The 57,671-nt window shown below is 58.9% G+C and carries 50 protein-coding genes (2 of these 50 cut by a window edge); 19 read left to right on the plus strand and 31 right to left on the minus strand.

Annotated elements, in window-relative coordinates; translation table 11 throughout:
- The 4 genes in view from ETAA8_RS33785 to ETAA8_RS33800 are tightly spaced (at most 58 nt apart) and all read right to left on the minus strand, a layout consistent with a single transcriptional unit that may run on beyond the window.
- A protein-coding gene (locus tag ETAA8_RS33785) for a terminase large subunit domain-containing protein (protein ID WP_202921435.1) crosses the window boundary here: on the minus strand, positions 1-1,428 show its 5' portion. Its footprint begins 27 nt before the window's first position; 1,428 of the gene's 1,455 nt are visible here — the first part of the coding sequence; its start codon is at positions 1,426-1,428; its stop codon lies beyond the left edge, outside the window.
- Between the two features lie 58 nt (positions 1,429-1,486).
- Entirely contained in the window at positions 1,487-2,611 is a 1,125-nt protein-coding gene (locus ETAA8_RS33790) for a GNAT family N-acetyltransferase (RefSeq protein ID WP_145099773.1), read from the minus strand.
- Positions 2,612-2,657: 46 nt separating this feature from the next.
- On the minus strand, positions 2,658-3,206 hold the full coding sequence (locus ETAA8_RS33795) for a ParB N-terminal domain-containing protein (protein WP_145099776.1): 549 nt from the start codon (positions 3,204-3,206) through the stop codon (positions 2,658-2,660).
- 10 nt (positions 3,207-3,216) lie between these two features.
- The gene (locus ETAA8_RS33800; protein WP_145099779.1) at positions 3,217-3,528 is read right to left on the minus strand and encodes a hypothetical protein; all 312 of its coding nucleotides are present in this window, start codon (positions 3,526-3,528) and stop codon (positions 3,217-3,219) included.
- A gap of 214 nt (positions 3,529-3,742) precedes the next feature.
- Between ETAA8_RS33800 and ETAA8_RS33805 the strand changes: the two genes are divergently transcribed.
- Entirely contained in the window at positions 3,743-4,024 is a 282-nt protein-coding gene (locus tag ETAA8_RS33805; protein ID WP_238397636.1) for a hypothetical protein, read from the plus strand.
- A gap of 135 nt (positions 4,025-4,159) precedes the next feature.
- On the opposite strand, the gene ETAA8_RS33810 is transcribed toward ETAA8_RS33805, so the two are convergent.
- Together ETAA8_RS33810 and dacB are read right to left on the minus strand one after the other, a co-directional pair.
- Positions 4,160-5,065 carry a tetratricopeptide repeat protein gene (locus ETAA8_RS33810; RefSeq protein WP_202921436.1) on the minus strand — a complete coding sequence of 302 codons (906 nt, stop codon included), beginning with the start codon at positions 5,063-5,065 and terminating at the stop codon, positions 4,160-4,162.
- A 28-nt stretch (positions 5,066-5,093) separates the two neighbouring features.
- Positions 5,094-6,665: a D-alanyl-D-alanine carboxypeptidase/D-alanyl-D-alanine endopeptidase gene (gene dacB, locus ETAA8_RS33815; RefSeq protein WP_202921437.1), complete on the minus strand. Its 1,572-nt coding sequence runs from the start codon at positions 6,663-6,665 to the stop codon at positions 5,094-5,096.
- Positions 6,666-6,961: 296 nt separating this feature from the next.
- Here dacB and ETAA8_RS33820 point away from each other — a divergent pair, with 296 nt between their 5' ends.
- The 6 genes from ETAA8_RS33820 (at position 6,962) to ETAA8_RS33845 (ending at position 11,738) form a co-directional block, all read left to right on the plus strand.
- Positions 6,962-7,420, plus strand: a complete 459-nt coding sequence (locus ETAA8_RS33820) for a hypothetical protein (protein ID WP_145099788.1) — start codon at positions 6,962-6,964, stop codon at positions 7,418-7,420.
- A gap of 72 nt (positions 7,421-7,492) precedes the next feature.
- Positions 7,493-8,269, plus strand: coding sequence for a head decoration protein (locus tag ETAA8_RS33825; protein WP_145099791.1), 777 nt, complete (start codon positions 7,493-7,495; stop codon positions 8,267-8,269).
- Positions 8,270-8,348: 79 nt separating this feature from the next.
- Entirely contained in the window at positions 8,349-9,467 is a 1,119-nt protein-coding gene (locus ETAA8_RS33830; protein ID WP_145099794.1) for a major capsid protein, read from the plus strand.
- Positions 9,468-9,640: 173 nt separating this feature from the next.
- The gene (locus tag ETAA8_RS33835; RefSeq protein ID WP_145099797.1) at positions 9,641-10,072 is read left to right on the plus strand and encodes a phage protein Gp36 family protein; all 432 of its coding nucleotides are present in this window, start codon (positions 9,641-9,643) and stop codon (positions 10,070-10,072) included.
- A gap of 161 nt (positions 10,073-10,233) precedes the next feature.
- Complete coding sequence (locus ETAA8_RS33840) at positions 10,234-11,355, plus strand: phage portal protein family protein (RefSeq protein ID WP_145099800.1); 1,122 nt, start codon at positions 10,234-10,236, stop codon at positions 11,353-11,355.
- Between the two features lie 188 nt (positions 11,356-11,543).
- The gene (locus tag ETAA8_RS33845) at positions 11,544-11,738 is read left to right on the plus strand and encodes a hypothetical protein (protein ID WP_145099803.1); all 195 of its coding nucleotides are present in this window, start codon (positions 11,544-11,546) and stop codon (positions 11,736-11,738) included.
- A 90-nt stretch (positions 11,739-11,828) separates the two neighbouring features.
- Here ETAA8_RS33845 and ETAA8_RS33850 read toward each other — a convergent pair whose 3' ends face one another.
- From ETAA8_RS33850 to ETAA8_RS33865, 4 genes are all read right to left on the minus strand, one after another.
- The gene (locus tag ETAA8_RS33850) at positions 11,829-12,833 is read right to left on the minus strand and encodes a DUF1559 domain-containing protein (protein WP_145099806.1); all 1,005 of its coding nucleotides are present in this window, start codon (positions 12,831-12,833) and stop codon (positions 11,829-11,831) included.
- A gap of 51 nt (positions 12,834-12,884) precedes the next feature.
- On the minus strand, positions 12,885-13,382 hold the full coding sequence (locus ETAA8_RS33855; RefSeq protein WP_145099809.1) for an EF-hand domain-containing protein: 498 nt from the start codon (positions 13,380-13,382) through the stop codon (positions 12,885-12,887).
- 352 nt (positions 13,383-13,734) lie between these two features.
- Complete coding sequence (locus ETAA8_RS33860) at positions 13,735-15,696, minus strand: sodium/solute symporter (RefSeq protein ID WP_145099812.1); 1,962 nt, start codon at positions 15,694-15,696, stop codon at positions 13,735-13,737.
- A gap of 72 nt (positions 15,697-15,768) precedes the next feature.
- Positions 15,769-16,041 carry a DUF485 domain-containing protein gene (locus tag ETAA8_RS33865; RefSeq protein WP_145099815.1) on the minus strand — a complete coding sequence of 91 codons (273 nt, stop codon included), beginning with the start codon at positions 16,039-16,041 and terminating at the stop codon, positions 15,769-15,771.
- 246 nt (positions 16,042-16,287) lie between these two features.
- On the opposite strand from ETAA8_RS33865, the gene ETAA8_RS33870 reads away from it, so the two are divergent.
- From ETAA8_RS33870 to ETAA8_RS33895, 6 genes are all read left to right on the plus strand, one after another.
- A complete protein-coding gene (locus tag ETAA8_RS33870; protein ID WP_145099818.1) occupies positions 16,288-19,884 on the plus strand; it encodes a hypothetical protein in 3,597 nt (1,198 codons plus the stop codon).
- A gap of 49 nt (positions 19,885-19,933) precedes the next feature.
- Positions 19,934-20,617, plus strand: a complete 684-nt coding sequence (locus ETAA8_RS33875; RefSeq protein ID WP_145099821.1) for a hypothetical protein — start codon at positions 19,934-19,936, stop codon at positions 20,615-20,617.
- A 39-nt stretch (positions 20,618-20,656) separates the two neighbouring features.
- Complete coding sequence (locus ETAA8_RS33880) at positions 20,657-21,721, plus strand: prenyltransferase/squalene oxidase repeat-containing protein (RefSeq protein ID WP_145099823.1); 1,065 nt, start codon at positions 20,657-20,659, stop codon at positions 21,719-21,721.
- A gap of 26 nt (positions 21,722-21,747) precedes the next feature.
- Positions 21,748-23,031, plus strand: a complete 1,284-nt coding sequence (locus ETAA8_RS33885) for an NPCBM/NEW2 domain-containing protein (protein WP_202921438.1) — start codon at positions 21,748-21,750, stop codon at positions 23,029-23,031.
- Between the two features lie 195 nt (positions 23,032-23,226).
- Positions 23,227-24,390 carry a YfaP family protein gene (locus ETAA8_RS33890; RefSeq protein WP_145099829.1) on the plus strand — a complete coding sequence of 388 codons (1,164 nt, stop codon included), beginning with the start codon at positions 23,227-23,229 and terminating at the stop codon, positions 24,388-24,390.
- A gap of 95 nt (positions 24,391-24,485) precedes the next feature.
- Positions 24,486-24,911, plus strand: a complete 426-nt coding sequence (locus ETAA8_RS33895) for a CBS domain-containing protein (RefSeq protein ID WP_145099832.1) — start codon at positions 24,486-24,488, stop codon at positions 24,909-24,911.
- Positions 24,912-24,930: 19 nt separating this feature from the next.
- Here the strand turns inward: ETAA8_RS33895 and ETAA8_RS33900 are convergent, their stop codons facing one another.
- From ETAA8_RS33900 to ETAA8_RS33945, 10 genes are all read right to left on the minus strand, one after another.
- A complete protein-coding gene (locus tag ETAA8_RS33900) occupies positions 24,931-25,260 on the minus strand; it encodes a gamma-butyrobetaine hydroxylase-like domain-containing protein (protein ID WP_145099836.1) in 330 nt (109 codons plus the stop codon).
- 122 nt (positions 25,261-25,382) lie between these two features.
- Positions 25,383-27,644 carry a transglutaminase family protein gene (locus ETAA8_RS33905; protein WP_202921439.1) on the minus strand — a complete coding sequence of 754 codons (2,262 nt, stop codon included), beginning with the start codon at positions 27,642-27,644 and terminating at the stop codon, positions 25,383-25,385.
- A gap of 226 nt (positions 27,645-27,870) precedes the next feature.
- A complete protein-coding gene (locus tag ETAA8_RS33910; protein ID WP_145099842.1) occupies positions 27,871-28,398 on the minus strand; it encodes a cold-shock protein in 528 nt (175 codons plus the stop codon).
- Between the two features lie 74 nt (positions 28,399-28,472).
- Positions 28,473-29,231 carry a DUF4190 domain-containing protein gene (locus ETAA8_RS33915; RefSeq protein WP_145099845.1) on the minus strand — a complete coding sequence of 253 codons (759 nt, stop codon included), beginning with the start codon at positions 29,229-29,231 and terminating at the stop codon, positions 28,473-28,475.
- Between the two features lie 20 nt (positions 29,232-29,251).
- Positions 29,252-30,721, minus strand: coding sequence for a hypothetical protein (locus tag ETAA8_RS33920; protein ID WP_202921440.1), 1,470 nt, complete (start codon positions 30,719-30,721; stop codon positions 29,252-29,254).
- A gap of 564 nt (positions 30,722-31,285) precedes the next feature.
- Positions 31,286-31,684: a hypothetical protein gene (locus ETAA8_RS33925; RefSeq protein ID WP_145099848.1), complete on the minus strand. Its 399-nt coding sequence runs from the start codon at positions 31,682-31,684 to the stop codon at positions 31,286-31,288.
- Between the two features lie 322 nt (positions 31,685-32,006).
- Positions 32,007-32,732 carry an RraA family protein gene (locus ETAA8_RS33930; protein WP_145099850.1) on the minus strand — a complete coding sequence of 242 codons (726 nt, stop codon included), beginning with the start codon at positions 32,730-32,732 and terminating at the stop codon, positions 32,007-32,009.
- A gap of 107 nt (positions 32,733-32,839) precedes the next feature.
- On the minus strand, positions 32,840-33,805 hold the full coding sequence (gene cysK / locus ETAA8_RS33935) for a cysteine synthase A (RefSeq protein ID WP_145099853.1): 966 nt from the start codon (positions 33,803-33,805) through the stop codon (positions 32,840-32,842).
- A 466-nt stretch (positions 33,806-34,271) separates the two neighbouring features.
- Positions 34,272-34,451 (minus strand): hypothetical protein, encoded by a 180-nt coding sequence (locus ETAA8_RS33940; RefSeq protein WP_145099857.1) that lies wholly within the window; start codon positions 34,449-34,451, stop codon positions 34,272-34,274.
- A gap of 49 nt (positions 34,452-34,500) precedes the next feature.
- Positions 34,501-34,941 carry a hypothetical protein gene (locus ETAA8_RS33945; RefSeq protein WP_145099860.1) on the minus strand — a complete coding sequence of 147 codons (441 nt, stop codon included), beginning with the start codon at positions 34,939-34,941 and terminating at the stop codon, positions 34,501-34,503.
- A 139-nt stretch (positions 34,942-35,080) separates the two neighbouring features.
- On the opposite strand from ETAA8_RS33945, the gene ETAA8_RS33950 reads away from it, so the two are divergent.
- Both ETAA8_RS33950 and ETAA8_RS33955 read left to right on the plus strand, forming a co-directional pair.
- On the plus strand, positions 35,081-36,460 hold the full coding sequence (locus ETAA8_RS33950) for an alkaline phosphatase family protein (protein WP_238397637.1): 1,380 nt from the start codon (positions 35,081-35,083) through the stop codon (positions 36,458-36,460).
- A 266-nt stretch (positions 36,461-36,726) separates the two neighbouring features.
- Positions 36,727-37,797, plus strand: coding sequence for a prenyltransferase/squalene oxidase repeat-containing protein (locus ETAA8_RS33955; RefSeq protein ID WP_145099867.1), 1,071 nt, complete (start codon positions 36,727-36,729; stop codon positions 37,795-37,797).
- A 23-nt stretch (positions 37,798-37,820) separates the two neighbouring features.
- Here ETAA8_RS33955 and ETAA8_RS33960 read toward each other — a convergent pair whose 3' ends face one another.
- Positions 37,821-40,568, minus strand: a complete 2,748-nt coding sequence (locus ETAA8_RS33960) for a dockerin type I domain-containing protein (protein ID WP_145099870.1) — start codon at positions 40,566-40,568, stop codon at positions 37,821-37,823.
- Between the two features lie 435 nt (positions 40,569-41,003).
- Between ETAA8_RS33960 and ETAA8_RS33965 the strand changes: the two genes are divergently transcribed.
- Both ETAA8_RS33965 and trpE read left to right on the plus strand, forming a co-directional pair.
- Positions 41,004-42,626, plus strand: coding sequence for a prenyltransferase/squalene oxidase repeat-containing protein (locus ETAA8_RS33965; protein ID WP_145099873.1), 1,623 nt, complete (start codon positions 41,004-41,006; stop codon positions 42,624-42,626).
- A gap of 218 nt (positions 42,627-42,844) precedes the next feature.
- The gene (trpE, locus tag ETAA8_RS33970; protein WP_391484801.1) at positions 42,845-44,350 is read left to right on the plus strand and encodes an anthranilate synthase component I; all 1,506 of its coding nucleotides are present in this window, start codon (positions 42,845-42,847) and stop codon (positions 44,348-44,350) included.
- Positions 44,351-44,356: 6 nt separating this feature from the next.
- On the opposite strand, the gene ETAA8_RS33975 is transcribed toward trpE, so the two are convergent.
- From ETAA8_RS33975 to efp, 8 genes are all read right to left on the minus strand, one after another.
- Positions 44,357-44,746, minus strand: a complete 390-nt coding sequence (locus ETAA8_RS33975) for a DMT family protein (RefSeq protein ID WP_145099876.1) — start codon at positions 44,744-44,746, stop codon at positions 44,357-44,359.
- Between the two features lie 13 nt (positions 44,747-44,759).
- Positions 44,760-47,240: a DUF1549 domain-containing protein gene (locus tag ETAA8_RS33980; protein ID WP_202921441.1), complete on the minus strand. Its 2,481-nt coding sequence runs from the start codon at positions 47,238-47,240 to the stop codon at positions 44,760-44,762.
- Positions 47,241-47,424: 184 nt separating this feature from the next.
- Positions 47,425-48,066, minus strand: coding sequence for a Holliday junction branch migration protein RuvA (ruvA, locus tag ETAA8_RS33985; RefSeq protein ID WP_145099879.1), 642 nt, complete (start codon positions 48,064-48,066; stop codon positions 47,425-47,427).
- A 117-nt stretch (positions 48,067-48,183) separates the two neighbouring features.
- The gene (locus ETAA8_RS33990; RefSeq protein WP_145099882.1) at positions 48,184-48,417 is read right to left on the minus strand and encodes a hypothetical protein; all 234 of its coding nucleotides are present in this window, start codon (positions 48,415-48,417) and stop codon (positions 48,184-48,186) included.
- A 695-nt stretch (positions 48,418-49,112) separates the two neighbouring features.
- Complete coding sequence (locus tag ETAA8_RS33995) at positions 49,113-51,893, minus strand: polysaccharide lyase family 8 super-sandwich domain-containing protein (protein WP_145099885.1); 2,781 nt, start codon at positions 51,891-51,893, stop codon at positions 49,113-49,115.
- 21 nt (positions 51,894-51,914) lie between these two features.
- Complete coding sequence (locus ETAA8_RS34000; RefSeq protein WP_145099888.1) at positions 51,915-52,106, minus strand: hypothetical protein; 192 nt, start codon at positions 52,104-52,106, stop codon at positions 51,915-51,917.
- Positions 52,107-52,252: 146 nt separating this feature from the next.
- The gene (gene epmA, locus ETAA8_RS34005) at positions 52,253-53,239 is read right to left on the minus strand and encodes an EF-P lysine aminoacylase EpmA (RefSeq protein ID WP_145099891.1); all 987 of its coding nucleotides are present in this window, start codon (positions 53,237-53,239) and stop codon (positions 52,253-52,255) included.
- 56 nt (positions 53,240-53,295) lie between these two features.
- On the minus strand, positions 53,296-53,865 hold the full coding sequence (gene efp, locus ETAA8_RS34010) for an elongation factor P (RefSeq protein ID WP_145099894.1): 570 nt from the start codon (positions 53,863-53,865) through the stop codon (positions 53,296-53,298).
- 49 nt (positions 53,866-53,914) lie between these two features.
- Between efp and epmB the strand changes: the two genes are divergently transcribed.
- On the plus strand, positions 53,915-54,967 hold the full coding sequence (epmB, locus tag ETAA8_RS34015) for an EF-P beta-lysylation protein EpmB (protein WP_145099897.1): 1,053 nt from the start codon (positions 53,915-53,917) through the stop codon (positions 54,965-54,967).
- Positions 54,968-55,162: 195 nt separating this feature from the next.
- Here the strand turns inward: epmB and ETAA8_RS34020 are convergent, their stop codons facing one another.
- The gene (locus tag ETAA8_RS34020) at positions 55,163-56,320 is read right to left on the minus strand and encodes an NADH:flavin oxidoreductase/NADH oxidase (protein WP_145099900.1); all 1,158 of its coding nucleotides are present in this window, start codon (positions 56,318-56,320) and stop codon (positions 55,163-55,165) included.
- A 116-nt stretch (positions 56,321-56,436) separates the two neighbouring features.
- On the opposite strand from ETAA8_RS34020, the gene ETAA8_RS34025 reads away from it, so the two are divergent.
- Complete coding sequence (locus tag ETAA8_RS34025; RefSeq protein ID WP_145099903.1) at positions 56,437-57,339, plus strand: MBOAT family protein; 903 nt, start codon at positions 56,437-56,439, stop codon at positions 57,337-57,339.
- A 26-nt stretch (positions 57,340-57,365) separates the two neighbouring features.
- Here ETAA8_RS34025 and ETAA8_RS34030 read toward each other — a convergent pair whose 3' ends face one another.
- A protein-coding gene (locus ETAA8_RS34030) for a choice-of-anchor D domain-containing protein (protein ID WP_202921442.1) crosses the window boundary here: on the minus strand, positions 57,366-57,671 show its 3' portion. The gene runs 2,433 nt beyond the window's last position; only the last 306 of its 2,739 coding nucleotides appear in the window; its start codon lies beyond the right edge, outside the window — the gene reads right to left on this strand; the stop codon is at positions 57,366-57,368.

Here is a 57,671-nt window from a genome sequence, read left to right on the forward strand (position 1 = left end):
CACCAGGGTGCTGAATTGCACCGGCCCGGGCTGATGGCGCGCGCTCACAATCGCCGCATACGCCGCAGCGTCAATCTGATCGGCCGGTTCGTAAGGGTCGCCGGTCCAGGCCAACCATTCACTTTCGAGTTGCGGCCGCCAGGTCACTTCATGCTGCGGCAAAAAGATCTCGCCTCGTTCCAGCTTGTCGATTAGCACCGCGGCCCGCGCCACCTTATCGCGCGACTGTGTGGCAATGCACCGCAGCGGCAACTCCTTCCCCAGCACATCGACAGCTGCCTGTCCGAGCTTTTCATTCTCAATCCACAGTTCTCGCGGTCGCCACACGCGGTGAATATCGCGCAGCAACCGGCACAGGCCATCGAAGCCGACCCGCTCCCGCGCCTGATATCGCAGCATTAATACCGGCGCCAGCCCTCCCCGCGGCTGATCCCACACTTGGGCCACCGTCCAACTGGCTTCCCGACCTTGCCGCTCGCGCGCTCGATCCGCGCTCGTTCCCGCTGGATCGACAGTTACGAATCGCCGGCAATCGCTGGCTGCCACCGAACCGACCACTATTCTCTGCGGCGAATGCAAGTTCAACGTTTCGTTCGCCTGGTCAGTTTCCGCTGCCGAAAAGTATCGCAGCCAATCTGCTTTCAACAATCCTTGTGCTTGAATCGTCCAGTCGCCATTCATCAGCCGCTCGCGCGCCAGCGGCGGCAGGTGCAACAAGCTCTGACGATACTCCTGTTCATCGAGCGCCGGGTTATCGCCGATCCGCGCGGGGACATAGGCGATACCCTGCTGCCAGAACGTGGTACTCGCGTCGCTCGGTGCGGGTTGCCTGGCTGCCTGCAGCGCTGCGGGACTGATGAACCGCGACCGAACCCACAGATGGCCGATGTTACCGGGATTGCTCGCCGACCGAACTCGCAGCGGTGCGCTAATTCCTTTCGTGCGCCGCAAGCGACTGAAGAGAAACAAATAATCCTCTTCGGGAAATTCCGTTAACTCGTCGAACGCAATGAACTGGAACTCGCTGCTGCCGTAACGATACTTATCGTGCCGATCGCGCAGATAGCCAAACGTCAGCGTGGCGGGCCCGGCACCGGTGGGAAACGACCACCGCTTCTGCGCACCATTCCAGGTCGCTCCCTTGCCCGCCAGCCATTCATGCGATCGCGGAATTAAACCACCGGCCAGGTTCAGCCGCTGCGTATCGCGCCGCAAGATGAGCGCCGCATAGCCGGGAACGTGCACGTACTCCAAAGCCGCCATCAGTAGCGCTTCGCTTTTGCCTCCGCCGGCCGCGCCGCCATAGAGCGCCTCGAGGCAAGCCAAATTGAGAAACTCCCGCTGCTTGGGCCAAGGCTCGTGGGGAATCCACTGCGATGAGTGGACACTCTCTGCTGCCGCTGCTGGGTCTGCAACGACTTCCGTCACGCGCGCAGGTGCGCCAATTGTGTCTGGTTGTGATACTTGAGTGCGGCCGGCGAACGATTCACGATTGCACCTCATCCAGGGAACTGCCGAAGTACTCGAATGTGGCGACACCGCGGCCAGCCGAGTTCGGAATCGAGCGCGACTGAAATCGCTGCCGAGTCCGATTGCCAAGTGGCCGGTACGAAACCAATCGCCAGGTGTTCGATTGGCGACAGGCACCGATGACTGCCGGATGACTGGCCGTAATGCTCACGCGAAACCCCGTGGTGAGCGCGTCGTCGGCCACACGCTCGGCCAGCCGCAGCCCGATGCCGAGCCCTTGATAGTCTGGGAGCGTGACAATGCGGCTGATCCGTTTGTGCTTACGGTGGCCAAGGATCGCCAGCAGCGCGCAAAACGCAATCGGGCGGCCGTCGAGCCACGCCGCATAACAGGTGGCAGCTCGGGAAAGCCCGCCGACTAGATAATGATGTCGCGCAAAGAGGTGCCAGAGCCGCTGCGGACAGCGGGTAACTTGCAGCTGAAGTCGCGGTCGCCGAAGACGCACCCGCGAAAGCGTCGGGCCCGCTTCGTTCGCACCCAAATCGAGCACCCAATCGGGCTCGAGCCAAGGCGCGATATCGGCATGACAGCTAACGGCGACAAACCGGCAGTTCAAACGCCCGCTACGAATGGCCTTGCTGATGGCCGCACTTGCCACTTTCGCCACAGTGCGATCGACGAGCGAAGTGAATTCGTCGAATACGAGCAACTTTTCCGAGTTGTTGCTTTCAGCAGCAGACAGCAGGGCGCGGGCCAGTTCGCAGCGGAACTTTTCGCCATTGCTCAGGACTGCAAACGGCTTGAGCCAGGCGGGTGGACTTCCCAAGCCCACGGCAGTGAGTGTTTGCGTGATCTGCTGAATCGATGCATTGCCCAGCGAGTCGATCATCGCGCTTCCAGCCGGCCAAGGTTGAGCCTGATAGATTGCGGCGCCATACGCCGCGCGGGCCAGCGTGCTCTTGCCGCTGCCCGAAGGGCCAATGATGCAGCCGATTGACCAGTTCTCAGAAATTGCCGGAATCTCGGCGGCGAATGTCTCGCTCCACTCGGTCTGCTCGGGCAAGTCAAACATGCCCATTACCTGGCGAACGCGAAAACTACTGTGTACCGGCGTTTGCACGGTGACCTGGCAGCGGGACATGAGGGGCTCCTTTTCAAGCAGGAATTGGGTTCAAAACAGCCTCAGTTCACATCGTCAGCACGCGACACGAGAGTCCTTCGGCCGAAAGCCGCTCGAAGAGTTCTCGCTGTTCGGCTTCGTCGGCGCATTGCACCACCAGCTGATAGTTGGCGATCAGTTCATCAACCTCGGCTGGCAACCGTTTCGCCGCAGACGATTCACGCGACAGATCAGTGAGCAGCGCGCAGAGGGCGGGACTATCCGTCTCGATCAGGGCGACAAGTTCTTCGATTCGCTGTTGATCGCGACCAGCAAGCGCGCTGAGCGGATCCCAGCAGGCCAACAACTTGTTAGCTTCGTCTTCTGTCACATCCAGCACGAGCACCGGCACAAGTTGCTCGGGCGTTGTTTCTGCGCGCAAGTGACCATCGATGAGTTGCAACGAGCCATCGTCTTGCTCCCGGGCCAGCAAAGCCCCCGCATAACCAACTTCAGCCAGCAGCGCGCGAAGGGCATCCTGTTGCGGCTGAGGATGCGTGCGCCAGTTACGCGGATTGGGCTGCAAGTCTCTAGCAAGAACGCGGCGAAGAGATTGAATCCGATCTCGAATGAACATTTCGAGCCTCCTAAGAATGCGGGTGAGTAACGTCAGGGGAGTTGCTTTCGCTCAGGCAGCAAGCCAGGCAGGGCCAAAGATAGACCAGGGACCCGCAGCTGCGACAGCGACGAAGATTGGCCGGGTCGTAACCTGGGGGACGATACTCGGCGGCCTCGGCTTCTCTCTGCTGTTGGGCTAATTCGTCCGCAATTTGCTGCAGGCGCAGATCGATCGCGCCCGGCGATACGCCCAGCCGCCGCGCAATCCAACGACTGGAGAAACCTTGCTCGTGCAGCTGCAGTAGCCGCTGCGGATTGAGAGCAATCACCGATGAAATCATGGCAACATCCTAGAAACATCTGCACCACCTGCGAACGAATGCGCCGGCTTCACCGGAGGCAAATACTATACACCTGTACACTTATTGTCAATACTTTATCACGACTTTTTGATGAGACAGACTTGACGGCCTAACAAACACCCCGCATAAATTAAGTGGGAATAATTCACTATTCGCAGCGGATATGCTGCAGTCACTTGCAGGAGGTTTTCAGGTGGGAAAGAAGAAAGCAGCCAAGAAGCCAGATGTGATGGACGACCGCGTGCCACGCAAAGAGCCCTACACCAGCGCCCGGATGACGGGTGTGCTGGAACGGATTCGCGAACAGGCGACCCGCATGTCGGCGCTGGCGCGTTCGCTGGACGATGCCAAGATTGATTCGATCGTCGTCGATGGTCACGCGATGTTGATTCGCGGGCTCAACCAGATCGAAAACTTCCTCGATAATGCCTCGCGCGCCGTACGCGAAGCGAAGAGCTCGCGCGAGACTCTCTAGGTTTCCCGTCGCGCGAACTAGCAGCCGGCCACCAACGGGCCCACAGCAAACAATCGAGAACGACGTGTGTCATGTCCATGTCCGGAGTCAAACGCTCGGCATGGACATGCTCACGCGAGGCAGCGAAGGCGAGGCTTACGTGCTCGCGGCTTCTAGCCGCTGGAGTGCTTCTTCTGCCCAGGGGCTATCGGGGGCAAGTTCGACAAACCGCTGCCAGTGCGTTTCGGCCTGAGAACCATCGCCCGTTTCATCCAGCAGGCGTGCCAGATGGTAGTGGGCGTCGGCATAACCCGGGTGATGCATGATCGCCCCTTCGAGCGCCGCGACCGCCAGTTCTCGCTGACCCAGTTCGGCCAGCACACAGCCCAGATTTGCGCGAGCCTCGACAAAGTCCTCGTCCAGCTCGATCGCCACATAATAGCGCTCGCGCGCGGCGGGCAAATCGCCCTGGCGATAGAGCATCTCGGCCAATTGAAACGACCATTCTGCTGAGGGACCATTGGCAGCGAGCGCGGCGCGCAACATTTCCATCGCGCCGACCAGGTCCCCCTCTTCGTCGAGTTCTAACGACCAGGCCAAGAGCGCCGACGCGGGAGTCGAGTTTGCATTGCCGGCTGCTAAAAACTGCGCTGGCGAAAGGATTGTCTGCGGCGCTTCGTCGTCGGCTCGATCCGACTCGAATTCGAACCGCTTCTGGCCGCTCGGTTCAATCAGGTCGGCATCGCGGCGGAGCAAAATCTTACGCCCATCCAGCACAATTCCCAGTTCGGCAATCGGGCGCGATACATTGGGAGCCGCGCGCTCGAGCCCTGCTAGTTGTTCTTGAATCTGCCGGGGCGATGCGCCGGCGCGATGCAGTTGAGCCAGTTGCCGGGCGACGGCCACTTCGGCAAATTCGAAATACGAAACGCGATGCTGCTGCTCGCTGGCTCGCAACCAACCGCGGCGATGCCAATTGCGCACACGCCAAACATCGACGCTGGCCAATTCGGCGAGCATGGCAGAGGTGTAAAGTCGGCAAGTGATATCGGGCGCACTCATTGCAAACAGGCCTGCTCCAAAAAACGATCTACTTGGCTCGGTGCACCATTTCACAAATGCGACCGAGATCGCTACCGATCCGCTTCGAGTCGACTCCCTCGCGCGAGTGAACGCCATTCACAAAGGCAGCAAACACCACGCGCTGGCCGCTTGCGGTGGTCAAGTAGCCGGCGAGTGCTTTACTGGCGATCAGCCCACGGTCGTTAAGTACGTTCTCCCACACAAGTGTGCCAGTCTTAGCGTGAACCTTGCCACGCACCACACTATCGGGCTTCACCGTTTTCGCCAACGTCCCATCGACACCCATGATCGGCAGCGCTCGTTCCAAGACCGCGAAATCGGCGCGAGTCGACAAGTATTGCAGCAATTGCACGGTGGCGTGAGGGGTGACGTAGTCGGCTCGCGCTCCCCCCGCACCACCGCCGAAAGAGATTGAATCTGCATCGAGTCCGGCGCGCAGCAAAAACTCTCGCTGCAATTGCATACCCTGAGCGAGAGTTCGCTTGCCTTTACTGGCGGCCAGCAGCAGCGGTAGCTCGCTGGCATGCAGATTGTGACTGACTTTCAAGATCAGTTTTGCGTTCTCGGCAAACGGCAACGAAACAAGCTCCGCAACTTGTTGGTGCTCGGCATAGCTGCTGGCTGTGGGAAGCGAGCAGGCGGGGTGCTTGAGCGCCGGCTTGCTGGCGACTGTGACACCCGCCCGTTCGAGCGCTTCGATAAACAGCGAACGAGCCCAGCCCGCCGCTTCGGTCACTTCGTGGATCTTCACCAGCGGTGCCTTATCGGCTGGGACCTTGCCAGTCACCGTAATCAGTCCATCTGCCTGTTCACGCACAAAGGTTTCCAACTTGCCTCCCGCCGCAATCGTTTCCACCCGCGCTTCGACGCGCACCACACTGCACTGTGGTCGCCACGTAATTTCGGCCGGCTTGCCCACTTCGCCCGGCTTAAGAATCAGGTCGATCACGTTATCGTTGATCACGATGGGCGAAACTTGCTTCGGCCCGCTGCCGGAAGCTTCGGCAATCTCGAACAGGCGGTCATCGACAAAGACATCTCCTTCGACGTGCTTTACTCCGGCCGCGGAGACCTGCCGCGCAAGGTCATTCAATCCGTTGAGCGGATCCTGGGGAGTGATGCCGGCATCGCCACTCCAATTCGCGTAGGTGTGATCGGAATCTGTGAAGGCAATTTCGCCTTTGTCGTTCGTCCGACCACCCAGAGTCGGATCGCCGCTGGCACGGAGAATGAGATCCCCTTTTAACTTGCCGTCGGCACCGAGTTCTCCCCGCGCGAAGACGGGCGTGCGAAAGCGGTAATCGGCTCCTAAGCCATCGAGGGCAGCAGCTACCGAATAGAGCTTGGTTGCAGACGCTGGAGCGAAGAGTTTGTGGCGATTGTGTTCGAAAACCACTTCGCCCGATTTCAGCTCAACAAACAGCAGGCCCCAATGCGAATGGCGATACGGAGCTTCGTCCAGAACGGCGGCTAGTTGCTTGTCGAGCGGTTCTTCTGCCCGTAATGGCAGCCCGCCAATGAACAAGAAGCAGCACGCCGCAAGTGAAATGACAGAGCCGGCAATGAAGGGCAAGCGCATGGCGGTCGTTCGTGAAGGAATGCAGAAATAAGTTGCAGCTAAGCCGCCTACCTGGCTGCGCACCATTCTAAGTTCTGCCAACGGCGGGAGCGAGTGGCGAAAAACTTTGCCGTCGCAAACACTGGCGGCGACGGCGGTTACTTCGCCGATGATAAGCAAGTCGTAAAAATAACTTAATCAACTATTGACACATAGTCACCAACTCCTAAAGATTCGTTCATCACTTCGCCAGTCAGTCCGCAGCGGGCTGCTGAGTTAAAGAAGTTGCCAAGCGTCTCTTTTGAGGAGTTTTAGGTATGTCCGAGTCATCTCAGCTCGCGGTCGAGCTGCCGGAAAGTAAGCCAGCCGCTGTGCAGGCAGAAGTTCCGCCGGAGGCTACTGAAGTGGCGCAGGTTGCCGCTGAAGATCCAACGGTCGAACCAGCGCCCCCGCAGCAGTCAGCTGCACTGGCGGCCGTGCAAGCCGCACACGATCTGCCTCCAGGCGTTCGTCAGCGATTCACAACGCTGGTCGAGCAATCAGCCAATCTCAGTCAGGATGGCGAGCCATTATTGCCCGCGCACCAGGTTCTCGAACTGCTGGCCCAAGGCTTACCGCCGGTGTTGCGGCGCGAGTCGACATCAACCGTCAGTCGGCCGGATCATCCTGCCGGCGATGCGTTCTTCCAACTGCAGAGTGACGAGTTCTCCGATCAACAAGCAGAACAGATTGCTCGAACCCAACTGCAACGGGCCGGGCTGCTGCGAAAGTCTTAGGGCCGGTCACGAGCGATTGGAACAGTTTCCCCCAGTCCGTTTTTTCGTTTCATTCTTCAGAGGAGTTTTGCAATGTCCCAGTTCACCACCGGAAATGTGCCCGGTTTCGAAGCCGCGGTTGAATCCGAACAATCTCAAATCACCTGGTCGGGCCGCCACGGCCAAGACCTGGTCGTTACCCAGCGGGTAATGATCGACGCCGAGGTAGAGGATAGTGCCAACACACCCGTGACCACCTTGCGGGCTGGAGTGGTGCTGGCCCGGCGCGATAGCGACGGAAAGGGAGTGCTGTACGATCCAGACGGCAATGATGGCTCGCAGATTGCGATCGGAATCCTGGAGCAGCATCAAGACATGCTGGTGAAGGGTGTGCCCACCGATCGCTTCACGCAGATGATCGTGCATGGCCTGGTGCGCGAGGGCCAGCTGAAAGATCTGGATGCGCGAGCCCGTCAGCAATTGGCCCCGCGCGTGCAATTCGATCGCCAGCCAATTTCTTCCGCACCCATGCTGAGTCCGCGCGGCGTGTATCGCAAGAACACGAGTTACTCACTCACGGCAGCCGATAGCGGACTGCTGTTTCTGGCCAGTGCGGCAGCCACGTTCACCTTGCCGACGAAGGCGAACGGACTGCAGTTTCGCATTGCGCAAACAGCCGACAACGACCTGATCATCAGCGGCAGCGGCGACCTGATCCACAAAGGGAATGCGTCCGCCAGCTCCGTGACCTTCTCCACTTCGAGTCAAAAGATCGGCAGCCAGGTGCTGATCGAATGCCTCTACACCGCTCCCGGCACTCTGAAGTGGTTGGTGACCAACCTTGGCGGCACAACGGCCACGGTGGCCTAAGTCGTTGAGCGTTTGAATTTCACAGTTTGTTTTTTGGTGTTTTGTTTTCTGTCCTTTGCAATCTCTAGGAGTTTCCATCATGGGCCTTTCCGTTTCTCAAGTCCTCGCGCCGAAGACCATCGTCAAAGCCGTCAATCAACTCAATTTACCGGGTACAACCCTGCAACGGCTGTTCGGCTGGCACTTTGGCGGCACGAATAAGGTGCAACAGTCGGGACGCAATTTTGCGTACGACGTGATTCCCAGCACGCGAACTGTCGCCACGGGGCGAAATCCTGGCCAGGCCTCCAGTTCGCAACAGCCGCAGAGTGTTCGCGCGGTCACCGGCACGTTTCCACGAGCTGCCGAGTCGATCTCGCTGCTCGACGAAGATTTGCTCAATCGTCGCGCCATCGGAGGACCGAGCGATGAACTCGATGTCCGGGGCGAGACCTTCGTTACCCGGCAGGAAGCATTCTTGTCGCAGCGTTTTGCCAATCTCATCGAGTTTCAAACCGCGGCCATGCTGCGGGGAAGTTACTCGTATCAGGAAGATGGCGATGATCTGCGTCATGGCTTCGCTGGTGGGCTGGCCGATGTCCCGTTTCAGATTCCGGCCGGCAACCTGGATCAGCTCAACATGTTAGGTGGAGGGAATATTCTCAACGCTGACTGGGCGACCAGCAGCACCGATATTCCCAAGCATTTGCACCAGATCAATGCCGCAATGGTGCAACTGACGGGACTGGGGCTCGCGCACGTCGTACTCACCAGCGTGGGCTGGCAGTACATCGTGAACAACGCGAAGGTTCAGGCCCAAGGTGGCTCGGCTAACGTGGTCTTCGAATCGCTCGAGCGCGTGGGCGCGGGCGAGTTCTCGGCCATCCTGCGGGCAATTCCCTGGGTCACGTTTCACGTGATCGATTACGGCTTGGACGTTTGGAACGGTTCGAGCGAAGTGTTCAGCAAGCTGATCGATGATACGCATGCGGCGTTCTTTCCCGATCCTTCGCGCCGCTGGACGCAGTTTCTCGAAGGTTCGGAAATTGTGACCGAAGGTCCCAACGGACCCAAGCATGAGCGGTACGGCTTCTACCCGTTTGCGTTCCCCACGCACGACCCGAGCGGCTGGCAATTGAGCGCTGTCTACAACGGCATTCCCGCGCTCTACATGCCTGCCGCCGTCGCTTATGGACGCCTCACGGGTGGCTCGTACTAAGGGGGCTAGGAACTGGGAGCTAGGGACTGGGGAGGACAACTTCCTTCCCTGGCTCCTTCTTCCGAATCCTGACTCCCGGCCCCTGTTTTTCCCCAGTCCCCAGTCCCCAGTCCCCAGTCCCCAGTCCCCAGTCCCCAGTCCCCAGTCCCCAGTCCCTAGCCCCTAGCAAAACCATGACTACCTACTGCACTGCTGCCGACCTCGAAGCTGTTTGGGCACCCGATCAAATCCTGGCGAGTGTCGACGATGACGAAAGCGGCACGCTGTCGTCAGCCGAGTCGGCCCACCTTGACCGCGCGATCGAACGGGCCGCCGGGCGCATGAACGCCTGCCTGGAGCTTCGCTACTCGCTGGCCACCTTAAGCGGCAATGCCTGGTGCCGCGATGCGAATGCTGCCATCGCCGTTTATCTGCTCGCCATTCGTCGGGGCGAAGCAGCACCAGCCGCGCTCCAAGAACAACACGACGCCTACTTCGCCGAACTGCTCGAAATCGCAGCGGGACGACGGAATGTGCCGCAAGCTGTTATCACGCTCGACTCCCGACCGAGCGTGATGAATTTCAATGTCGACTTTACCCAAGCCCGCGCCGTGAAAAGGGGCTAGGGACTGGGGGAAATGCGAATGCAAAAGCACAAGCGAGTTTCTTTCCGGCTCCCCTTTTTCCCTACCCCAGAGCTCTGAGGGAGGTAACCAGACGCGCCAAACCTCCCGTCTCCCGTCTCCCCTAGTTCCTAGCTCCCAACCCCCAACGCCCGAGGACCCCCATGACCATCTTCACCAAACTTCGCGATGCTTTGCTTCGCCGCACCGCACCCAAGCGCGCGGCAGCTCCTGTGGCGGCAGTGCCAATCACAACGCGGGTCGACGACCTGCCCCCCTTTACTTTGCAAACAGCTGACCTGATGCGCTACGACCCGCAAGTGCGCATCGCTCTGGGTGCGCGAAATGGACTGCTGATGGCAGCGCAAGTCGATGTCGCGGGACCACAACCCGCCATGAATCGTTGGGTGCAACAGCAGTGGGATCGGCTGTGGACGCAATACGCCCACCAACTGTTGAAAGCCAAGCTGTATGGTTTTATGCCGTTCGAAGTGATGTATCGCGAGTCGCAGTCGGGCGAGTTTCGCGGCCTGATCGAAGTCGCTGCGCTGAAGGACCGTCACCCGCGCGATTGCCGCTTGCTGATGCGGGGCGACGAACCGATTGGTTACGTGATGCGCGAGAAAGAACGCGAGACGGAAGTCTTCGCGCCGCTGGCGTTAAATGCCACGTTCGATTCCGAATGCACCAATCCCTATGGCTGTGCGCTCCTCGCGCGGGCTTATCCCGCCTGGTACGAAAAGTGGATGGAAGGAGGAGCCAAGCGCACCATTCGACTGCGGATGATTAAAGACGCGTATCTGGGGGACATATTTTGGTATCCGCCGGATCGGAAAGTTCAACTTGCCGATGGTCAGGAGATTACCTGGCAAGCGATTGCCCGCGAAGTGGTCGAGGCGCGACAAGCAGGGGGCGCGATGACACTGCCACTGCTGTACGACCAGGATGGTCGCAAGTTGGTGGACTATACGCCGCCACAAGGTGTCAGCGGTTACACGGCCATTTTTCACTGGAAGAAAGATCTCGACTTGGAGATCTGGAAAGCGCTCGAAGTGCCTCCCGAGATTATTCAGGCCTCGACGAGCGGCAGCGGATTCTCAGGCCGCTGGATTCCGTTCGTGGTTGCTCTGAGTGCTGTTCAGACCGAACTGGCGGAACTGATTCGCTGCCTCGATCGCGACATCCTCCGCCCCATCTCGCAACTGAATTTCGGCGAGCAGCCGCAGTACGAGATCAAGCCGCGCCCGCTGACAGAGATCTATGCGGAGCGATTTGGTAGGGGCTAGGAACGAGGTGCGAAAGGCCAGAACTAAACAAAAGAAATCGAGGTTTTCGTAAGCCCTTATGCCTTTTGCGGTTCTAGTTTCCAAGGCCGAGCCACTGGCATTTTTTTCGCTAGCTCGTGACCAGACGTGTCAAACAGATCTGCATACTAATCACCTGTACACTATTATTCACGATTAGGAGTTTGGTCATGTCGCAATTGCCTGCTTTGTATTCTGTGGTGTTGCTGCCGAGTCGCGAAACGGTAGCTCGGGGGCTCAGTTTGCGCGATGCTTCGGCCTGGATTCGCACGTATAACGAAGTGATGCAAGGCCGACCCGCGCAGGCCGTCATTGCCGAAGAAGTGGCAGCGGTTTCGGCAAGGCCGCTGCGGAAAGCTCCGTAAAAGATGATCGCACCGGGATAAGAAATGACAGGCAGGATGCCTGTCCCACGTGAGGTCGAGCGCCGAGGGTGCGCTCGCGGAATGTGGAAATTAAAACTTGTACGTGATCACTTCGCCATCCATTCGATTGCCCAGATAACGATAGTTGTCTTCGTCAATCGTATATTGAATCAAGCGTACCGAGCCATCGCACATGACTGCATTGAAGCCCGACGCGTGCGCGCTGCCGAAACTGTAATTCGACAGGCCTTTTCGATCTTGCAATGGCGGAAAGAAACCCGCATTTGTCGAGCGAGAGTTATCGTTGTTCAAACCGACATACAAGTTTTCGTTATCTGCTTGGTCGGTGCCCGTCGTATAAAAAACGGGATTCAGATACTTTTCTCCAACCATAAGCGTATTCGAGGTGCCATCGAGCACTTGTGACATTCTGACTTTGCTTTTGCGGAAGGAAATTCCGGTCCAGACATTGGGATCATGGGCCGCAACCCCACTCGAGCCACCACCATCCTGATTGATAGAGCCATCGCCGCAGTTGACGCCATAGTCGACCTTCGCACCGGCCGTGATGGGCGATGAATTGACCGGTTGATGCGTGGAGTCGATGACGTAGGGACGTGCCGGCCGCCGCGAGGGACAATGAAAGAACTTCACCGGAGTTTCGACCATGCGCGCCAGGGCATCCAACTTTGCCATTCCGGCTGGTCCCAAGCCAAGGTCGTGCAACGCATTCTGCTCGATAAAGGGGAGGATGTTATAGGCCCAGCCGCCCGGTTGATTCTCGGCAAATCCGCCATCGGGATCTCCCACGTAACTCCAGCCCCAGCCATTCGACGGAAAATAGCCGTGGGTATCGGCATGGTTGTGAAAGGCCAGGCCGATTTGTTTGAGATGGTTGTTGCACTGGGTGCGACGGGCTGACTCGCGCGCGGCCTGGACTGCGGGGAGGAGCAATGCCACGAGGACGCCGATGATGGCAATCACCACGAGCAATTCAACAAGTGTGAAGCCGGCCAACAATCGCACTCGTGCGCAGTGGCGCGGTGTGCGATGGAAATGCCACGATCGAATGCCGCGAGCAGGGAGAGGCGACATGCAGAAGTTCCTGACGAGAGAAGAGGGGAAACTGCGAATGATGAGAAATGGTTACTTGCTGGATAAATCAAATGTCAATCCGCTCTCGACATTGGGGTTGTCGGTGGCCACTTCGGCACCGAGCGTCGTTTGGGCATTGAACTGAGACGGAATTGTTTCCTGGCCAGAGTCGTTGGGAGCGGTTATTTCAACTCGATACAAGCCCAACTGCATCGCCCGCGTGTCGCTTCCAGCGACCTTCATCCAGGCAACGCCTTGGGAGTCGGTTTTGCCGCTCGCTGGTTGAATGGCATGTTTAAGAAACGCTTCCGGGACAAACTGCACGTGTGCATTCGCCACGGGTTGCCCGCCGCGACTGATGGTGCATTGCAGCGGCATCAAGCCAATCTGCTGTCCACCATATTGCTGCAAGCGGGCCTCGATTTCGGCAGCTGTTAGGTTGCCGTTGCCATCCCGATCGATCATCGGCAGCGCTGCCTGCAAGCTGGGACAGGCAGCCAGTTCGCCCCCTTCGATGGACCCGTTTTGATTGGAATCGAATAGTCTCACCGCTTCAGCGCTCGACTCAGCGGGATCGTAAGAGGGTATCGAAACCGCCGTCGGGCCGGCGTTACACCCAGCAAACAGGCCAGCGGTGAAAAGGAAACTAACCCGCCAACGAAGTAAATTTCGCTGCCGCATTCGATTTACCCAGACCCTGCGACGGAACCGCCGCGAGCAATTGTCAAAAGAAGAGGGGGAAGAGGCTGACGAGAAAAGCCAACTGAACCTCGCTTACGAAGCAACGTCAGCAGGAAGCCCTAGGATATTGGTGGGGGTAAAGCTGCGGAAAGATGAAAAGAGTCATAATTTTCATTTTGCGCAAACCCGCTGACGCAACTTGGAACCGCTCGCACTGGAACTATTGTGCCGCAGCTTTGCGGGCCTTCTCGCCCATGTCTTCAAGCTGTGGCGGGGTGAGAAGCGAAACGACAATCAGCACCAAAAAGCCAAGCGGGACGGTCACCAGTGCAGGCTGGCTGAAGGGGACGAGAGCGTTTTCAGCTTTCAGGCCGTAGAGGTCTTTGAAGGCCTCGCCGCTGAGGAGCACCCAGGCCAGCGAACTGAACATGCCGACCAGAATCGAGGCGGTAATGCCCTGCTTAGTGGTGCGCTGCCAGAACAACAGCATGATGAGGGCGGGCAAGTTGGCCGACGCGGCGATGTTGAAGGCCCAACCCACGAGGAACGTAACGTTGAAGTTCTCAAACAGAATGCCGAGGACCATCGCGATCGCGCCGACGACCACTGCTGCCAGTTTGCCGGCCCGCACTTTTTCGTGATCGGTCATCTTCACGCCAAAGAAGTTCTCCAGCAGGTCGTGAGCAACAGCTCCGCTGGCCGCGAGAATCAGCCCGCTGACCGTGCCGAGCACCGTGGTGAAGGCAATTGCCGAGATGATCGCAAACGACAACTCGCCAAAGTGCTTGGCCAGTAGCGGTGCCGCCATGTTGGTGTTCGTGGGATCGAGCACCCCGCTGGTCATTGCCCCCAGGCCCAGATAGAGCGTGAGGATGTAGAAGAAACCGATGCTGCCAATGCCGACCACCGTACTCTTGCGGGCAGCTGATTCGTCTTTCACCGTGTAGTAGCGAATCAAGATGTGCGGCAGCGAGGCGGTACCGCAAAAGAGCGCGAGCATCAGCGAATAGAAGTTTAATTTATCGACCAGATAAGGACTGCGAACGCCTTTGAAGGTGGGACTCGCGCCGGGCAACATCAGGTCGTTGCCGGTTTTCACGGTGGGATAATAAATGGCTGTTTCGAAGCCGTCTCCATCCTTTAACTTGAGCGTCGACCAGGTTTCAATTTCACTTTGCTGAAAAGTGGAGAGGTACTGGAGCGGACCCAACGGGGCGCCTGGTTTCGCACCGGAGGGCAAACTGACAACTCGACCCACGGGAATGAAGTCGGTCTCGGGCTTTCCTTTTTCGCGCATCACTCCGTTTACGAAAAACTTACCGTTGATGGTCTGGGCCGATTGCACTTCGCGAACTTGTTCAGAATTCAGCCCCTTCGATTTGTGCCAGACGCGGACGCGACCATCAGGATTTTCGACAAGAAAGAAGTTCTTTGCGGCGTCGCCGGCCCAGTCCCCCGTGCGTGGCAACAGTTTGAATTCAGCACCAGTTGCTTTTTCGAAATCGTCGAATGACAGGCTGCGGAAGAAGTCCTGCTGGGGCTTGCCCAGATGCTTGACTTCGGTCGTCAACCCGCGCTGCAAAATCATCACTGTCAGCATTGTGCAGAAGACAACGAGCAGGCCACCCTTGATGAACTGCACCCAGGTGGTCGAGACCATGCCCGCCGTGACCACGATCATCACCACCACGACGCCGACCGAAATCACGCCCGCGTAGTGCGGCAGTCCGAGCAGCGGCTTGATGAGCGTGCCAGCGCCGACCATTTGAGGAATGAGATAGAACAGGCTGACGACCAGCGTGCTGATGGCGGCGGCCAGTTTGATTCCCTTGCTGTGAAAGCGGCTATCGAGAGCGTCGGCAAAGGTGAATCGGCCGAGTCGTTTCAAGGGCTCGGCAATCACCAACAGGGCGACAATCCAGCCCGCGAGGAAACCAATCGAGTAGAGAAAGCCGTCATATCCATAGAACGCAATCATGCCGCAAATGCCCAGGAACGAGGCAGCGGAAAGATAATCGCCGGCAAAGGCCACGCCGTTCACCAGCCAGGGAATTTCGCCGTGAGCGGCGTAGTAGCCCTGTGCCGATTTCGCCTTAGAGCCGAGATAAAAACTAATCCCCAGCACGATCGAAACAAAAAAGGCAAAGACCGCGATGGCCGAGAAGGTGGGAGCGTAGTCCATAAAGATCGATTATCGAAAAGAGAGGAGCAGGAAGGCGAGCAGCGGCCAGTTACCCGGTTACCCAGTTGCTGGCTACGAAGTGCTGCGGGGCGTGCGGCAGAGAAGCATGTAGACAATCGAGACGACGAACGCCCCGAGAATCAGCCCAAAGCCGTAAAGAATGGCGACGTTCACACCACCCCAAGCAGGCCGGCCCATGATCTCGGGGGAGGTGGCGGCCAGCACCACAAACCCGACGTAAGCAATGAGGTAAAACGCGAACAGCCACAACCCCATGTGGGCGTTGTAAGACCGGACTGCATCGATGTCGGCGGGGATTTTCGGCTCGGGAGAGGATTTATTCATAGGGGGCCAGAATAGCAACGCCTGCGGCGATTGTCACGCGCCGCAGCGAGCTACTGGGGCGAATTCCGCCGACTGGACTGGGAACCAGCCCGCCAGCGGGCCTAAGATGGGGTGGTGGAATAGAGGTGAAGGAACCAGGAACCAGGAACCAGGAACCAGGGGCAGGAGTCAGAGTCAGGAAGTGGTTCCTCTCACGTGTGTTTCTGTTGATCGTGCCAAATTTAAACGTTGAATGAATAGGTAGCGGTGAAAGCGAATCTTCAAGAGCGAGTCAGTGCCATCCACCAGCAGGCGGTTCAGGTACAAACCTGGACGGCTTGGAGTTGGACCGTAGGCGTGTCGCTAGCCGCGGCCATCACGGCTGAGTTGATCGATTTTCTGTTGCGCTTGCGAAGTTGGCCGCTCCGTATCTTGCTGACTGCGAGCGTCGTGGCAGTTGTTGTGTGGGCAGTTCGCCGCTGGCTGGTGCCGTGGTGGCACAGTTCGTTCAGCAATGTCCAAGTCGCGCGCCGGCTGGAACAACTCCATCCGCGCTTGGGCGAGCGGCTGTCATCGGCCATTGCCTTCTTGCAACAAGCGACCGATGACCCCCGCGAAGGTTCGCTGGAACTCCGCTATGCCGTCGTCGCCGATGCCGAGTCCATCGCTGCCGATCTACCGCTCGAAAGCTCGATTGATCGCCGACCTGCCCGCCGGGCACTCGCCTTCGCGGTCGCGCTGGCGATTGCCGCTCTCGCAATTGGTCTTTGGCAACCAACCAATTTTGGTCGCGCTCTGGCGCGCCTGGTGTGGCCCGTGGGCGGTCCCATGTGGCCGCCACGCAACCAGCTTGAACTGGTCACAGCCCCCACTGCCGTCGCGCTGGGCGAAAGCTTTGAAGTACAGCTGATCGACCGCAATGGCCACCTACCCGACGATGCAACGATCACGTTGCAATTCGATGAGCCCGCGCGACGCACCGAACGGCATCTGCTGCAACAACGGGGCGAGAAACTGGTCTTTCGAATCGAGCAAGTCCTCACCGGTTTTCGCTATCGCGTGACCGGCGGGGACGACGACTCACTGCCGTGGCACGAGTTGCAGGTTGTGCAGCCACCGAAGCTGACCGACTTAGTCTCTGCCACTGAGCCCCCTGCCTACTCGGGGCTGAAGCCCGAGCGCGGTGGCCGGCTGGTCAAAATGCTCGCCGGTTCGCAGTTGATGATCGAAGGGCGACTCGATCGCGCGGCCAGCGCGGTTCGCTTGCAAACGGCGACGAAAGAACCGCTCCCTGAAGTGCAGCTAGCCGCTGACCGACTATCCTTTCACTCACCTGCCAATAGCCCATGGCAGCCGACAAAGTCGCAGCACGTCTGGATCGAACTGGTCGATGAAACGGGCTCCGTCACCGGCCGCGATGGTCCCCTCGAACTTCAAGTCATCCCCGATTCGCCGCCGTCGCTGGCCTGGGATCAGCCCGGCGATCATGGGGCGTTTACCAGTCAGGCACTCATTCCCATCAGTGCCGTGGCGAAAGACGACCTGGCCGTGCAGCGGGTGGAACTGCACTATGCCTCCATCGGCAGTGAGCCACAGCAGCCGCAAGTCGTGGTTTTGTTTGAGCAAGCCAAGCCGCCAGCCAGAAACTTTGGCGAAGGAGATTCTCGCCCAATCACGCATGTTTGGGACGTGTCGCAGGCGGTTAAAGCGGCGGAAGGTGCTTCGTTTTCGTTGCAGCTGGTGGCCTACGACTTTCACGGTCAGCAAACATCGACGCCGCCGCGCCGCATCAGCCTGATTTCAACCCAGGACATGCAGCATCGGCTGGTGCAACGACAAGGTGTGGTGCTCGAACAGTTGGGCGAAATTCTGCGGCTGCAGCGCCAGGCGCGCACGCTGGTCAACGATGTGGCCGCGCGGCAGCAGGACGAAGGCAAATGGCAAACACGCGATCTCGATGCCCTGCAAAGCGCCGATTTGCAACAGCGGCAGGTTCAACGACTGCTGAAGAATCCCGATGATGGCCTGACGAAACAGATCGACCTGATGCTGGCAGAACTGAAAGCCAATCGTCTGCAAGATGAAGGCATCGCCAGCCGGATGGAGTCGCTGCAAAAGCAAGTCGCGCGATTATGCGACGACGTGCTGCCGACCCTCGAAGAGCAATTAGCCGCGGCGCTGAAGACTGCGCGTCTTAAGTCGGAGGCGACTGGCGACTGCGCGGACGATTCCCCGCTGTCACTCGATGGCGTCACCGAGCAACAAAATCTGGCCGTGGCCGCGCTCGAAGCGATGCTCGGAGAATTGGCACAGTGGGATAACTTCAGCCGGATTAGCCGAGAAGTGGCATTGCTGAAGCAGGAACAACAGAAGCTGCGCGAGCAGACCGAGAACGTGCGTGTCACGCTGGCCTTAGCCGAGCGCGATGCCGAGCCGCTGAACCTGGCGAGACAGACGGCGCAGCGGCAACTGGAAGCTGCTCGGCTATATGACAAACTGCAAGGGCGGATGGAGTCGCTCCTCGCCAAGCTGCGCGATAGCGATCCGCTGGCTGCGGGTAGCCTGGCCGATGCACTCGACGCCGCCACGCGGCTGGCAATCGGCGGGCAAATGCGTTCGGCCGCTCGGCAATTGCAGGAGGCCCGCGCGGGGCAAGCCGTGCAATCGCAAGATCAGGTTCTCGCCGGTTTGAGCGAAGTTCTCGATCGCCTTGCTAGCCGGCGCGATCAAGATGCCAAGCGGCAGCTCGCTTCGCTCACTGCTGCTGCCGCTGAACTAAATAACCTCACCCAGCGGAGCGAGAATCTGGCACGCGAAGCAGCTGCCGCGGCACAGGCCAACGATCCGCAGAAGCGGCAACTGCAGCGACTTACCAAAGACGCTCAGCGCTTGGCCGAGGAAGTGGCCGAGTTAGCCCGCAAACTGGAACGACTCAAAGCCAAGAAGCCTGGTGACAGCTTAAAGAAGGCCGGGCAAGCGCTGGGCGGCACTAGTCAATCGGCAGCAGGGGGCAATGGAGGGGAAGCAGAGCAACAAGCTCGCTCGGCGCTCGAGGATCTGCAAAAAGCCAAGCAGGAATTGCAGCAGGACATTCAACAAGCGCAAGAAGATCTGGTTCGCGAGCAGCTAGCGCGGCTGGAAGCGGAACTTGCTGGGTTACTCAAGCGCCAACAGAACCTGGTCACTGAAACGGAGCGGCTCGATGGCTTCAAGCAAGCGAACAACGGCGCGTTAGGCCGCGCGCAGCAAGCTTCGCTCCGCAGCCTGGCCCAAGAACAACGTCAATTGGCCGATGCCGTGCAGCAAAGCAGCGAAGCGTTTTCGTCCGGTGAGACTTTTCAGTTGGCACTTGATGGTGTGCGGCAGCAGATGCAGCGGGCTCATCGCGGGCTCGTGCGCTCGCAAACCGATGACAGCGTCATCGCGCCGCAGCAGCAGGCCGTCGCTCGGTTGAAGCAACTCATCACAGCTGCCCGCTCGCAAGATTCTGCCCCCGAGAACGAAGAGCCAGCCGAACAAGGTCCACAGCAGCAGACCGGCGGCCAGCCCGAAGTTCGCAGCATTGGCGAACTGCAACTCCTCGCCCAATTGCAAACCGAGATCAATCGCCGCACGACGGAACTCGAAACTGCCCGCGTTGCCAGCGGCGATTTTACTGCCGAACAGCAGACGGAACTGCAGGAACTGGCCGCAGAGCAAGGCAAACTCGCGGAGATCATTCTCAAACTGGTCGAGCAACCGACAGCTGATGCCGCCGAAGACAACAATTCTCCCGCGCCACAACCGCCCGCAGACACACCACCTCCACCGCAGAAGAAATCCGGTAATCCGCTCGACGAGGAACTTTTAAAGGATCTGAAGTAATGGCAGATCGTAGAATGCAGATTGCAAAACGAGGGGAGCCAGGTGAACGATGAATAGGAAACAACAACTTGCCTCGTGGCTGCTATTCGCCATTCTTGCTCCCGTCCTTTTTGCGCAGCAGAAATCGCTCGACGAGCAATTGCTGGACGATCTCAAGCCGCCAGCGGCAAAAGTGAAAGCGCCGGCTGAGAAGAAGGCTGTCGACGAGAAGCCGGCCAGCAAGCTCGATGATGCATTGCGGCGGGAGTTGGAAGGAGAGGATATCGGCCAGGAGAAGAAGGAAGAGCATCCGATGGTAAAGCTGGGGCGCGAGATGCGGCAGGTGCAGCAGCGGATTGGGGCTCGTGATACGGCCGAGGGAACCCAGCAGATGCAGCGGGCCATTTCCGCCCAGCTGGCGGGGCTGATCGAACAGGCCAAGAATAAGCCGCAGGGAAATAAGTCCGAAGATGGCAAGCCGGGCAGTGGTTCGAGCCAATCGGGCACCGAGAGTGGCTCGGTCAGTTCGCCCCCCGGGCAACAGAGCACGCAACGGCTGGAGCAGGCCGATCAGACTCAGCAAGCACAAATGAACGAGGTGAAGGACGCCTTGCGGCGGATTTGGGGTCACTTGCCTGAAAAAGAGCGAGACGAGATGATCGGTGCTTTGGGCGAGCAGTTTTTGCCCAAGTACGAACGGCTGATCGAAGCTTTTTATAAAAGACTGGCGGAAAGTCCGCCCCCTGGGCAATAATGGCGGCTGCTTCGAATGGGTGGTTACAAGGACGCTCGCATGAATGATTCTCGCCGCCAATTTCTCGCCGCCGCCAGCAGCTTGCTCGGTGCCGGTTTTGCGAGCCAGTTCTCTGCGCCGCAGTTGCTGGCTCAACAGCCCCCCTTCGATATCGAACGTCTCGCTGCCCAACTCATCAAGCCTTCCACCCAGCAAGCCATTGACCGCGCACTGGCCTGGCTCGGTCGCCGGCAGAATGACGATGGCTCGTTCGGCGGTTCGGGTTACAGCCGCAACGTCGCGGTGGTCAGCCTGGCCGGCATGGCATTTCTGGCCGCGGGGAACACGCCAGGTCGCGGTGAATATGGCGGCAATCTGAATCGCTGCATCAGTTATGTCCTGAGTGCGGCCGACGAGAGTGGCTTCATTTCCATTCCCGCGACCGCCTCGCATGGGCCGATGTACGACCACGGCTTTGCGACGCTCTTCCTGGCCGAAGTCTACGGCATGACACCTGACTCTGACGTGCGCGAGAAGCTACATCGCGCCGTGCGCTTGATCGTCACCACGCAAAACAACGAAGGGGGCTGGCGCTATCAGCCCAAGCCGCTCGAAGCGGATATCTCGGTCACCATCTGCCAGGTGATGGCACTGCGTGCCGCGCGGAATGCCGGCCTGTTTGTGCCCAACGAGACCATCGACCGCTGCATCGACTATGTGAAGCGAAGCCAGAATGCAGATGGCGGTTTCATGTACATGCTCTCGGGCGGGCCGAGCAAGTTCCCGCGCTCGGCGGCAGGCATTGTCGCGCTCTATAGCGCGGGCATCTACGAAGGGGACGAGATTCGCAAAGGGCTCGAGTATATCTCGCAGCAGATTCCGCGGCCCGAGGACTTCAGTCGCGATACGCACGCCATGTATGGCCACTACTACGCGACCCAGGCCATGTGGCAAGCAGGGGGCGAACATTGGCAGAAGTGGTATCCGGCCATTCACGATGTCTTGCTGAAAGCGCAACAGGCCGATGGATCGTGGATGGATCTGATCTGTGCCGAATACGGCACGGCCATGGCATGCATCATTTTGCAGATGCCAAATAACTATCTGCCGATCTTCCAGCGCTGATGGTTGCCCCGCGATTGCAATTCTCGATGTTGGCGGCACTTTTACTGACTGCCCGCGTTCTGTTCGCGCAGCCGGTGGTCGTTCCCTTGGCAGTTCCCATTGAGGGGGCCCCCTTTGCTGCCACGCTGGCGGGGCTCGACTCGCAGCAGAACTTGAAGTGGAAAGTCGGTAACAAACTGCGGGTCATGCCTGCGGCCGAACTGATCCGCTGGGGGAGTTGGCGCGATGTCGAAACGGGTCCGCAAATTCTGCTGGCAACCGGCGGAGTACTGCGGGCCGACGTGCTGAAGCTAGAGGCCAACCAGTTGATCATTGGCGATGCGGCCGATCTCGGCGGCCTGCTATGGGACGAGTCATCACTGCCCATAGAAGCCGTCGCCGGTATTCTCTGGCAGCCGCCGGCCGATACTCTCACCCGCGATCGATTGCGGGCGAAGCTGCTGCAACTCCCGCCGGGTGACGATCAACTGCTGCTTATCGGCGGCGAAACGCTGAGTGGCACGCTCTTGGAAGTTCCGCTGGCGGGTCGCTTTGTCGATAACACCCGTCCCATCGCACTGCTGGGCGAAGTCTTTCAACTGCAAACTCCGCGCGCCGAGAAGCCACTGATCGTGGCTGCCAACAAAGTGCTCGCCATTCGCCTGGGCGCAGCAACCGTTTCGCAGCCGGGCGCCAGGCAAGCCTTCGCCCGCATCGGTTTTCGCGATGGCTCGTTGGTGGTTGCCAAGTCGATTGTGACGCGCGGCGAGAGCACTCACGTTCAGTTGCCGGGCGGGGGACAGCTCGTGGCCAACAATGCCTTTGGTGATGGCACTGCCGATTGGTTCTGGCAACAGGTTTCGCTGCTGCAACCGCTGAGTGAGCGCGTCGAATACGTTTCCGATCTGCAGCCGCTCGGTTACAAGCACTTGCCGTTTCTTTCAGGCCAATGGCAATATGGCACCGACCAGAACGTGCTCGGCGGGCAATTGCGCACGCGCGACCAGGTCTTCGCCAAAGGGCTTGGCATGTTTCCCGCTTCGCGATTGGCCTACGCGCTTGAGGGGAAATATCGGCGACTGCAAGGCTCGCTAGCCATTGATGCCCACGCCCGACTGAAGGGGAGCGTGGTGTTGCGCGTTCTGCTCGAAAACGACCAAGGAGTCTGGAGCGCGGGCTATGAAAGTCCGGTCATTCGGGGCGAGGAAGCACCGGTGGAGTTTTCGCTCGACGTGCGACAGGCACAGCGAATGGCCCTGCTGGTCGATTTCGCCGAGCGGGGGGATGAATGTGATTACGCCAACTGGCTCGATTTGCGGCTGATCAAATGAGCCGGCCTGCCGAGAAACGGGCAAATTCTTTGCAAAATCGGCCATTCCTGTGAATCTGGCGAAGAATGCTCCCGTTTGGCAGCGAACTTGCAAACCTGAACAAACGATGGCTTTTTCCTTCAGATTCGTATTAGAATAATTAGTGCCCGCTCGGCAAACCGTCTCATCTGGCCGCAGCAGGTAGGAGTTCGCTGTATGGACTCGGCACAAACAGCAACCACAGCTATCCCACTCACCGCGCCGAACTTGCGCGCGAGTGTCGCGGCTCGTCGTGCTGCCCGCGCCGCGTTGCCCGCTGTGCTACCGCCACCGTTGCCATCGACCAACGGAATGGAGCCCCTTCCCAAAGTGGATGGAGAAGTTCCGCGTCGGTTCGAACCGTCAGAGTCCGTAGAATCTTCCACCGATTGGCTCCATCGCAACACTAGCTTTGCGGTCAGCATGGTCGTTCACTTACTCCTCTTGATCGGCCTCGCACTCTGGGGTTTGAACGATACACCCAAGCGCGGCCACGTCGAGTTGTCCGCTGCTCCCACCGATGCCGAGCCCGAACCATTCGTGCAAATGCTTGCTCCCGCGGAGCCGGTTGCCGATCTCGACGAGATCCTCTCGCAGATGTCGGGCGATATGACCGACCTGCCCGACGCCGATAAGCTGGCGCTCGAAAACTTTTCGACCACTGCCGATGCTCCCGGCTCGTTCGACTTCAGTCGCGATGTAATTCCCAACGGCCAACTGATGCAAGAGTTAGGTGGCGGCGTAGGGAATGGCGAAGCGGGCGGCGGAACCGGTGGTTTGGGTGCCGGCCTGGAGATCGGCAACATGCTGCAGTTTGTCGAGCGGTTACAACGTGCCGGTGCGAAGTCAGGCGACGTGCAAATCTCGCTGATCTGGGACAACTACAACGATCTCGATTTGCATGTGATTACACCCCGCAACGAAAACATTTTTTTCGGGCATCGGCGGTCGCGTTGCAAAGGCGAACTTGATGTCGATATGAACGCCGGTGCCGGCACCACGCGCGAACCGGTCGAAAACGTCTACTGGGGAAAGGGGAAAGCTCCACTCGGCAAGTTCCGAGTCGGGGTGCATCACTTCCGCAATCATGGCGATGCCGACCCCACGCCGTTCGAATTACGAATCGTCGTCGATGGCAAAACGGAAATCGTCACCGGTGAAATCTCGGCGGGTAGCCCACGCTTAATCATGTACGAGTTCGAACGAAAAGCCAGCGACCGAATATTGAACCAGGGACCGGCGAGCCAGGCTTCTCCTTCGCCCAACGATGAATCTCCACTCCTCAGCAGACGCCGATTCTCGCCAGCCAATGCGCTGGAAAACATCCTGAAAAACGATTGACACTGCGGCGGCAGTCACTAAGTTGACAGGCACTTATCGTTGGCGCTCTAGCGCAGGGAATCTAGTCATTTACTGCAGATTTCGAGGGCCGAATCATGCTCGTTCGTGAAATTCTGGCGCACAAGGGTCATGCTGTTCACACCTGTCACGCCGACGACACTCTAGCCGACGTCGTCGCTTGCCTGATGCACCATAACTGTGGCTCGCTGGTCGTAATGGACGGCGACGAGATGGTGGGAATCGTGACCGAGCGCGACGTTTTGCGCAGCTGTGCCGAAGCCCGCGGCCCGCTCGATTTCGTCCAGGTCAGCGAACGGATGACCACTGAACCCATCACTGCCCGCCTCGACGACGAAGCTGCCGGACTGATGGGCGTGATGACTGAGCGCCGCATTCGCCATCTCCCCGTGCTCGAACACGGCAAGCTCTGCGGCATGGTCTCCATCGGCGACGTAGTGAAAGCTCATCACCACGAACTGTGCCAGGAGAACCACTACCTCAAGAGTTACATCTTGAGCTAGGGCTCCGGTGGACGGCAGCTTAGCTGGCCACTTGCTCGCCCAGTTCGCGAAGCAGTTCCAGCGTGAAGATGCCGGTATCGTGACCGTCGCTGAAGGCGATGTTGTAGGCGTAATTGCCCAGCGGCTGCATTTTGACAATGCGCAGCGGCTGCAGTTCCTCGTTCGTCAAAATTTTTAACGAACGGAGGTCGGCTGGCTTCGCGGGCTGAGAGTGTTTCTCGCGACAGGTGGCACACGGGCATGCTTCGCGCAACTGCTTGATCGGATACTGCCGACGCATGCCGTCGCTCCAATCGATCTGCAAGCGATCGGGGGAGGGGAGGCTGAGGCCAGCTGGTTGAGGAGACATAGCAGAAAGCAACGAAGGAAAGAACAGTCAAACCCAATGCAGCAGAACATAACCGCCAGAGTCCGATTCGGCCAGTGTCGCAACGGGCAAGCAAGCGCGACGGACACTTACCCGCTGAGCTACTACGGCACAATTCGCTCGGGCTTGTTCTCGCGAAAGAACTGCTGCATTTTCTCGATCTGCTCAAGGTCGATCCCTTCGGGCTTGTGCTCGAAGAACCAATCGAGATCGGCGATGGCCCCCTGCTTGCGCCCACTCTCGAAGCGAAGCATGGCCCGTAGGCCGCGCTCGCGCGCAGAGACAGGATCGAGCGTGATAATTGCTTGCAGATAGCGGAGCATCGCCTCGCGATCTTTTTTCTGCTGGGCGACACTGAGCAAGTTCTGCAACATCCGCAGCAGGATTTGCCGCTCGCTCACGGTGCGCAAATGCTCGGGCTGGATCGGTTCGCCCGTGTTGTCCTGCACCAGCTGGCCAGCTTCTTCTTGCGATAGCGCCTTGCCGCCATCGAACACATCGATCAATTGCGCGTCTCCTTTGGCCGGTTCGTGACGCACGACGAAATGCCCCGGCAGGCCGACGCCGACAACGTTCACATCGAGCCGACGGGCCAGTTCCAGATAGACGAGCGACAGCGTGATCGGCAGCCCTTCGCGATCGTCGAGCACCCGATTCAGGTAGCTGTTGGCTGCGTTGTAGTAGTCGCTGCGACTGCCGTGAAATCCCAGTTCGTCGAACAGCAACTTGTTCATCGCCGCGAGCTTGGCAGCATCGCTGATGGGCTTGTCCTTGTGCTCTTTGGCGAGTGAAGACTTGACTTCGCTGGCCAATCGATCGAGTTGGCGGACGTAAGCTTCGACTTCGATATCTTCTTCATCGAGCGTGGCAATCAGGAGCGCTGCCCGCAGCAGATCGACTTGCTTCACCTCGGGGGCAGCGATTTTTGCCAGTCGCTGGCACACGCTCGCGGCACGCACATCACCGGCCAACCGGCGCAGTTCCGTTGCTCGCTCGTCCAGTTCGCGGGCCCGTTGGCGCAACAGCTCGCTGCTGAGCGTGGCTTCGGTTTCAAGCTTGGCAAGTTGCTCGGGGCGAATGTCCTTCAGGTCCGGCAGGGATTCGATGGTCGTCGTCAGTGAATCGACCAAGTTGTTGTCGGTCTTGGCCGCGGAGACTTCTTTGCCAACTTCGAAACGGCGAAACTGCGCCACCGTTTGCCGAAACTTGGCGAGGCCGACCTGGCCTTTGGTGAACGCGCTATCGGTCGACTCCACCACCAGTTCGTCGTTGACGTAGCAGAGAAACTTATCTTTCTCGATCCGTACCTTGAGCCGATTCCACTCCCCCGCGCGATAAGCGGCGACCGGCTTTTCGAGCAGCACTCGCCAACTGAAGACATCGGAGCCTTCGAAGCGGCTGAGTCGCAGCTTGCCGTTGCTGGGATAAAAGCCGTAATGCTTATCGCCGCCATCGGCTTGAAACACCAGGCCAGCAGCGCCGGCTTCGTCTTCCATCAGCACGCTCACTGCCAATTCGTACGGCAACTCGGGGACCGCCGCATTCGACAAGCAGAGCGAGCGGCCACCAAAACCTTGCCCGAGGCCGGAGACGAGCAAGCGGCCACCCCGTTGTTGCCAGGTACTGCCGAACAGCGTGGTCCACTCTTTGGCATCGAGCGTGCCGATCGTCAGCCAGCGCTCAATGGGAACCGGATTGGGTTTTTCGAGCAGCGGGCGCAGGTCGTTCACACTCACCGCAAAACCGAGGTTGTCGGTGACGGCCGACTTCATCGTCATCACGCCCTGCACGCGACCGAGCATGTCGAGCACCGGGCCGCCGCTGTTGCCGGGCTCGACAGGAACCGCGAGTTGAATCAGCTTGCGATCTTCGACATCGCGCGTGCCGGAGACGACGCCCGCCACCACGCTGTGCTTGAGTCCGTGGGGATTGCCGAGCACGACAATCGCTTCGCCTTGCGCAAGCTTGTCGGCATCGCCCAGCGGCAGTGCGGGAAGATCTTTTTCGGCGACACGCAGAATCGCCAGGTCGCGATTGCGGTCGGTCGCGTGAATGGCTGTCACCCGCAAGTTCTTACCATCGGCCGTTTGCACGCTGATCGGTCGCGCTTCGCCAATCACGTGCAAGTTCGTGGCAATCAGCCCGCCGGCATCGACGACAAAGCCGGTGCCGAGACCTTGCTGGCCACCGTCGCGTCCGGAAATCGAAACGACGACGATCGATTGCCGCGCGCTCTTAGCGATTTCTTCAACGGTCTTTTTGTTGTTCCCTTTGTCTTCACCCAGCGCGAACGTACCCAAGAGCAGGCACGCGATGACAAGTGGGGTCTGCTGGACGGACCATGAGCGGCGCAGTGGTGCGGGCATGAGCATTCACTTCTCAAGTTGCAAGAGAGCCTGGGTCGCCAGCCGTAGGACGCGTTCGCCCCCCTGCTGCTGGGCTGGCAACAGTTTACTCCGCGCGGGAGCCGCCTGCTTGCGTTCCTCAAGCCAAGGTCGCTGCCGCGGATGGGATCTTCGAGCAGCTTCGTCAATTTCTTGACGAGCCGCGGTTCGACTTCACTTTAACCGGCGGGACTCACACGGAGCGGGCTTACTCGGTGGGTGGAGTTGCGGGCAATGTATCCGCAGCCGAGACGTCATCCGTGGGCAATTCGCCCGGCAACGGTTCAATCGGGCGAATCTCGGGCAAGGGCTTGGGCATTTCCTGCCCGACTTCGATCTTCCGCTTCCAAGTCGCTTTGCGCCCCTTCGACTTGGGATGATGTTTGGCGCGCATGGTATCGGGCAGCGGGGGCAATTCGCCGCCGGGGATCTTGTCGATCAAGACGACGATCGTGGCCCTAGGACCGCGCGAAGGGGTCTTACGCGCTTCGCGATCTTCGATCGAGACTCGTTCGAGTTCGTACTTTACCGGCTGTTCGGGCTGGATAAAGTCGAACCGCCCGTCTTGCACAGCCACTGCAGGAAAGAAGATATCGGGCCCGCGATCCGGCCGAATGAAGCCGAAACCCTTTTCAAATACCACGTGATGGATAATGCCGTAATTCATCGAGCCCAAATGTCTGCCAAACGAGGTGTGTAGCCAAACATCCAGAATATCGCGACGGCGCGTCTTCATCCAGGGCCAAAAACGGCCATTTGCCGCAGAGTGAAGTGATCCTTTCGCTCGCTGCGCGCAGGACGGGAGCTAAACTACTCGATCTTGTTGGCCTTCAGGTGGTAATAGACGGTCCCCACACCCAAACTCTGGTCGGGCACCTCCGAGGCAGTGAACTCGCCTGCCAGCTTCAAGCGGCGTAGTGCGTACTTCACTTTGTAGCGCGGATCGGTCACTTTCACTTCGATCATGTGCGTCGGCTTGGTCTGCTTATCGCCGAAGCAGCATTCTCCCAGGTCCGGCACCAGGATGAAATGATCGACCTTACCCATCTGGGCGATGAACTTGTGCGTGTAGCCTTTGACGAAGACTTTCTTGCCGTTCAATTCCAGCGCACTGGCCGGAAAAGCGCGTTCAGGCTCGTTGATGTAATCGGGCTGAAGTTTGCTAAAGCTGAGGCGGATGTGATCTTCGGGAAGTTCGGTGAAGTAGATGTAAGTGTGCATCGCCGCGCCGGAGACGAAGATCAATCCGCTGAGCACCGCGCCAAAGAGTGCCACGCCGCGCCCCGTGTATTCCAGCGGATAGCGGCGAATCGCCTGCAAGGCGATCAAGCCCATCACTAAGCCGGCCAAGGCAACCACCAGCATGGGTTCGAACAAGTAGCCCAAGAGCGATACGACTGCCAAGACAACCGACACCACAGCGCTGCGACTGAGCGCGCGGTAGGGCATCATCTCGGCTTCGTCGCCATAGAGAGGCGAAAGCGCTGGGGAATTCGGCTTGGCTGAATTTGCTGCATTCGCAGCTGTCTGTTCAGTCGATACGTTCGAAATCACGGCACTCGTACTCATGATCGGTCCCAAACCAACTACTAACCCAAACCGCGCAGCACCCACCATTGCACCACGAACATGACCAGACCGATACCCCACGGTACGCTGATCAACAGCCAACGGTTCGGCGAGGCGAGCGGAATTGCCCGAATTGCTGCGGCCGGCGGTGCACCCTTGTTCACCACGGCGGCTGTTTCTGCCGATTGCACGGCCTTGGCCACTTCCTGCGCGTTGATTTCCTGGTCGTCGGCCGGGGGAACCGGCACTTCGTAAGACGCGGTGGCCGTTTCGCCATTGGTTTTCGCATCGAGCGCGGGGATCATGGCCGCTTTCTTCGGATCGGGAACCGCGGGGGCGGGATCGCCGGGGAAGAACGTATTGGCCCGCTTCACCGAAGCGGGATCGATCTTCTCGCATTCTTTGAGCAGATCCTTCGCCTTGGCCAGCGGACACTTGCGCAGGTAATTAATCACCGGCACGCGGACCCAGGTGCTCTTCTCGTCGGCATTCTTGAACAGCTCGAACAGCTGGTCGACGGCTGACCAATCTTCCCAGCCCGCGAGGTCGGGAATCACCAGGTCGGCCAGTTCGGGCCGATCGAGCATGTACTTAAGCCCGACGAGCAAGCGCTCTTTCTTAATCACGCCACCTTCGGTGCCATGAAAGCGAAGGGCCATGATGGCGGAATAGGTATCGGCATAGTCCGACTTTTTGTTCTTCAGATACAGGTCTTCGACCAGTTCCATGCCAGTCTCGCCCTTGAGCGTGAGGTAGCAGGCGATGAGCGCGTCGAGCCCCGAACGGGATTTGCGATCGGTCGACTTCATCGCCGCTTCGAGCATGGGGAGATCGTCTTTGGTGCCGCAGACGCCGAGCATCACCAGGTACAACCGGCGACGACTTGCGGGGATATCGGCATTTTGAATCCACGAGACAAGCTGCTCGTGATTCATGTGGGGCTTAAGATCCTTGATGGTCGTGTAGGGTGCCTTGGCGAATTCGTCGTAGGCATCGCGAGCCAGCATGTCGTCTTTGTCTTCCAAGTAATTTTGGAAGAACATGTATCGCTCGTTGCCGTCTTTGGGCAACTTGGTGATCTTGCCGATGTAATCTTGTGCGCGGGGCGAGAGGAGCAGCGGGGTCGACCACATGGTCTTGGGCGGATCGATGCCCATGACCAGGAAGACGCTGCCGGGTTTGCCATCGCCGAAGTAGATCGTGTCGATCTTGTCGCCCACGCGGGCAGACTTTTCGCCTTTCACGATTTCCGTGATTTCGAACTTGGCTTTCGCCAGCTCTTCGCTCGAGTTGTCACTCGGCGGCGGTAGGTGAACCAGCTTGGCGATGGCGACAACGTCCATCGAGGCCATTTCTTCCGAGAATGTTTGCGCGGTGGCGCTACAGAACGGGCAAGCGACCGCTGCTGACGAAGTCAGAGGGAGTAGCCAGCTGGCGAGCAAACCAAACGCGACCAGCGGGCCGAAGGGGCGTGCCTTCAGGTCATTCATAGCGACATTCCTCACCGCGAAAACAGGGCATCCCCGCATGCCGCAGCTCGCGGCCCGAGAATTCATCCACTCTACCTGATTCTAGGCGAAACCCAAGATCGAAGCTACTGAAAGCGGGCCAACCGCCAGCTAGCAATTGCCGGATTTTGCGGGTTATGCACCGGGCGAAAATGGTTGAAGCGACTAAAGAGGTTCGCGCATGGGCTCATTTTCCGAATCGGGTCTTGCGGGTGCAGGAGTTTCGAAGGGAGCGATTTCGGTTAGCGGTATTTGAGAGTTGACTGGATCAGGCTCGGGCGGTCGGGAACTGTTGCGAAGGGCTCGGAACGAGCACAGGGTTGGCATAAATAACAGAAAAACCAAAACGGCCGAGATTGCGAACGTGGAGACCGGCCCCAGAGACCTTCGTTGTGGAGTCGCGTTCTCGCTCGGTTCCGCGGGCGACTCATAGGGATTTAGATCCATTCGCCTACCCAGCATCGCTACTTCGTCGGCAAAACCCGTTTGCCTAGCGAGGTGCCAACAACACGCCCGGCGAAGGTGACGAATTCCTGAGGATCCATCTCAATCAAACACCACACTTAGTCTGGGATAGTTGAATGGGCCAGCAAACATGGGCTCAACTCGTCGATGCCATTCCAGTCGCTTCTCCAGTAACTCCGCAGTTGTTCCCGCACCCTTCACGGTTACCACGAGGAATGGAAACTCAGGCATTTCGGGATCGACGAGGACTTCAATCGAAGGTTCGTTGCCGAACATCTCGCGCGCGACGCGCAGCGATTCGGCAATGGCCTCTTCGCTCACCAAATCGAGCTGCGACTCGTTCCCGGCATGTTTCTTCAACTGCTCGCGCAGCTGCACAAGTTCCAGCTCGAGCGCGGCGGTCTTGGCCTTTTGCACGGCCAGTTCGTGCGCGAACTCTGCGGGCCAATTGGAAGTGTTGGGAGATTGCGCACTGCTCATGAGATTGGTCCTGGCAGATTGTTTCGGCCAATTCCAGCTTATCTAGGGTACTGAGCGGGATCAAATCCGCGAGTTTGCACGACGGGTGGTGCACCAGCTCCGTTCACTCTTTCCAATGTTGGTCGCGAGGTTCGACGCCGTCGCCTCATCCGCTCTTCAGGTGATGGAACTATCCATTGGAGCAGCATCGCAAGCATCAACATTCCAATCAACACTTCGACGATCGTAAACGTCGGCCATCTCCAAATAATCCATGCACGCTTTGCGCATGGAATTGAACTCGGTGATTCATACGGATTGAAATCCATAGGCCGCTCGGCGTTTACTTCTTCCGCGAAACTCGCTTGCCCAGCGCGGCGGCAACAGCTTGGAATTCTTTACGGAGCTTGTCGTATTCGCCCATATTCTTCGGGCCGGGGGCTTTGGTGTAGTTCATCACAATGTCTTCGGCAGCGAGGAATTCGGTCGCGACATCGGCAATCTCGCCCGCGATCTCCAGCGGAATGCTGGTCACGCCGTTGGCGTCACCGTGCAGCAGATCCCCTTGATTCACCATCAATCCGCCGACTCGCACCGGCAAACCCAGGTGCAGCATGTGGCAGTAACCGTGCGAGCAAATCGACGAGCCGGTGAAGACGGAGTACTTGAGCGCCTTCACTTGCTCCAGGTCGCGTCCCGCGCCATTGGTGATGAGGCCGGCCGAACCGAAGGCCTGATAGGTCGAGCACATCACTTCGCCGAACACGGCGGCTGCCGGTGGATCGTCGAGATCTTGAAACACGACCATCGCTGGCCCGGGCAACGCGGCGAACTGTTCCAGCTGCTTTTGCAAACTGCCGTAGGCATCGCCACCCTTGGGTGGAGCATCGCTGCGAAATGCGGCGGTGCAGGCGTAGCCGATGACCGGCGGAAACTCCGGAAAATTGCACTTCACGCGGCCATCCATGTAACCCAGATTGCGCGGAATCACATCGAACAGCTCAATCACGTTGCAGATGGTCGGGGTATCAAATTTCGTCAGCTTCTGCAGGGCTTCAACAGATAACATGGTGGGCTCGCGGGGTGGGGATGTTTAGATTTCGAAGTCTTGAGTTCCGAGACAGAAGTAAAGGTACCATGCCTTTACTTTTGCATTCTGCGTTCTTACTTCTGGGTTTATTCTGGGTACAACTGCGTCGACAAGTATCGCTCGCCCAGGTCGGGGAGGACAACGACGATTAGCTTGCCGGTGTTTTCGGGGCGCTTGGCCACTTGAATCGCAGCCCAGGCGGCAGCACCGCAACTGATGCCGCAGAAGATGCCTTCTTGTGTCGACATCTTGCGCGCGGTCTCGGCGGCGTCTTCGTCTTTCACCTGCACGACTTCGTCGATAATGTTCACGTTCAGCACGCCGGGAATGAAGCCCGCGCCGATCCCTTGAATCGTGTGGCGGCCGGGCTGCAGTGGCTTCCCTTCGCGCTTTTGGGTGATCACCGGGCTGTTGGCCGGCTCGACCGCGATCGCCTTAAAGCTGGGCTTGCGCGACTTGAGCACTTCCGAGACGCCAGTAATGGTGCCGCCGGTCCCCACGCCCGAAACGAGAATGTCGACCTGGCCGTCGGTATCGCGCCAGATCTCTTCGGCGGTCGTCTTGCGGTGAACTTCGGGATTGGCCGGATTGTTGAACTGCTGTGGCACGAAGTACTTGTTGGGATCACTCTTGGCGATCTCCTCCGCACGACGCACGGCGCCGGGCATTCCTTCGGCCGCCGGAGTGAGAATGATTTCGGCCCCCAGCGCCTTCAGCAGGCGGCGACGTTCGACCGTCATGCTTTCGGGCATCGTAACCGCCAGCTTGTAGCCCCGGGCTGCGCAGACATAAGCGAGTCCAATGCCCGTGTTACCGCTGGTCGGTTCGATGATGACGGTGTGCGGCTTGATTTTGCCGTCGCGTTCGGCCGCTTCGATCATGGCCCGGGCAATCCGGTCTTTCACGCTCCAGAGCGGGTTCATGTTCTCGATCTTGCCGACCACGGTCGCCACGCAACCCTCGGTCACGCGCCGCAGCTGCACAAGGGGCGTGTTGCCGATGCACTGGGTGATATCGGTCTTAATGCCTGCGGGAAGAGTTGCCGATGCCATCCTCGTGCCTCCGTAAATTCATCGCTCGTGCCGCCCATGCGGCGCGCGTGAAGCCTGCTGCCTGAACACATCCGAAGCGGGCGAGTATAGCAAAGCTGGCGAAATAGGGTCAACGCGACGGGTTTGGAGGTGGTGTCCGGTTTTGGATGACTATTCTGGTCATCACCGAAAATGATGAAACGAAAAATCCTCTTGCGGCCAAGCTGCCGGTCTCACTTTCCTGTCGATCTGCTCAATGGGCCAAAATAGTGTGGGAAGCACAATGTCACTGTCGAGACGATAGTGGCACCTGAATCCCATCAGCCCGCTTCCAGGTGCGGGCATAGTGAGCCTGCCATCGGGAACGACCAGTGCCAAATAGCTGCCCACGTACAGCACTGGCAGCAGCAACAAGATGGCTGCGAAAATCGGCGCGGCGGTAGAGCGCGGTTTGTCCATCACAGGTATCTACCGAGTTCCACCAACGCTAGAAGGTCGCGCCACGATCCCAAGGACGAAACAGCGTCAACCACAGGGCAATGCCGGTCAGCAGAATCAGCAGCGACAAAAGTGAACATCGCCCGTTGCTAACGAAGAGTCGCTGCCAAACGTAAATTGCCGCCAGGGGAGCAAACACTTCGAGGTAATTGGGTCCGAGTCCGAACATACGCCCGATTCTACCCGCGCGAAACAGCCCTGCGAGCACTAATTCCGCCTTACATCCTGGTCGCGAAATAGGCCGCTTGCCCGGCGATGAGCGCGGTCCAGGCGAAGTACATCCAGCTGGCAAAGCGATAGCGATACCAGGGGCCGATGGCGAGCGGCAGCAACGCGGTGAGTACCCAGCAAATGGGAATAGCGGTGACCAACCAGGGATGCCGTTGATATTGGAAATAGCCCAAACTGCGGCGGAGATTAATCGGCCCGGGCAAACGCTGTGCGACCAGCCCGCCATCCTGCGGAATCAACTCCAGGTAAGGATAGATCGAGTACACGAGGGAACCGCGGGCGAAGCCGAGATAACCGCGCACCCGCGGCCCGTGACGAAGCGTCCGATGAAAGTAGCCAACCTCGGCGACCAGGCTCACGCACCACAAAATCAGCAACAAACAACTGACGATGGCCGGCACATACTTCAGCGGGTAGAGCAATCTCATCGTCCCATTCTAGCTGGACTGGCTCCGCCTGGTACTCAAGACACGGCGCGCTGCAAGTGAGTTAACCAGCGTGGCGAGTTGGGTGGGGGGCGACTATCATCCGACGTGTTGTTGCTGATTTGAAAATGTTGAGGTGCCTGTGCCCCCACCCCTGGTCTTGATTCTGGCTGTCGGTCTGACGAAGAAGCTGCTGGGGGGCGCGCGCCGGTTGAATGAGCTGGCGGCGAAAGGTTGGACGCGCGAACTGCGAGAGATTGTGCCGGCGGTGACGTGCTCCGCTCAGGCGACGATTCTCACAGGAGTGCAGCCCGAACAGCATGGCGTGGTGGGAAATGGCTGGCTCTATCGCGAAACACAAGAGGTGCGGTTTTGGCAGCAGTCGAATAGCCTCATCCAAGCAGAGCCCTTGTACGCCACCGCGCGCAAGGCAGCCGAGGCGCGGGGCGAGAAGTTTCGCGCCGCGAAGTTGTTCTGGCAGTTCAATCAGGGATCGGACTGCGAACTGAGTGTCACGCCGAAACCGTATTACGGCGCGGATGGGAGTAAAGCGTTTGGTATCACCGGCACCCCGGACGGGCTCTCGGCGAGATTGGAAAAGAAGCTCGGAGCGTTCCCGTTTCCCGCCTTCTGGGGACCGATGGCGGGTTTGCCGAGTAGTGCCTGGATTGCCCAGGCGGCAGCTGAAGTCCTGACGAGCGAGCGACCCGATTTATCGCTCGTCTATTTGCCACATCTCGATTACGACCCGCAGCGGTTCGGCCCTTCAGGAAGCGATATGCCGCGGCTGGTGCGCGAACTGGACGATGCTTGTGAGCCGCTGCTCGACGCGGCGAAACGGGCCGGGGCCCGCGTGTGGGTCGTCAGTGAGTACGGCCTGGTCGATGTGCAGCAGCCCTTGCTCATCAACCGCAAATTGCGCGAGGCCGGTTTGCTTGCCGTTCGACCTGGGCCCTTCGGCGAAATTCTCGAAACGTTTCTCAGCCGGGCGTTTGCCGTGGTCGATCATCAAGTCGCACACATTTACGTCAAACATGCCGCCGACCTGACACGCACGCGCGAACTTGTCGCCGCGCTGCCCGGTGTGGCCAAGGTATATGCCGGCGAAGAGCGGGCAGCGATTGGGCTGAATCATCCTCGCGCCGGTGAACTTGTCGCGATGGCCAATTCAGATAGTTGGTTCGCGTATCCGTTCTGGCTCGACGAGCGCCACGAGCCCGATTATGCCCGCACGATCGATATCCACCGCAAGCCGGGCTACGACCCGTGCGAAATGTTGTTCGATCCGAAGCTCATCTGGCCCAAGGGGCGCGCTGCGTTTCGTCTGGCCCAGAAGAAACTCGGCTTTCGTGCGCTGTTCGATATCGTCCCCGTCGATCCGGGACTCATTCGCGGCAGTCATGGCTTGCCCACGGCCGACCATCGCCCCATTCTCATTGGCGATGGACCGGATCCTGGCCAGGACTTGGCACTGACGGCAGTGAGGGACCTGGTGCTGCGGGAGCTAGGAGCTAGGGGCTAGGGGCTAGGGGCTAGGGGCTAGGGGCTAGGGGCTAGGGGCTAGGGAAATACGGAGTAAATACAGAACGAGTTCGCGCCTGATGAATGTTCTTCTCTCCCGAACCCCCAATTCCCAATTCCCAGCCTCTGGTCCCTTCCCACCTTCACTCTTCCGCCCGCGCTGGCTTTCAGTGATAATGCGACTGCCGCTCGGCGAGGGCTCGTCTTATGGGAACGCCGCTCCTGTCCGCTCTTGCCCGCTGCGGTTGTCATGCAAGGTGCCAGACCATGCAAGTCGCTAGTCGTCGTCGATTTCTTGCTACCGGGTCTGCTTCAGCGCTCGCGCTTGTCGCCGCTCGGGCCGCGCAGGCTCAAGCACCCGCCACCGAACGAGCCAGCGAAACGCTCACGCCCGAAACGCAGCGAGCGGTCGATCGCGCGCTCACCTGGCTGGCCAAACGGCAAGTCGGTTCCGGCACGCACAAGGGTGCGTTCGGGCAGTCTGGCTATCAAGGTGGCGTCGCGGTTTGCAGTCTCGGCGGACTGGCGATGATGTGCAGCGGCAGTGCTCCTGGGCAGGGGCCGTTTGGCAAGAATATTGATCGCTGTGCCGAGTTCCTCTGCACGTGCGTTTCCGACGTGGGCTACATCTCGCAGCCCAACCATGGCCAGGACAATATGTACGGCCACGGCTTCGGCACGCTCTTTCTGTCCGAATACTACGGCATGTCCGATCGCCCCGACCTCGATGCCACCGTCGGCGAAAAGCTGCGCAAGGCGGTCAAGCTAACCTGCGAATGCCAAAACGATGCGGGGGGCTGGCGCTACGAGCCGCGCAAGAGCGACGCCGATCTGTCGATCACCATCTGCAACATCATGGGGCTACGAGCGGCCCGCGATGCTGGCATTCACGTCCCCGATCCGGTGCGCAATAAGTGCATCGAGTATGTCAAGAAAAGCCAGAACAGCGACGGCGGCTTCCGCTATCAAATCAGTCATGGCGGCGGCAGCACTTTCCCGCTAACGGCAGCTGGCGTGGTCTCGCTCTATAGCGCGGGCATCTACGATGGCGACCAGGTCGAGAAGGCGCTCAAGTACTTGTTGAGGTACATGCCCGGCAGCAGCGCGAGCGCGAGTGGCTATTTCTTCTACGGCCATTACTACGCCGTGCAAGCGATGTGGCATGCCGGCGGCGACTACTGGACCAAGTGGTATCCAGCCATTCGCGACCTGCTTCTCAAGCGTCAATCGGGCGACGGCAGCTGGGCCGATAGTGAAGTCTGCCCCGAATTCGGCACCGCTATGGCCTGCATCATCCTGCAGATGCCGAATAACTTTTTACCAATCTTCACGCCATAGAGGCGAGGCCGGACCTGCGGGCATTATTCCGCTTCAGCCAGTAGCTCGGCGAGGGCGATGTCAGCTGCTTCGCTGTGCGAGACTTCGATGTCTTCGCCACTGCTGTTCGAGGCTACATAGGAATTCAGGAGCAGGAGTTCTGCTGCTGGATCGAGTGGCAGGAAAACCTGGTTCGCGCTGGTTTCTTCACCAGCGGAGCCGCTGTTTGTCGACGAGTTGCTGAGCAGCCCTGGGGCCACATCGAACGAACTAGTATCTTCGCCTGCGGACGGGACAAACTCTGGCGCGACGACCGAGCCAACCGGATTCGCGTTTAAGTAATTGATGATGGGGAGCGCGTCGAAAGCGGTGACGCGGCCATCGGCAAAGACGTCGAGATAAGGTGGCGGCCCGCTGGGGCCCGGTGCTGGCAAGAGCTTGGTAATGGGATCGGCAATCCGCGGGGAATTCAGTTCGTTGATGATTTCCAGGGCATCGAAGGCGGTGATGACATTGTTGCCGGTGCTGTTGTTAACGTTTAACGCATTGGTGGGATTTTGCCAGGGAAACGCGTTGTTAAGGGTGGCGCCCAGCAGCAGGTCGTAGGTGCCCGTGGCGCCGGATTTGGCCGTCACTTCGACGTAATAGTCACCGGCCGTCGCGACGACGAAGTTGGTCACGAACGAATCATCGTCGACCTTGGTCGTGCCGTTCTGGCCGATCGAGTTATTGCCCAGTAGCGTGTTATCGCTTTCGTACAGCAGCGTGGTGCCATCGGCGGCGAAAATCTTGATGACCGTATCGATGGCTAGCGGGACAGTCTCTCCATACACCTCGGTAGCAAACGTTTGCGCGGTGATTTTGTCGTTGGCCGCCAAGGTCAGTTTGTACAGATCCTTCTGGCCGCCGACGCCAATCGTGGCTCCCTGGACCACACCGACCTTGAAGCTCGCGCTGCCGCTGGTTGTTGTCAAAGGGACTACCTGAGCGGTGGCAGTCGTGGCGTGAGCTGTGCCTACTTCAGGAACCGTGGCAATGGTCGAGGTATTAAGCCAATGCCCCATTTGCAACTTGGCGAGTGCCAAAGGAGAGAACTTGAACGTGGGAGTTCCGTTAAACGTCGACATGCTAAACCCCAACGCGGGGTCGCCAGACATGAAGTCCTGATACTGAACGCCCCCAGTGTTGGCATAATTTGCACTGGTGATTTGCGAATAGCCGTAAGCATCGCTGCTGCTCAAGCCCAGGCCGCGGCCGGCTTCTTGAGCGATATAGAACGTGAGGATGTTCTCCAAAAAGCGGAGCTGATTGGCGCGGGTCAAGGTGCTGAGATTCAGGCCGTCGAGGCTTTGCTTGATTAAGTCCGGAAAAACGTGCCCGATGCTGGCTTCGTTAATGTTCAACCAGTCGAATTCGCCTTGACCCAAGGGGCTCGTCAGGGCACCCGGCACGCTGGCTGAGATCTTGCCGACCTTGATCGTCTCGAAGCGAGTATCGCCGGGTGCGACGCTGGTGAAATTGATCGTCACGCCCGGAAAGGCGTTCTGCAGCCGCGTCAAAATGTTGGCCTTGAGCGTGGCCAACTCGCCGCCAGTCGTAGACGAGAGCTGGGGGATGCCGCGCGCGGTAGCCACTTCGCGCATCCGCTCGTTGAAGTCATCGCTCGGACTCGAATCTTTACCGAAGTCGACGAACACCGTCACCGGCGGCAGCGTCACCAGGCTCCGATAATTGACGGGGAACGTGTTGGTGCCGCCGTACGTTTGGCCGGCCATGGTGACGATTTCTTGCTCGGTGAACTTCGTCAGGTTTTCGCCATAGCCGACGTTCAGGCCTTCCATAATCGCGTTGGCGATGTAGGCCTGATAAACCGTGTGCGGAAGGTTGGCCTCGTTTGTGGTGCCCACCTCGTTCACAAAGAGATTCGTTTTGGCGTTGCCCGCGGCGTTATCGAAGATGCGACCGCCGATGTTGCGAGTCGTGATGGGGGCGAGACTGGTGCCGAATATGGTTTCGGACAGTTTTGCCAGATCGACCACCGGCACGTGATATTTCGCGCCGATCTGCTTGATCCGAGTGTTGATGGTGTTGATGACGGCTGTCACCAGACCGCGCTTGGAAGCATCAGGAAATTCTGCGCGGGCGTGAGGAGTGACGCCGGGATCGGGAATAGTCGTGAGGATGGTTTTGGTCGCTACCGAAGTGAGCGTCGACAGAGCACCTTCGATGTTCGAGGTAATCGCCTGAATGACGTACTGATCGATTTCGCTGGCGTTCTGATATTCACCGAGATAAATCTTGGCGTACGCGTCCTTGAAGTCGTCGTTGCTGAGGGTGGTTCGCGAATTGGGCTGCAGATCGATATTGCCGACCATCAGCACCGCGTGACTGAGATCGCCCTCGGCATACTGATCGATGATGCCGATATCCTGCGATTGCAGCAGAAGTTCGAGGGTCGTGGAAACACTCGAGGCCCAATTGAACGCAGTTCCTTGGCCACGATGCTCGAATGGGTTCTCGGTAGTAGGAAGGAAGGGTCCGGGAGAGCCTACATCGACCCCCTTTTTCAAGCGGAGCAAGTCGACCCAGTTCTGTGCGAAATTCACAGTCCCATTAGGATCGTAATTCTGCCCAGCGTACTGGTCATCACTCCAAGAGTCTCCTGCCACTCCCAGCCCCAAGATGGCCATGAGTTGACGCAATTCGAGGTCTTCAAACAGCAGCCGACGGGCCTTCTGTCGAGTGGACTTGAGGGCTTTGGGCGAGCGTTCTGAGTGGATGAATTCAGGCATGGTGCAAAGAACTTGAACAGAAGAGATGGTTGCCTGGACGAGCAAAGCGAAGGGCTGCGACCAACGTCCAGCTTATCTGTCGCCTGAAAAAGATGCGAGCAACTGGTAACGAAACTTCATGAAAAGGGTGGCATTTGAGGTCGCTGCAACCGGAATTTTCCGCACCGGCCCGGGGAATAATTCGCAGGGTGAGTACCGAATGGGTTTTGGAACGTTATGGGTATGGCAAGAAAAGCGACAAACCTGTCGATTTTTCTTCCTTGCGTTTGCCGGAAAAGCGGATAGCTTAGTAGCTGATGCTGCATGGTTTACGCACTTCGGGTCGCCGTAAAGTGTGACCAGGCAAGCGGTAAGTCCCCCTGAATACATTCACAAACCGAACTTTCTCCCTGCTTTTTTCCTTGAATTTCGGTTCGGTGGACGGAGTTAAGAAGAATGAGCACGACATCGCCCAGCTCTCCCGCTCCTGGCAATGCTCCGCGCGCTCGCGCTTTGGCCTCGGCACCAGTCTCCCAAGCGATGCCAGCTCAACCGGCCCCTGCCCAGCCCGCTGCTGAAGAAGAGGCCGCCGAAGAGGAAGTTGCCAGTAGTGGCCTAGGGTCTGGCTTTTTCAACAAGATGACCAGCTCGTTGGTGAGCTTTGTGGTTCACTTTGTGGTGCTCGTGATCATGGCACTCATGGTCGTCCCACCACCGCCAGATAACAGCAAATCGATCGCGGTGAACTCGGCCCCGACCCCCAAAGAAGAAAAGGTCGAGGAGTTTGAAGAAGAGAAGGTTGAACTCAATCTGGACCAGACTGTATCTACCGAACAGACGAACATCGTGGCGCAAGTTGCCACCGAAATGACCGAAGCGGTCGAAACTCCTTCGCCAGCGATGGACGTCGACGCGGCCCCAATCTCGGTCGAATTGAGCGACTTCGGCGAGCAAACCGCTCCTAAGAACGACTTGATGGCCACGATTGGTTCCTTCACCGGCACCGGCGTCGCTGGTCGTGGTGAAGCAGCCCGTGGTGCCATGGTGGCCAAAGCCGGCGGCAACGACGCCAGCGAAGCAGCCGTCGCTGCTGCTCTGGAATGGCTGGCTAATCATCAAATGCCGGATGGCGGCTGGAACTACGATCACCGCGTTGGACCCTGCAATGCTCGTTGCAATCACGCTGGCACCCTGACCGATTGCCGCACCGGTGCGACCGCTCAAGCGCTGTTGCCATTTCTCGGTGCCGGTCAAACCCACAAAACGGGTAAGTACAAGAAGAACGTCGAAGCTGGCCTGTACTTCCTTACCCAGCAGATGAAGGTCAAGACCCAGATGGGTCTGCAGTGCGGCGACCTCGCTCAAGGTGGCGGCAGCATGTATTCGCACGGTATGGCCGCGATCGTGCTGTGCGAAGCCTACGCGATGACGCACGACAAGGGGCTGATGATGCCGGCCCAGTTGTCGCTCAATCACATCGTCTACGCTCAAGACCCCGTTGGTGGCGGTTGGCGGTATGGTGTCCGCACCCCGGGCGATACCTCGGTCGTAGGTTGGCAGTTGATGGCTCTCAAGAGCGGTCACATGGCTTACCTGCAAGTGCCGCCGGGAACGATCGTCGGCGCGAACAAGTTCCTCGACTCGGTGATGAGCGACTACGCTTACTACGGCTACACCGATCCAGGTCGCGGGCAAGCCACCACGGCCATCGGCATGCTTTGCCGCATGTACCTGGGCTGGAAGAAAGATCACCCGGGCATCGAAAAGGGGATCGAATACCTCAGCAAAACCGGCCCTTCTCCGGGCAACATGTACTACAACTACTACGCCACCCAGTGCATGCGTCACTACGAAGGGGAACATTGGGACAAGTGGAACGTCAAGATGCGCGACTCGCTCGTGAAGTCGCAAGAGAAGGACGGCCACATGAAGGGTAGCTGGGCCATGAAGGGCGATCACGGCACCGAACGTGGCGGCCGACTCTACTGCACGTCGATGGCCACCATGATTCTCGAAGTCTACTACCGCCACATGCCCATCTACGGCAAGAACGCTGCCGAAGACGAATTCCCACTCTAGTCTTCCCTATCTCTACTCCCTCGCCTCGGTACTCCAGGGAGAGGGGCTGCAGCTCAATCAACTAAGTCACCTCTACAATCCAAAACCTCTAAGCCCCGCCCACCACGCGGGGCTTGCTCGTTTCTTGCCCGACCTCCGCGCGAACACTCCACCCGCCACCGCGTCTTCCCTTCCTAACCCCAATCCCGCCGAAATGATCGTCTGCTAAGATATTTTCCATGCACAACTCGCCTCATCTGCCCGAAATGCCTACGGCCGAAAAGTTGGCTGCCGGCAAGAAACTGGTTCCCGTTTATCGCCGGCTGTTAAGCGATTCCCTCACACCCGTGAGCGCGTTTCATTTGCTCGACGACGGCGGCTATGCCTCGTTGTTCGAAAGTGTGATCGGCGGCGAAAAGGTCGGCCGCTATACCTTCCTGGCGATGGCTCCCTTCTTGTCGCTGACTGCTCGTGGCCAGCAAGTGAAGATCACGAGCGAGCAGGGGGAAGAGACGCTCACGCTCGAAGATCCACTGCTGGAACTGCGTCGCCGCCTGGCTGAGTTTCCCGCTGCACACTTGCCAGAGTTGCCGCCATTCACTGGCGGGGCGATTGGCTACTGCGCGTACGACGTGGTGCGCTACGTCGAGAAGACGCTTAAGCATCCGCCGCAAGACGATCGGCACCTGCCCGACCTCTGTTTTGGCCTGGTCGACCGGATGGTCGTGTTCGACAACGTCAACAAGACGCTCTATGTCATTGCGATGGCCCGCGTCGATAAGTTTGCCGGCAACTTTGCCGCCGCTTATGAGGACGCCCAGTCGCGTGTCGATGAATGGGTTGCCAAGCTATCGCAGCCCGCGCCATTGCCCCCCGCCGATATTCACCCGCTCAAAAAGCTGAGCTTGCAATTTCGTTCGAACACCACGCAGCAGGGCTTTGAAGATGCCGTGCGAAAGTGTGTCGAGTACATTCGCGCGGGCGATATCTTTCAAGTCGTGCTTAGCCAGCGATTGCAGCTGGAATTGAACTGCGAGCCGTTCGAAGTCTATCGCACGTTGCGGGTCGTGAACCCCAGCCCGTTCATGTTTTTCCTGCGTACACCGGAGACGACTCTCGTCGGTAGTTCGCCCGAGATCATGTGCCGCGTCTACGACGGCCGCGTGACGGTTCGCCCCTTGGCAGGTACTCGTCCGCGTGGCGAAACTGATGAAGCCGATAAACGGCTGGCCGAAGAATTGATGGCCGATCCCAAAGAGCGGGCCGAGCATGTGATGCTCGTCGACCTGGGGCGCAACGACGTGGGCCGCGTCGCGCAGTTCGGCAGCGTGAAGTTGTCGGACGTCATGGTCATCGAGCGGTACAGCCACGTGATGCACATTACCTCGAATGTGACCGGCGAATTGCGCCCAGAACTCGATGCCTTCGATGCGCTCAAGGCGTGTCTGCCGGCAGGAACTGTTTCCGGCGCGCCAAAGGTGCGAGCGATGGAAATCATCGACGAACTCGAACCGCATCGCCGCGGGCCTTATGCCGGCGCGGTGGGGTACATCGACTATGCCGGCAACATGGATACCTGCATCGCGCTCCGCACGCTCGTCGTGCAAGGGAACCAGGCTTACGTCCAAGCAGGGGCGGGCATCGTGGCCGATAGTAATCCCACCAGCGAGTATCAAGAGACGCTCAACAAAGCCCGCGGCCTGCTCTTTGCAATTGAATCGACCCAGCAGCGAGCAGCCGATTAGAGGTCTTCACTTCACTTGCGAGAAGCCGGTGCTGAAGACGAAGTATGCCGCCGCCACCATGCAACCGGCAGCGGCCAGATAGTTCCACTTGAGCGGTTCGCCGAGCATCCAAAACGAGACCGGCACGAACACGCCCAGCGTGATGATTTCCTGCAGAATCTTCAGCTGGCCGAAGTTCATCCCCGCCGCATGGCCGTAGCGATTGCCGGGAACTTGCAGGATGTATTCGAACAGGGCGATGCCCCAGCTGATGAGGATGATCACCACCAGCGTCTTGCTCTTGAGGAAGTCCCACTTCAGGTGCAGGTACCAAGCGCTGAGCATGAAGAAATTCGAAGCAACCAGCAGCGCGATCGACCAGGTGAGCGACCAGGTCTGCGTTTTTCCAGCGTCCATGCGGCGAACGATCCTAATGAATGAACAAGAACTGTTTGCTGTTGATAATCGCCCAGAGCAAATCCTGGTAGACCTCTTCGGCGTTATCGTGCTCGGTGAGGAACTCCTCCGCTTGCGTGCGTTCCGCAGCTGAGGGGAGGCGATTGAGCGTGGCGAGATAAATCTCTTCGACAATTTCAGCCGGCGACTTCTTCGCCTTAATCAGCTTGGCAATTCGTCCCTGCTTGTCCGAAATCTTGCTCGCCAGCGTATCGCCATTGAGCGTATGTAAGGCTTGCGCCAGGCTGGGGTCGAGGGGCCGTTCGCATTCGCACACGCTGACCCGCTTTGGCTTGCCGAAGGTGGCCAGGAAGTAATCGGCGTATTCGGCATCGGGAAGTTCAATGGCCCGCGTGCCGAGCGGCAGGTTCTTGTACTTCGTTTGCACCAGCGTCACGCGGTCGAGGGCATCCACCAGCGGCTCAGCCGTAAGACGCTTCACTGCAAAGTGGCTGTAGAAAACGGTATCGGCGGCATTGCTCTTGGTGGGCTGCGAGTCGAGTTGATACAGCCGCGAGTTCATGATCTCGCGCATGAGATGCTTTAGGTTGAAGTTACTCTCGACGAACTTCTTCGAGAGAGCTTCCATCAGCGCGGGATTGCTGGGTGGGTTCGTCGAGCGGAGATCATCGACGGGCTCAACCAGCCCGCGGCCGAGCAGATAGGCGACGTAGCGATTCACCACGTTATTGGCGAAGTAGGCGTTGTCTTTGCTTGTTAGCCAATCGGCCAGCGGCATGCGGCGATCGAGCGGATGTTCCATCTCGGCCGCTTCGAGGGCCTTGGGCTTCATCAGGGCGTTGGTGCGAGGATGCTTCACATCACCCGTATCGCGCACGACGACGACTTGCTCACCGCCAAAGAGGCCGAATTCTTCGCTGGTCTTCGTGCCTACGCGCGAGAAGAAGGCTGCGAGCCCGTAGTAATCTTCCTGGCTGTATTTCTCGAACGGATGGTGATGGCACTTGGCACATTCCATTCGCACGCCGAGAAACAACTGCGCCGTCGATTCGGCGAGGGCTGAGGAATCGCGATGAATGCGGAAGTAGTTGGCTGGCCCCACGCTATAGAGCGAACCGCGGGCCGTGATCAATTCGCGGACGAAACCATCGAACGGTTTGTTCGTGCGGAACGATTCGCGAATCCAGTTGTGCATCGACCACATCCCCTGCTCACCGAGACTGGCACTCGTGTTGCGCAGCAGGTCGGACCACTTGAGCGACCAATAGGCCGCGTAAGCATCGTTGTAGATGTCTTGGGCCGGATCGCCCGTTAGTCCCAGCAGTCGGTCGACGAGCTTCTTTCGCTTGTCCGGATCCTGCGAATCGATGAAGGCCCGCGTTTCTTCCGGCGAGGGAAGCGTGCCGATGGAGTCCAGCGATGCGCGGCGAAGGAACGTGGCATCGTCGCACAGCGGCGACGGTTCGATGCCTAACTCACGGAACTTGGTGACGGCAAGCTTGTCGATGTCGTTGTTGTCTTTCCAGTCGGCCAGTTCGACCGTCTCGGCATACGGAATGACAAAGAGGGTGGTATCGGCCTGCCCTTCGAAGCGGACCATCACGCCACCCTGGCCCTTGCCAATCGTGGTCACAAGTCCGTCGCGGGTGACACTGGCAACGCCATCGTCGAGCGAATCGAACTTGGCCCAATGCGTCACGTCGTGCCGCTGGCCGTCGGCATATTCGGCTTCCACGCGCAACTGCTGCGACATGCCAACCTGGCCGAGTCGTTCTTTGGGGAAGACGTGCAACTTGGTGACGGCATTTTCGGTCTTAGCGGGCTTGGCAGCACCACCTTGAATCCAGGCGACGAGCATTTGGTAATCGACAGAGTCCTTCTCCAGCCGGCGGCCACCGCCGTGGGGCGTTTGCATCGTCGGCTTGAGAAGCATCAGGCTTTGTTCGGGGTCGACGAGGCTGACGCGGCGACCAATCGAGTCGCGAACCATGGCTTCGCGGTCTTTGTCGGGCTCGAAGCCAAAGACCGACAGCTTGAAGCCACCCTGACCGTGCTGGGCCGCATGGCAGGCCGCCATGGCGCAGCCGTTCTTGGCAAGGATGGGGCGAATCTGTTCGAGGTATTGCACGTCGGGCTGCTCGACGATGCCAGCCACCGTTACCGGGACCTCAATCGTGCGCGAGCCCTGAGAAACCTTGATCTTCGCCTTGCCATCTTTCATAGCTCGCAATTGCCCAGCAGCGGACACGGTGACGACTGCCGGATCGGACGATTCGTACTTGGCCAGCGACGAGATGTCGTTGCTCTTGCGCGTGACCTGTGCGCCGCTGCTACTATCCGCTTCGACGACGACCAGCTGGGCGCGGGCGAAGTTCCCCTGCAACTTCACTTCCGCCGGGTGGGCGATCAGAGCAGCATCGGCCGCGAACGAACGTGCGGGCTGAAGTGCCACCAGCAGCAGGAGCATGGCGATAGGCAGGCGCGATACGGGCATGAGAGGCACCCTCAGTCAGCAGTTGCGGGAGCAATACGAAGGAACGTAGTGCGGGGCGGGAGCCGCGGCGACGAAAAGTCGAGCGCCGGAGCCAGCTCTGATTATGGTCGATTGTCCGCCGCAATACCAGAGAAAGCTGGGGCTAGACCAAAGCCTGCCAGCAAACGGAAAGGCCCGGGCGGACTTACTCCCCGGCCGTTTTCTTCGTATGGGTCTGCTCATAGACGGCCAGCAGCACGGCTTCGACGTCGGCGAACTTGCGTTTGGTCTTCAGGAGACCATCGAGGCTCTTGCGGGCGTCTTGTTCGGAGTGACCCAGCGCACGAAGGGCTTCGAAGGCCTCTTCGACGACGTCGCGCTTGACTTCGGCTTCGTACTTTACGTCCTTGGCAATGAGCAGGGCGAACTTCGACATTTTGCGGCGGAGCTTGGCGATGACGCGTTCGCCCGTGGCGGCACCGATGCCCGGCAGTGAAGAGAGCCCCTTCGCGTCCTGTTCTTCGATCATTTCGGCAATATCTTGCACGGGGCGGACCATGGCGCGGAGGGCTTTCTTCGCGCCGAGGCCGTCGACCGAGCAGAACATTTCGAAGAACTCGCGTTCAACTTCGCTCATGAAGCCGACCAGCCGCGGCGTAACACGGCCGCGCGAGGGGTCGCCATCGATGTAATAGATCGTCTGCAGCGAAACGTTCTGACCCACCAGTTGGCTGAGCGAGCGGCGCGTCGACTCGGCAATAAACACCTGATACTCGAAGTGATCGAGTTCCAGCAGCACGGAGTCTTCTTGAACCTTCAGCAGCTTGCCGGTGATGCGGGTGATCAAAGGGGAGTCTCAGCGCGGTTGAGAGAGAAACGAACGGCCCGCCGCGCGCAACAGGCACGGCGGAACCTGCCGTTAATCTACCAACACAACGGCCTGCAAGTGCAGCCCAGTTTCACGCTACTCCTCCAGCGGTGCTCTGTCGTAGCCATATCTTCTCTGTACGCCGCCGCATGTCACGTCAATGCGAATCTGCTTGGCGGAACTGGTTGACCGCAATTTGTCGTACAGCGCGTCATTTAGCCGCTCGTAAGCCACGAACTGTCGATGGTAGATGTTCTTGTCCAGAACCCAGCCCAAAGCCAGAGCGACAGCCAAAACGACCAGAAACATTTCTCGCATGGAAAATTTCATTCGCTCATCCTATCGAGCCACAAATAGGTCACCAACTCCTTTGGAATTCGTCCAACTTTACAACCGGCGCGACTGGTCAATGCCATCGTGCAAAGTCGGGCGGCACAAATCACCCAAACATACTTGACAGTTGTTCACTAACTCGCAATAATTTAACCGGCTGTTTGGCAACCTGGTGGAAGAGCGTGCGCGGAGGGTGCAGTTCGCGCTGGTGCGAGGAACTGTGTTGTTGGCATTTTTGGAAATTCACCGGCGGTAGGAGTGCTGCAGGGGGTTTATCAACAAACAGGATGATTTCGGAATTGCAACTTGGGCGCAATTCGTTGCCGCTAAACAGTTTGCAGTGATGCACGCAAAAGGGGGGTGTTGATAAACCTCGGCGATAACGCTGACACTGGAGCCAACTGCGAAGCCCAAGCGTGGCCAAGATCAAGCGAGTTGCGAGCGATGACAGGACGATTGCAATGTAGCTGAATTCGCCAGAATTCAGTCTTCACAAACGTCTGAATTCTGGCGAATTCAGCTACTTCAGAAGACTTCGCAATCCGCTTGCGAGAGACAAAAGCGTGCGTGAACGGCAAAGGGGGTGTTCAACAATCGGGCTGATTGCTGGGAACAAAATGGCGCAACTCTCGTGTTTCCGTGAGATTGGCTACTAACAATGAAGCGAATTGTTGAACGTTTAGGCCGAGAATTTACGTCGCAGCGGGGAGTTCGTCACTACGATCTCCTTCGTTCTTGCGCAGGTCGAGCAGCATGTCTTGTTGAGCAACGGCGGCATAGAACCAATCGGCACCGGAGCCACCAAAGAGCAGATCGCGACTTGTCCCGTCCTTGGTAATCTCGCTCCGCTCGGTCGCCAGTTGCGACGGCAGCGTGGTCATGTTGGCAACCCAGGAGGTGAGCGCCGCCGAGAGGCTAGTCAATGTCGCTTGCACGTCCGTGCCCCATGGTTGGCTAGCCACGGCGGTGGGAGTGAACGCGGGGATGAGCGAATCGGGATACAAGCTGAGCAGGCCGCCAATCAACAGATCGTTGCCGGCATCGCCGTACAAGTAATCGGCACCATTGCCGCCGAGGATCACATCGTGCCCCCCGTTGCCGCGGATTTGATCGGCTCCGTTGCCACCCACGATTAGATCGCTGGCCGACCCACCATACAGGTAATCGTTCCCATCGCCACCATACATTTCGAGCGGAACTTTCAAGGTGTTCGCCGAGATCGTGTCGTTGCCAGCCTGGCCGAAGACGATGACGCGTTCGACATTGCTGAATGGACCTGCCTTCGTGCCCGAATTAATCTGCACCGAGATTCGTCCGGTGCTGTCTTGCGAAAACATGATTCGATCGGCACCGGAGCCGCCAGCCACCGTCAGGATGCGTGTTTCGGCGTCGTAGACGACCGGCGTTGCAGCAGCGGGAGGCGTGGTGGGCGGCGTTGTCGGCGGGGTCGTGGGAGGAGTGACCGGCGCGCCGAGGGTGTAACTGCGCGTGATACTCGAGCCCTGATAGGGGGACGCCGGAAGCGCGAAGCTGATGCGCGACGTTTGCGTAGCCGCGTTCCAAGTGACGCCGGTGCCCGTGAGCTGGCGATTCACATTAATGACAATCGCGGCTGTTCCCTGGCGAGGATCGGCACCCGTGATCGTGAACTGATCGCCGTCCTGCTTGATGATCAGAGCGCAGGGCTGCGTGACGGTGAGCTTGGTATCGGCATCGAGCCAGATCGAACCAGCTGCAAAGAAGGCGACTTGCGTTTGACCGAGCCCACGATGCCGCACAGCCTGGACAGTGGCTGTGTTGGCCAGAATGTCGAAGGGAAGATTGTTGGCGTAGGTATCGAGTTGATCGGCCGAAACGTCGGGAACGACGGCATAGGCATAGGTCGAGTTCTGGACCTTCTTGCCGTGATCGACCCAGGCACTGAACACCGGCAGACTGATGCTCCCCGAGGTCTGCGTTTGTGCCTGAACGGTGAGCTTGCTGGTGGCATCGAGCGACACATAACCGAGGCCGTCGTGCTCGATCCACGACTTGCCGGTGAGAGTGTCGGTGGTGCCAAGGCCCCAGGTGCGGCGACCGCCCGCGGCATCGGAGACGGTCACGTCCCCATCGAGCAGGACTTGGTTGAGGGTGGTGAAGACCGACGAGTTCGCTGCTGCATCATCAATATCGGCCCCTAGCGCGACGATTTCATCGTCGAAGAAAAACCACGATTTGCGCGCGGTCAGCGTAACGCCGGCGCGTTTGTAGTCCATCATTGCCACGCCATACTTCTCGTCCGAAGTGCTGCCGACAAGGCTGCTGGAGCCCGCGGTGCGCGAGCCGCCGCTGAACATGTTTTCGTAAGGAATGACGCCGTTTTGCTGAATGGTCGTGCCGGGGATTCGCTGCCAATTCCAGGTCGGAATGATCTCCTGCTCGCCCCGCGCGCCGAACTCATCACCATCCTGCAAGAACATGGTGAAGCCATCGCCCAGGAAGAACCCCTTGGTGTTTTCGTTGTTGGCCGTTTCGGGCCGCAGGGTGCGATTCGACAACAGCTTGACCGTGGCGGTAATGTCTTGCCGGCTGTGGAGCATGGCATCGCCGCGATAGAGCGAGCGATTGCCGGAAAGGTAGTTGGTTTCGTCGATGCCATTCAAATAGCGATCGATGGCGTCTTCGAGTTCCGGCAGTCGGCGGCCTTGCGATTGCATGTCGACGGCCGCTTCGTGAATTTCGATCGGCCAATAGGTGATGCTGCCGGGTCGCGTGATCGAACGTCCGCCCGAGGCGATGTCCATGGTGTCGCCGCGGGTCAGAAACTCCATGTGGTCGAGCAGCAGGCGCAGTTCGAGGTCGACAGCAGCAGGGCTGAAGTTGTACATCGAGTTGGAAGTCCAACGCATCAGCTTGGCGGTGTCGTTCAGATAGTTCACGCCGTAGCTGCCGCTATAGAAATTCAACTTGCAGCCACTGCCGTGATGCATCACGGAAAGGTCGCGGGCGATTCCTTCGCCCGAGTAGCTGAACATTTCGTTCGTGACGCTCGTCACGACCGTGTTGATGCGACTGGGATTGTTCTGCAGCACCGCTTGAATCAGGGCAGGCCCGGCCTGCGAAAGCATATTCGCGCCTTGGTTTTTGCCGGGATTCCAGGCCGAGCCAAAGTACTTGGTAAGGACCGAATTGCGGGTGGCCAGGGGAATCATGTCGTCGGCCAGCAGCAGCGGTTCGGCCAGGCCAGTGGGAACGCCAATTTGTCCCCACCACCAATTGGGCGCACTGACGCGCGGCATCGAATTGGCCGTATAGGTCCAAGAGGTGATGATCTGGTTCCGCAGCGAGGCATCGTTGTAGTAGCCGTTGCTTGGGTCGGGCCACTTGTTCGCAACGGTCAAGACTTCCAGTCGTCGCCCGTGTTCTTGAATGGCTGCTGCTCCTGCATCGCCGCCGTTGTAGTTCAAATCGGTGAAGGTACCGTTGGTCCGCATCTTCGCCAGGAGTGCCGGAACCTAGGAGACCACTTGCGGCGCTTGCTCCAGAATCTCGGCGATCATGTTGTCGCGCATGATGCCGACCGTCGGCGTGGCGCGAATCTCGAGGGTCTCGAACAAGAGACGCCGCCCCTGCTTCAAGCTGCGTGTGGCGGCTCCGACGAGACTTGGCGACGGACACGACAAAGGCGAACAAACAGACCGGCTCATGCAGCACACTCAAGAGGTAAATCAACTAGCGCGGGCCTGCCTGGTGCGAGACCCAAACCACCTGGGTTAGTGGCGATGGCACCAGACTAATTGGCCTGGGGAAGCTGTGCTAGCAAATGGCAATTGTCGCGGGTCTTAGTCAGCGGCTAAGCCCGCTCAATCGGAAAGGCCAGCACTTGCTGAATGCTCGTCGCATTCGCTGCGATCAGCAGCAGCCGATCGACCCCGAGTGCACATCCCGAGCACGCGGGGAGGCCGTGCTGCATGGCCGCAACCAGTCGGCTCTGCTCCGGAAGTTGATACTTGCCCGCTCCTGCCCGCCGAGCGTTGTTCTGCCGATTGCGTTCAATCAGCACGGCGGGGTCGAGCAGTTCGTGATAGCCGTTGGCCAGTTCGACGCCCCGAATGTACAGCTCGAACCGTTCGGCCACGGCGGGGTTTCCCTGGTCGTCGGCGGGGCGGACTTGCGCTAGCGCCGATTGATTGGCTGGGTAGTCGTACAAAATCGTCGGCCGCTCCTGACCAAGTTTTGGCTCGACACATTCGGTCAGGAGCCGATCGAGCAGGACTGCGCGGTCTTGCTCATTGGCTGCAACCTCTTTGCCGTTGGCCTGAAGTGCCGCACCCAACTGCGGCACATCAGCGGTAAATGGGTCGACCTGTGCGTGCCGCTGAAAGGCTTCGCGAAACGTGATCTGCTCCGCATCGTCGCAACCAATGGCCGCACTGGCCAAATTGCTGAGCAATCTTCGACCGTCCTCGTAATCATCTCCCACGCGATACCACTCCAGCATCGTGAACTCGGGATTGTGCAGCGGGCCCGCTTCGCCGCCGCGATAGGCGCGCGTGATTTGATAGATGGCCGTAGCTCCCGCCACAAGCAAGCGCTTCATGCCAAACTCCGGCGAGGTCTGCAGATAGAACGGCTCGCCCTGATCAGGCTCGCGGGCGTCTTGGAACAACGTCACGCGGAGTGGATCGAGATGCTCGTCGATCACCGAATCGCGCGAGAGGGTTGGCGTTTCGACTTCAACGAAGCCGTGAGAATCGAAGAAGCGCCGCAGGCGGCGGAGCAGTTCTGCTCGTTGATGGAGCATGTCGAGCGAGCAGGAGGGGAGAAAATCGCTCGACATCGTTTGACCCGACGCCCCTGACTTGAGCCGGGGGCGAGCATGAGAAAAACTAGACGCTAGTTCGAGACGCGTTCGATGTACTCGCCAGTACGGGTATCGATCCGCAGCACGTTACCGATGTTGATGAACAGCGGCGCGGCGATTTCGGCACCCGTCTCCAGCTTGACGGGTTTGGTGACGTTGGTCGCGGTATCGCCACGGGCACCTGGATCGCAGTATTCGACCTTTAGTTCGACGTGAGCAGGCGGGGTAAGGCTGACCGGCTTTTCGTTGAACAGCATCATCTGGCAGGCCATGCCGTCCTTCAGATACTTCCAGGCGTCGTCGACCTTATCCTTGTCGAGCTCATATTGTTCGAACGATTCGGCATGCATGAAGACCCAGGTGTCTCCCTGGCGGTAGAGGTACTGCACTTCGACCTCTTCGACGTCGGCCGCTTCCAGCGTGTCGCCACCCTTGAAGACGCGTTGCAGCGTAGTGCCGCGGATGAGGTTCTTCAGTTTGCATTCGTACAGCGCGTTCCCCTTGCCTGGCTTGCGGAAGTTCATTTCCGCCATCAGGTAAGGCTCGCCGTCGATCTGAACCTTGATGCCTTTTTTGAAATCGCTGGTTTTGTACGTCGCCACGTTCGTGACCCTGCTACGCTAACTAGAAGACTGGGATTATGGTGTGAGAATGAGAATTGTAGCGGTTGACGAAACAGTTGCCTGCGCCACTTCCCCCCGCCCAATGCGTGGGCTGAAGGTGTCCTCTGCCGACTGGCATGCCGAACTTAAATCGGCCGTCCGCGACCCCGCGCAACTACTTACCGCCCTTGATCTTCCAGATTCTCTGCTGCCGGCTGCCCGCGCGGCCGCCAAAGCCTTTCCGCTGTTCGCTCCAGGGGGTTACATCGGGCGAATGACACCTGGGCGATTGGACGACCCACTGTTGCGGCAGGTGTTGCCCCTGGGCGAAGAGCTGGACGAAGTCCCGGGCTTTGCTGCCGATGCCGTGGGGGATGCTGCCGCCACGAAATCGGCTGGGCTGATTCAGAAGTACCAAAGCCGGGCACTCCTCATTACTACCGGGGCCTGCGCGGTCCACTGTCGCTATTGTTTTCGCCGACACTTCCCGTATTCAACTGCGCCGAAGTCAGTCGATGACTGGGAGCCCGCTCTCGACCTGATTCGCGCCGACGACTCTCTCGACGAAGTCCTGCTCTCCGGCGGCGATCCGCTCACGCTGGTCGATACCACGCTGGCTGAACTGGCCGAACGTCTCGCCGCCATTCCTCACTTGAAGCGACTTCGCATTCACACGCGCTTGCCAATCATCATTCCCGCTAGGGTGACCAGCGAGCTCCTAGCCTGGCTCTGCGGCACGCGGCTAACTCCACTCGTGGTCATTCACGCCAATCATGCCCAGGAAATTGACGACAACGTGGCCAACTCACTTGCCCGCCTCGTCGATGCGGGCGTGCCGCTGCTCAATCAGTCGGTGCTGCTCCGCGGAGTGAATGATTCCACAACGGCGCTCGTCGATCTTTCCCGCCGGCTGACCGACCTGCGCGTGATGCCCTACTACCTGCATCAACTCGACCGCGTGGCCGGCGCTGCCCACTTCGAAGTTCCCATCAGCCGCGGCCTGCAACTGATCGCCGAAATGCGCACTCAGCTTCCCGGCTATGCCGTCCCCCGCTACGTGCAAGAGATCGCCGGCGAAGCGCACAAGCGGGTTTTGGCGTAGCTGGCTTCTCCCATGTTAAGCCCGACGCGTCAGCGAGGGAGACACTCGCTCACTCGTTAACTCCGAACTGACGTAAGCAACACGATTGAAAAGCACATGCCTCGCTGAATTCATTTATTCAGCCAGTGAACCCATGATGATGTAGCTCCCTCGCTGACGCGTCGGGCTATGTAGGTCGGGGCAACTTCGTGCGAACTACTTCGCTCTCCTCTTCACGGCATAGCCATAGGGAATAGGCCAGGCCGGTTCGCCTCCCAGTTCGTGCTGGGCTTTGAGTGCCCAGTAGGGGTCGCGAAGCAATTCGCGGCCAATGAAGACGAGGTCAGCTGAACCGCCAGTGATGATCTCGTTGGCGTATTGCGGTTCGGTGATCATGCCGACCGCGCCGGTGAGAATGCCGGTCTGCTCTTTGATCTGGCGGGCGAAAGGGACTTGATAGCCGCGGCCGACGGGAATCTTGGCAGTAGGAACGAGCGCGCCAGAAGAGACGTCGATCAGGTCGACCCCCAGCTCTTTCAATTCGCGCGAAAGGACGACCGATTGCTCGATGTCCCAGCCGCCGTCGACCCAGTCGGTGGCGGAGATGCGGACGAACAGCGGCAGTCCTTGGGGAATGATCTTACGCATTCGCTCGGCAACTTGCAGTGTCAAGCGCAGCCGGTTTTCGAGCGAGCCGCCGTATTCATCGGTGCGCTGATTGCTAAGGGGCGAGAGGAATTCGTGCAGCAAGTAGCCATGTGCGGCGTGCAGTTCAATCACTTGAAAACCCGCGGTGAGCGCACGCTGAGTGGCCGCGGCGAAGGCCTCGATGGTGGCATCGATTCCCTGTCGATCGAGCGCAAGCGGAGCAGGATCGCCCTCATGGAACGGAATCGCACTGGGGGCAATTACGGGCCAGCCCCCTTCGGCAGCGGTCTTGATTGGGGCACCACCTAGCCATGGCTGCTGGCAACTGGCTTTGCGACCGGCATGAGCCAGTTGAATCGCCGGCACCGCTCCTTGAGAGGCAACGAACCGCGCGATCCGCGCGAGGGGCTCGATATGTTGATCGCCCCAAATCCCCATATCGCCGGGCGAGATGCGCCCCTCGGCAGTTACCGCCGTCGCTTCGACAAAGACCAGCGACACACCTCCCGCAGCCCGACTGCCGAGATGGACCAGGTGCCAATCGTCGGCCAGACCATCCTGCGAACTGTACTGGCACATGGGAGACATCACGATTCGATTCCGCAGCGTCACGTCCCGAATTTTAAGGGGTGTGAGCAAATCGGTGGCGGGAATTTCGCGGTCGTGGTCGCTGTTGGCTGGGCAACCAGACTGACTGCTAGGCGCAGGGGATTGAGATGGCGCCATAGCGGAAGCTCCATTCAGACGGGCGAATAACCGGGTTGTGACACATTGTAGGGCAGCTGCTGGCAAAGCTACTACCGGTTATCTCGGCACCAAATTTGCGGTTGGAGGTTTGACCAATGTCTACACTCACCAATACCGCCGAGAAGCCCGTCTCCTTACACAGGTTTGCCTGGCTACCTGTTGTACTGCTGCCGCTTGCTGTTTTTGCGCTCGCCGGACAGTGGCCGGTGTGGTTTACTGCGTGGGTGTTAGCAGCCGCTGTTTATGCAGGCTTCAAGTGGCTGACATTTGCCGAATCCGAGGCAGCTCGTAATGCCAGTTTCGCCGATGCGCTCAACTATTTGTTCTTGTGGCCCGGCATGGACGCGGACGCATTCTTGGGCAACGAGCCCGCTGTGAAACCCACTCGGCGAGAGGTTGTGCTTGCGCTATTGAAGACCGCAGCAGGACTGACTCTTCTCTTCGGTGTTGCCCGCTTCACCACTTCACTGCCGCTGCTCGTCACCGGCTGGGTGGGAATTGTGGGAATCGCGCTGACCCTGCTCTTCGGCGTCGCTCATTTGCTTTCGATCGCCTGGCGCCTGCTGGGCGTAAATGCGCAACCCATTATGAATCGCCCCCTCTGGGCCACGTCGCTGAGCGACTTTTGGGGCCAGCGCTGGAATCTCGCGTTTCACGATGTGGGTCGCGAGTTCGTCTTTCGGCCTCTGCTGCGCCGCGTTGGCGTCATCTGGTCGACGCTGGCCGTGTTTCTCTTCTCGGGAGTCGTACACGATCTGGTAATGTCGGTCCCCTTGCGCCAAGGAATCGGGCTGCCGACGATCTATTTCCTGCTGCAAGGATGTGCGGTTCTTTTCGAACGCAGCCGAGTGGGTAAACGCCTCGGCCTGAGTCGCGGCCTGATCGGTCGGGCCTTCACTGCGGCAATCGTCTTGCTACCCATCGGCCTGCTTTTTCACTTTGCCTTTTTGCAGCAAGTGATTCTGCCCACGTTGGAGTTCATCGGCGCGATCGGGTAATGACCATTCGCCAAGCGAAGGCGAACCTAATTCAGCAGCGCGTCGAGTCGATCGTCGAGTAGCCAATTGGTGGGCAGGGTTTCGAACGACGGGCTCTCAACATTCAAAGATGAAGACGAGTTAGAACTGCTTGATGTTAGCTTGCTAGATGAAGGGCTGTTGCTGACACGAAGCAGATCGAGCGCGCTCTCAAGTAGCTGCAGTTCCGGACGGGCATCAGCTGTGGCGGCGAACACTTCATCGACCGAATTGGGGGTCAGCTGCGATTGACCGGCCATCACCGTTGCTCCGGAACCAAAAAATGAAGTGGGTGCCCAGAAGAAATTGTTCGC

Source organism: Anatilimnocola aggregata, from assembly GCF_007747655.1.
In the GTDB taxonomy this organism is placed as follows: domain Bacteria; phylum Planctomycetota; class Planctomycetia; order Pirellulales; family Pirellulaceae; genus Anatilimnocola; species Anatilimnocola aggregata.

Bases quoted from the DNA above. Each gene is read 5' to 3' on its own strand.
- ETAA8_RS33890 (WP_145099829.1), top strand. From the start codon at position 23,227: ATGGACTCGGCACAAACAGCAACCACAGCTATCCCACTCACCGCGCCG.
- ETAA8_RS33860 (WP_145099812.1), bottom strand. From the start codon at position 15,696: ATGGACTACGCTCCCACCTTCTCGGCCATCGCGGTCTTTGCCTTTTTT.
- ETAA8_RS33990 (WP_145099882.1), bottom strand. From the start codon at position 48,417: ATGAAATTTTCCATGCGAGAAATGTTTCTGGTCGTTTTGGCTGTCGCT.
- ETAA8_RS33975 (WP_145099876.1), bottom strand. From the start codon at position 44,746: ATGGACGCTGGAAAAACGCAGACCTGGTCGCTCACCTGGTCGATCGCG.
- ETAA8_RS33940 (WP_145099857.1), bottom strand. From the start codon at position 34,451: ATGTTCGGACTCGGACCCAATTACCTCGAAGTGTTTGCTCCCCTGGCG.
- ETAA8_RS33865 (WP_145099815.1), bottom strand. From the start codon at position 16,041: ATGAATAAATCCTCTCCCGAGCCGAAAATCCCCGCCGACATCGATGCA.
- ETAA8_RS33825 (WP_145099791.1), top strand. From the start codon at position 7,493: ATGTCCCAGTTCACCACCGGAAATGTGCCCGGTTTCGAAGCCGCGGTT.
- epmB (WP_145099897.1), top strand. From the start codon at position 53,915: ATGAGAATTGTAGCGGTTGACGAAACAGTTGCCTGCGCCACTTCCCCC.
- ETAA8_RS33905 (WP_202921439.1), bottom strand. From the start codon at position 27,644: ATGCCCGCACCACTGCGCCGCTCATGGTCCGTCCAGCAGACCCCACTT.
- ETAA8_RS33820 (WP_145099788.1), top strand. From the start codon at position 6,962: ATGTCCGAGTCATCTCAGCTCGCGGTCGAGCTGCCGGAAAGTAAGCCA.
- ETAA8_RS33875 (WP_145099821.1), top strand. From the start codon at position 19,934: ATGAATAGGAAACAACAACTTGCCTCGTGGCTGCTATTCGCCATTCTT.
- ETAA8_RS33930 (WP_145099850.1), bottom strand. From the start codon at position 32,732: ATGTTATCTGTTGAAGCCCTGCAGAAGCTGACGAAATTTGATACCCCG.
- ETAA8_RS34020 (WP_145099900.1), bottom strand. From the start codon at position 56,320: ATGGCGCCATCTCAATCCCCTGCGCCTAGCAGTCAGTCTGGTTGCCCA.
- trpE (WP_391484801.1), top strand. From the start codon at position 42,845: ATGCACAACTCGCCTCATCTGCCCGAAATGCCTACGGCCGAAAAGTTG.
- ETAA8_RS33910 (WP_145099842.1), bottom strand. From the start codon at position 28,398: ATGAAGACGCGCCGTCGCGATATTCTGGATGTTTGGCTACACACCTCG.
- ETAA8_RS33845 (WP_145099803.1), top strand. From the start codon at position 11,544: ATGTCGCAATTGCCTGCTTTGTATTCTGTGGTGTTGCTGCCGAGTCGC.
- ETAA8_RS34000 (WP_145099888.1), bottom strand. From the start codon at position 52,106: ATGAGCCGGTCTGTTTGTTCGCCTTTGTCGTGTCCGTCGCCAAGTCTC.
- ETAA8_RS33925 (WP_145099848.1), bottom strand. From the start codon at position 31,684: ATGAGCAGTGCGCAATCTCCCAACACTTCCAATTGGCCCGCAGAGTTC.
- ETAA8_RS33945 (WP_145099860.1), bottom strand. From the start codon at position 34,941: ATGAGATTGCTCTACCCGCTGAAGTATGTGCCGGCCATCGTCAGTTGT.
- ETAA8_RS33830 (WP_145099794.1), top strand. From the start codon at position 8,349: ATGGGCCTTTCCGTTTCTCAAGTCCTCGCGCCGAAGACCATCGTCAAA.
- ETAA8_RS33965 (WP_145099873.1), top strand. From the start codon at position 41,004: ATGAGCACGACATCGCCCAGCTCTCCCGCTCCTGGCAATGCTCCGCGC.
- ETAA8_RS33835 (WP_145099797.1), top strand. From the start codon at position 9,641: ATGACTACCTACTGCACTGCTGCCGACCTCGAAGCTGTTTGGGCACCC.
- ETAA8_RS33980 (WP_202921441.1), bottom strand. From the start codon at position 47,240: ATGCCCGTATCGCGCCTGCCTATCGCCATGCTCCTGCTGCTGGTGGCA.
- ETAA8_RS33895 (WP_145099832.1), top strand. From the start codon at position 24,486: ATGCTCGTTCGTGAAATTCTGGCGCACAAGGGTCATGCTGTTCACACC.
- epmA (WP_145099891.1), bottom strand. From the start codon at position 53,239: ATGTCGAGCGATTTTCTCCCCTCCTGCTCGCTCGACATGCTCCATCAA.
- ETAA8_RS33795 (WP_145099776.1), bottom strand. From the start codon at position 3,206: ATGTTCATTCGAGATCGGATTCAATCTCTTCGCCGCGTTCTTGCTAGA.
- dacB (WP_202921437.1), bottom strand. From the start codon at position 6,665: ATGCGCTTGCCCTTCATTGCCGGCTCTGTCATTTCACTTGCGGCGTGC.
- ETAA8_RS33885 (WP_202921438.1), top strand. From the start codon at position 21,748: ATGTTGGCGGCACTTTTACTGACTGCCCGCGTTCTGTTCGCGCAGCCG.
- ETAA8_RS33810 (WP_202921436.1), bottom strand. From the start codon at position 5,065: ATGAGTGCGCCCGATATCACTTGCCGACTTTACACCTCTGCCATGCTC.
- ETAA8_RS33850 (WP_145099806.1), bottom strand. From the start codon at position 12,833: ATGTCGCCTCTCCCTGCTCGCGGCATTCGATCGTGGCATTTCCATCGC.
- ETAA8_RS33800 (WP_145099779.1), bottom strand. From the start codon at position 3,528: ATGATTTCATCGGTGATTGCTCTCAATCCGCAGCGGCTACTGCAGCTG.
- ETAA8_RS34025 (WP_145099903.1), top strand. From the start codon at position 56,437: ATGTCTACACTCACCAATACCGCCGAGAAGCCCGTCTCCTTACACAGG.
- ETAA8_RS33955 (WP_145099867.1), top strand. From the start codon at position 36,727: ATGCAAGTCGCTAGTCGTCGTCGATTTCTTGCTACCGGGTCTGCTTCA.
- ETAA8_RS33915 (WP_145099845.1), bottom strand. From the start codon at position 29,231: ATGAGTACGAGTGCCGTGATTTCGAACGTATCGACTGAACAGACAGCT.
- ETAA8_RS33840 (WP_145099800.1), top strand. From the start codon at position 10,234: ATGACCATCTTCACCAAACTTCGCGATGCTTTGCTTCGCCGCACCGCA.
- ETAA8_RS33960 (WP_145099870.1), bottom strand. From the start codon at position 40,568: ATGCCTGAATTCATCCACTCAGAACGCTCGCCCAAAGCCCTCAAGTCC.
- ETAA8_RS33920 (WP_202921440.1), bottom strand. From the start codon at position 30,721: ATGAATGACCTGAAGGCACGCCCCTTCGGCCCGCTGGTCGCGTTTGGT.
- ETAA8_RS33790 (WP_145099773.1), bottom strand. From the start codon at position 2,611: ATGTCCCGCTGCCAGGTCACCGTGCAAACGCCGGTACACAGTAGTTTT.
- cysK (WP_145099853.1), bottom strand. From the start codon at position 33,805: ATGGCATCGGCAACTCTTCCCGCAGGCATTAAGACCGATATCACCCAG.
- ETAA8_RS33900 (WP_145099836.1), bottom strand. From the start codon at position 25,260: ATGTCTCCTCAACCAGCTGGCCTCAGCCTCCCCTCCCCCGATCGCTTG.
- ETAA8_RS33995 (WP_145099885.1), bottom strand. From the start codon at position 51,893: ATGCGGACCAACGGTACCTTCACCGATTTGAACTACAACGGCGGCGAT.
- ETAA8_RS33880 (WP_145099823.1), top strand. From the start codon at position 20,657: ATGAATGATTCTCGCCGCCAATTTCTCGCCGCCGCCAGCAGCTTGCTC.